Annotated in this window: 51 protein-coding genes and 1 pseudogene (1 of these 52 cut by a window edge); 16 read left to right on the top strand and 36 right to left on the bottom strand. The window is 69.9% G+C overall.

Annotated features, from left to right (window positions below):
* From ACIRD7_RS20470 to ACIRD7_RS20455, 4 genes and pseudogenes are all read left to right on the top strand, one after another.
* Nucleotides 1-1,567 carry the 3' portion of a toxin glutamine deamidase domain-containing protein gene (locus ACIRD7_RS20470; protein ID WP_403455018.1) on the top strand. 452 nt of this gene lie to the left of the window's left edge, so only the last 1,567 of its 2,019 coding nucleotides appear in the window; its start codon lies beyond the left edge, outside the window; the stop codon is at nt 1,565-1,567.
* Between the two features lie 41 nt (nt 1,568-1,608).
* Nucleotides 1,609-3,852: an SUKH-4 family immunity protein gene (locus tag ACIRD7_RS20465; protein ID WP_403455016.1), complete on the top strand. Its 2,244-nt coding sequence runs from the start codon at nt 1,609-1,611 to the stop codon at nt 3,850-3,852.
* A gap of 223 nt (nt 3,853-4,075) precedes the next feature.
* Nucleotides 4,076-4,232, top strand: a pseudogene (locus ACIRD7_RS20460) (IS5/IS1182 family transposase); the annotation flags it as partial.
* A gap of 224 nt (nt 4,233-4,456) precedes the next feature.
* Nucleotides 4,457-6,565 (top strand): SUKH-4 family immunity protein, encoded by a 2,109-nt coding sequence (locus ACIRD7_RS20455; protein ID WP_403455014.1) that lies wholly within the window; start codon nt 4,457-4,459, stop codon nt 6,563-6,565.
* Between the two features lie 239 nt (nt 6,566-6,804).
* Here ACIRD7_RS20455 and ACIRD7_RS20450 read toward each other — a convergent pair whose 3' ends face one another.
* Nucleotides 6,805-7,233 carry a hypothetical protein gene (locus ACIRD7_RS20450; protein WP_403455011.1) on the bottom strand — a complete coding sequence of 143 codons (429 nt, stop codon included), beginning with the start codon at nt 7,231-7,233 and terminating at the stop codon, nt 6,805-6,807.
* 306 nt (nt 7,234-7,539) lie between these two features.
* On the opposite strand from ACIRD7_RS20450, the gene ACIRD7_RS20445 reads away from it, so the two are divergent.
* Nucleotides 7,540-7,890, top strand: coding sequence for a hypothetical protein (locus ACIRD7_RS20445; RefSeq protein ID WP_403455008.1), 351 nt, complete (start codon nt 7,540-7,542; stop codon nt 7,888-7,890).
* Here ACIRD7_RS20445 and ACIRD7_RS20440 read toward each other — a convergent pair.
* Nucleotides 7,863-8,561 carry a hypothetical protein gene (locus tag ACIRD7_RS20440; protein WP_403455006.1) on the bottom strand — a complete coding sequence of 233 codons (699 nt, stop codon included), beginning with the start codon at nt 8,559-8,561 and terminating at the stop codon, nt 7,863-7,865. The genes ACIRD7_RS20445 and ACIRD7_RS20440 overlap by 28 nt on opposite strands.
* Nucleotides 8,562-9,169: 608 nt before the next feature.
* On the opposite strand from ACIRD7_RS20440, the gene ACIRD7_RS20435 reads away from it, so the two are divergent.
* Nucleotides 9,170-9,691 carry a hypothetical protein gene (locus ACIRD7_RS20435; protein ID WP_403455003.1) on the top strand — a complete coding sequence of 174 codons (522 nt, stop codon included), beginning with the start codon at nt 9,170-9,172 and terminating at the stop codon, nt 9,689-9,691.
* Nucleotides 9,692-9,803: 112 nt separating this feature from the next.
* Here ACIRD7_RS20435 and ACIRD7_RS20430 read toward each other — a convergent pair whose 3' ends face one another.
* From ACIRD7_RS20430 to ACIRD7_RS20405, 6 genes are all read right to left on the bottom strand, one after another.
* Nucleotides 9,804-10,139, bottom strand: a complete 336-nt coding sequence (locus ACIRD7_RS20430; protein ID WP_403455001.1) for a hypothetical protein — start codon at nt 10,137-10,139, stop codon at nt 9,804-9,806.
* Nucleotides 10,139-10,423, bottom strand: a complete 285-nt coding sequence (locus ACIRD7_RS20425; RefSeq protein ID WP_403454999.1) for a hypothetical protein — start codon at nt 10,421-10,423, stop codon at nt 10,139-10,141. Before ACIRD7_RS20425 ends, ACIRD7_RS20430 begins: the two co-directional genes overlap by 1 nt.
* A gap of 20 nt (nt 10,424-10,443) precedes the next feature.
* Complete coding sequence (locus tag ACIRD7_RS20420; RefSeq protein WP_403454996.1) at nt 10,444-11,574, bottom strand: hypothetical protein; 1,131 nt, start codon at nt 11,572-11,574, stop codon at nt 10,444-10,446.
* Between the two features lie 68 nt (nt 11,575-11,642).
* The gene (locus ACIRD7_RS20415; RefSeq protein WP_403454994.1) at nt 11,643-12,056 is read right to left on the bottom strand and encodes a hypothetical protein; all 414 of its coding nucleotides are present in this window, start codon (nt 12,054-12,056) and stop codon (nt 11,643-11,645) included.
* Nucleotides 12,057-12,363: 307 nt separating this feature from the next.
* Nucleotides 12,364-13,491 carry a PE-PGRS family protein gene (locus tag ACIRD7_RS20410; protein WP_403454992.1) on the bottom strand — a complete coding sequence of 376 codons (1,128 nt, stop codon included), beginning with the start codon at nt 13,489-13,491 and terminating at the stop codon, nt 12,364-12,366.
* A gap of 51 nt (nt 13,492-13,542) precedes the next feature.
* Nucleotides 13,543-13,869 (bottom strand): WXG100 family type VII secretion target, encoded by a 327-nt coding sequence (locus ACIRD7_RS20405; RefSeq protein ID WP_403454989.1) that lies wholly within the window; start codon nt 13,867-13,869, stop codon nt 13,543-13,545.
* Between the two features lie 126 nt (nt 13,870-13,995).
* Here ACIRD7_RS20405 and ACIRD7_RS20400 point away from each other — a divergent pair, with 126 nt between their 5' ends.
* A complete protein-coding gene (locus ACIRD7_RS20400) occupies nt 13,996-14,577 on the top strand; it encodes a hypothetical protein (protein ID WP_403454988.1) in 582 nt (193 codons plus the stop codon).
* A gap of 36 nt (nt 14,578-14,613) precedes the next feature.
* Nucleotides 14,614-15,198: a hypothetical protein gene (locus ACIRD7_RS20395; RefSeq protein ID WP_403454986.1), complete on the top strand. Its 585-nt coding sequence runs from the start codon at nt 14,614-14,616 to the stop codon at nt 15,196-15,198.
* Nucleotides 15,199-15,319: 121 nt separating this feature from the next.
* Here ACIRD7_RS20395 and ACIRD7_RS20390 read toward each other — a convergent pair whose 3' ends face one another.
* The 12 genes from ACIRD7_RS20390 to eccB form a co-directional block, all read right to left on the bottom strand.
* A complete protein-coding gene (locus tag ACIRD7_RS20390) occupies nt 15,320-16,468 on the bottom strand; it encodes a S8 family peptidase (RefSeq protein WP_403454985.1) in 1,149 nt (382 codons plus the stop codon).
* A 62-nt stretch (nt 16,469-16,530) separates the two neighbouring features.
* On the bottom strand, nt 16,531-17,295 hold the full coding sequence (locus tag ACIRD7_RS20385; RefSeq protein ID WP_403454982.1) for a hypothetical protein: 765 nt from the start codon (nt 17,293-17,295) through the stop codon (nt 16,531-16,533).
* An 812-nt stretch (nt 17,296-18,107) separates the two neighbouring features.
* Nucleotides 18,108-19,421, bottom strand: a complete 1,314-nt coding sequence (locus ACIRD7_RS20380; RefSeq protein WP_403454980.1) for a hypothetical protein — start codon at nt 19,419-19,421, stop codon at nt 18,108-18,110.
* A 29-nt stretch (nt 19,422-19,450) separates the two neighbouring features.
* Nucleotides 19,451-20,620 (bottom strand): WXG100 family type VII secretion target, encoded by a 1,170-nt coding sequence (locus ACIRD7_RS20375; RefSeq protein WP_403454977.1) that lies wholly within the window; start codon nt 20,618-20,620, stop codon nt 19,451-19,453.
* The gene (locus tag ACIRD7_RS20370) at nt 20,617-20,952 is read right to left on the bottom strand and encodes a hypothetical protein (protein WP_403454974.1); all 336 of its coding nucleotides are present in this window, start codon (nt 20,950-20,952) and stop codon (nt 20,617-20,619) included. Before ACIRD7_RS20370 ends, ACIRD7_RS20375 begins: the two co-directional genes overlap by 4 nt.
* A gap of 481 nt (nt 20,953-21,433) precedes the next feature.
* Nucleotides 21,434-22,786: a type VII secretion-associated serine protease mycosin gene (gene mycP / locus ACIRD7_RS20365; RefSeq protein ID WP_403454971.1), complete on the bottom strand. Its 1,353-nt coding sequence runs from the start codon at nt 22,784-22,786 to the stop codon at nt 21,434-21,436.
* Between the two features lie 89 nt (nt 22,787-22,875).
* Nucleotides 22,876-24,441 carry a hypothetical protein gene (locus tag ACIRD7_RS20360; RefSeq protein WP_403454969.1) on the bottom strand — a complete coding sequence of 522 codons (1,566 nt, stop codon included), beginning with the start codon at nt 24,439-24,441 and terminating at the stop codon, nt 22,876-22,878.
* A gap of 36 nt (nt 24,442-24,477) precedes the next feature.
* A complete protein-coding gene (locus ACIRD7_RS20355; RefSeq protein WP_403454966.1) occupies nt 24,478-24,834 on the bottom strand; it encodes a hypothetical protein in 357 nt (118 codons plus the stop codon).
* A gap of 73 nt (nt 24,835-24,907) precedes the next feature.
* Nucleotides 24,908-26,266 (bottom strand): type VII secretion-associated serine protease mycosin, encoded by a 1,359-nt coding sequence (gene mycP, locus ACIRD7_RS20350; RefSeq protein ID WP_403454963.1) that lies wholly within the window; start codon nt 26,264-26,266, stop codon nt 24,908-24,910.
* Nucleotides 26,267-26,476: 210 nt separating this feature from the next.
* Entirely contained in the window at nt 26,477-26,767 is a 291-nt protein-coding gene (locus tag ACIRD7_RS20345; protein ID WP_403454961.1) for a WXG100 family type VII secretion target, read from the bottom strand.
* A gap of 115 nt (nt 26,768-26,882) precedes the next feature.
* Nucleotides 26,883-27,194, bottom strand: coding sequence for a WXG100 family type VII secretion target (locus ACIRD7_RS20340; protein WP_403454960.1), 312 nt, complete (start codon nt 27,192-27,194; stop codon nt 26,883-26,885).
* A gap of 529 nt (nt 27,195-27,723) precedes the next feature.
* On the bottom strand, nt 27,724-29,307 hold the full coding sequence (gene eccB / locus ACIRD7_RS20335; RefSeq protein WP_403454957.1) for a type VII secretion protein EccB: 1,584 nt from the start codon (nt 29,305-29,307) through the stop codon (nt 27,724-27,726).
* A 347-nt stretch (nt 29,308-29,654) separates the two neighbouring features.
* Here eccB and eccE point away from each other — a divergent pair, with 347 nt between their 5' ends.
* The 3 genes from eccE (at nt 29,655) to ACIRD7_RS20320 (ending at nt 35,230) form a co-directional block, all read left to right on the top strand.
* The gene (eccE, locus tag ACIRD7_RS20330; RefSeq protein ID WP_403454954.1) at nt 29,655-30,980 is read left to right on the top strand and encodes a type VII secretion protein EccE; all 1,326 of its coding nucleotides are present in this window, start codon (nt 29,655-29,657) and stop codon (nt 30,978-30,980) included.
* Nucleotides 30,980-31,822: a hypothetical protein gene (locus ACIRD7_RS20325; RefSeq protein WP_403454952.1), complete on the top strand. Its 843-nt coding sequence runs from the start codon at nt 30,980-30,982 to the stop codon at nt 31,820-31,822. Before eccE ends, ACIRD7_RS20325 begins: the two co-directional genes overlap by 1 nt.
* 255 nt (nt 31,823-32,077) lie before the next feature.
* On the top strand, nt 32,078-35,230 hold the full coding sequence (locus ACIRD7_RS20320) for an SCO5717 family growth-regulating ATPase (RefSeq protein WP_403454949.1): 3,153 nt from the start codon (nt 32,078-32,080) through the stop codon (nt 35,228-35,230).
* Nucleotides 35,231-35,297: 67 nt separating this feature from the next.
* On the opposite strand, the gene ACIRD7_RS20315 is transcribed toward ACIRD7_RS20320, so the two are convergent.
* The 9 genes from ACIRD7_RS20315 to rimP form a co-directional block, all read right to left on the bottom strand.
* Nucleotides 35,298-36,245, bottom strand: coding sequence for a bifunctional riboflavin kinase/FAD synthetase (locus tag ACIRD7_RS20315; RefSeq protein WP_403454946.1), 948 nt, complete (start codon nt 36,243-36,245; stop codon nt 35,298-35,300).
* 160 nt (nt 36,246-36,405) lie between these two features.
* Entirely contained in the window at nt 36,406-39,951 is a 3,546-nt protein-coding gene (locus ACIRD7_RS20310) for a serine protease (RefSeq protein ID WP_403454943.1), read from the bottom strand.
* Between the two features lie 273 nt (nt 39,952-40,224).
* Nucleotides 40,225-41,130 carry a tRNA pseudouridine(55) synthase TruB gene (gene truB / locus ACIRD7_RS20305; protein ID WP_403454942.1) on the bottom strand — a complete coding sequence of 302 codons (906 nt, stop codon included), beginning with the start codon at nt 41,128-41,130 and terminating at the stop codon, nt 40,225-40,227.
* Entirely contained in the window at nt 41,127-41,582 is a 456-nt protein-coding gene (gene rbfA, locus ACIRD7_RS20300) for a 30S ribosome-binding factor RbfA (RefSeq protein ID WP_384762251.1), read from the bottom strand. The genes truB and rbfA overlap by 4 nt, the downstream gene beginning before the upstream one ends.
* A 43-nt stretch (nt 41,583-41,625) precedes the next feature.
* A complete protein-coding gene (locus ACIRD7_RS20295; protein ID WP_398822993.1) occupies nt 41,626-41,919 on the bottom strand; it encodes a DUF503 domain-containing protein in 294 nt (97 codons plus the stop codon).
* Between the two features lie 173 nt (nt 41,920-42,092).
* Complete coding sequence (gene infB / locus ACIRD7_RS20290; protein WP_403454938.1) at nt 42,093-45,215, bottom strand: translation initiation factor IF-2; 3,123 nt, start codon at nt 45,213-45,215, stop codon at nt 42,093-42,095.
* Between the two features lie 146 nt (nt 45,216-45,361).
* On the bottom strand, nt 45,362-45,658 hold the full coding sequence (locus tag ACIRD7_RS20285; protein ID WP_403454936.1) for a YlxR family protein: 297 nt from the start codon (nt 45,656-45,658) through the stop codon (nt 45,362-45,364).
* Nucleotides 45,659-45,760: 102 nt separating this feature from the next.
* A complete protein-coding gene (nusA, locus tag ACIRD7_RS20280; protein WP_328422777.1) occupies nt 45,761-46,747 on the bottom strand; it encodes a transcription termination factor NusA in 987 nt (328 codons plus the stop codon).
* A 2-nt stretch (nt 46,748-46,749) separates the two neighbouring features.
* Nucleotides 46,750-47,256: a ribosome maturation factor RimP gene (rimP, locus tag ACIRD7_RS20275; protein ID WP_403454933.1), complete on the bottom strand. Its 507-nt coding sequence runs from the start codon at nt 47,254-47,256 to the stop codon at nt 46,750-46,752.
* 327 nt (nt 47,257-47,583) lie between these two features.
* Between rimP and ACIRD7_RS20270 the strand changes: the two genes are divergently transcribed.
* Genes ACIRD7_RS20270 through ACIRD7_RS20260 form a run of 3 tightly spaced genes read left to right on the top strand, consistent with a single transcriptional unit; the run spans nt 47,584 to nt 49,542 of the window.
* Entirely contained in the window at nt 47,584-48,138 is a 555-nt protein-coding gene (locus tag ACIRD7_RS20270) for a hypothetical protein (protein WP_403454931.1), read from the top strand.
* A complete protein-coding gene (locus ACIRD7_RS20265; protein WP_403454928.1) occupies nt 48,135-48,593 on the top strand; it encodes a ferritin-like domain-containing protein in 459 nt (152 codons plus the stop codon). The genes ACIRD7_RS20270 and ACIRD7_RS20265 overlap by 4 nt, the downstream gene beginning before the upstream one ends.
* 49 nt (nt 48,594-48,642) lie before the next feature.
* The gene (locus ACIRD7_RS20260; RefSeq protein WP_403454925.1) at nt 48,643-49,542 is read left to right on the top strand and encodes an aminoglycoside phosphotransferase family protein; all 900 of its coding nucleotides are present in this window, start codon (nt 48,643-48,645) and stop codon (nt 49,540-49,542) included.
* A 150-nt stretch (nt 49,543-49,692) separates the two neighbouring features.
* On the opposite strand, the gene ACIRD7_RS20255 is transcribed toward ACIRD7_RS20260, so the two are convergent.
* The 4 genes from ACIRD7_RS20255 to ACIRD7_RS20240 are packed head-to-tail and all read right to left on the bottom strand — an operon-like array spanning nt 49,693 to nt 52,280.
* On the bottom strand, nt 49,693-50,268 hold the full coding sequence (locus ACIRD7_RS20255; protein ID WP_403454922.1) for a hypothetical protein: 576 nt from the start codon (nt 50,266-50,268) through the stop codon (nt 49,693-49,695).
* Between the two features lie 28 nt (nt 50,269-50,296).
* Nucleotides 50,297-50,851, bottom strand: coding sequence for a WhiB family transcriptional regulator (locus ACIRD7_RS20250; protein ID WP_403454920.1), 555 nt, complete (start codon nt 50,849-50,851; stop codon nt 50,297-50,299).
* A complete protein-coding gene (locus ACIRD7_RS20245) occupies nt 50,848-51,693 on the bottom strand; it encodes a BN159_2729 family protein (RefSeq protein ID WP_403454918.1) in 846 nt (281 codons plus the stop codon). The genes ACIRD7_RS20250 and ACIRD7_RS20245 overlap by 4 nt, the downstream gene beginning before the upstream one ends.
* Nucleotides 51,690-52,280, bottom strand: coding sequence for an RNA polymerase sigma factor (locus ACIRD7_RS20240; protein ID WP_403454916.1), 591 nt, complete (start codon nt 52,278-52,280; stop codon nt 51,690-51,692). The genes ACIRD7_RS20245 and ACIRD7_RS20240 overlap by 4 nt, the downstream gene beginning before the upstream one ends.
* A 307-nt stretch (nt 52,281-52,587) precedes the next feature.
* Here ACIRD7_RS20240 and ACIRD7_RS20235 point away from each other — a divergent pair, with 307 nt between their 5' ends.
* Both ACIRD7_RS20235 and ACIRD7_RS20230 read left to right on the top strand, forming a co-directional pair.
* Complete coding sequence (locus ACIRD7_RS20235) at nt 52,588-53,010, top strand: helix-turn-helix domain-containing protein (protein ID WP_403454913.1); 423 nt, start codon at nt 52,588-52,590, stop codon at nt 53,008-53,010.
* A 189-nt stretch (nt 53,011-53,199) separates the two neighbouring features.
* Nucleotides 53,200-53,445 (top strand): hypothetical protein, encoded by a 246-nt coding sequence (locus ACIRD7_RS20230; RefSeq protein WP_403454911.1) that lies wholly within the window; start codon nt 53,200-53,202, stop codon nt 53,443-53,445.
* 95 nt (nt 53,446-53,540) lie between these two features.
* Here ACIRD7_RS20230 and ACIRD7_RS20225 read toward each other — a convergent pair whose 3' ends face one another.
* The 3 genes from ACIRD7_RS20225 to ACIRD7_RS20215 form a co-directional block, all read right to left on the bottom strand.
* Nucleotides 53,541-55,244, bottom strand: a complete 1,704-nt coding sequence (locus ACIRD7_RS20225) for a proline--tRNA ligase (RefSeq protein ID WP_403454909.1) — start codon at nt 55,242-55,244, stop codon at nt 53,541-53,543.
* A 72-nt stretch (nt 55,245-55,316) separates the two neighbouring features.
* On the bottom strand, nt 55,317-55,883 hold the full coding sequence (locus ACIRD7_RS20220; RefSeq protein ID WP_403454906.1) for a GNAT family N-acetyltransferase: 567 nt from the start codon (nt 55,881-55,883) through the stop codon (nt 55,317-55,319).
* 44 nt (nt 55,884-55,927) lie between these two features.
* Nucleotides 55,928-56,776: a GNAT family N-acetyltransferase gene (locus tag ACIRD7_RS20215; RefSeq protein WP_403454903.1), complete on the bottom strand. Its 849-nt coding sequence runs from the start codon at nt 56,774-56,776 to the stop codon at nt 55,928-55,930.
* Nucleotides 56,777-57,064 lie beyond the last annotated feature (288 nt).

Here is a 57,064-nt window from a genome sequence, read left to right as displayed (position 1 = left end):
CACGCTGGGCGCCCGCTTCAGCGACATGGGCAACGGGCGCGACGCGTTCAACCGCCTGGAGAACACCCTCCGCGACAGCGGCCACGGCTCCCAGGCCGTGATCATCACGCAGGACGCCAACGGGCGGTCGCACGCGTGGAACGCCGTCAACCACAACGGCAAGATCACCTACATCGACGCCCAGACTGGGCAGCAGAGTTCACGGCCGCTGCACGACGGGAACAACGGGGTCTTCGCGATTCCGCTGGACTCGAACCGGCAGCCGGTCACCTCGGATAGCGGCGGCCAGTCACGCCCCTCAACAGAGCGGAACTCCGACCGCCAGACGCCTGAGATGCTGGGCAGTACGGACCGTCGGCCCCCGGAGGATCCCGCAGGAGCCGCCCCTGAGGGAGACAAGTCCCCCGAGCGGCCGCGCGGCAGCGCCGAGTACGAAGCCGTTCAGAGACGGGATGACACGCACTACCACATGCTCCCCGAGCCGTCCCAGGCTCACCTCCGGGAAACCAATGAAGTCCGGCAGACCGAACTCAAGCCCGTATACGACAACCTGAGGCAGTGGAGCACCGACGGCGATCTCCGTGCCCTCCTGCGCGACGGCCTCGCTGCAGAGCAGGGCGGTATCCGCAAGCAGACCCTCATCCATGCCTTGCCCGGGTTCGGCGACATGACCGAGGGGCAGCAGGGAGCCGTCGTCGCGGCACTGGCCCGGATGGACCTGCGCTTTCATGCGACGAGCTCGGTCGGAATCGCGCTCGACCCCAATGCCGACAACCCGAACTCACCCACCAACTTCACTCCGACCACGGACGATCCGGAGAAGATTGAGCGTTCGAACAAGGCCCGTGAGACCATCCAGAAGCTCATGGACAAAGCAGGTATCAAGTCGGGTGGGCTGCATTACCACAACAGGTACGACATACCGAATCGGGCCGGCCTGGAAGCGGCCATCGCCGACCGCATCGACGACGGCCAGGGACTCACCGACAGCGAGATCGAGGATGCAGTCCAGCAGGAGCTCAAAGCGCTCGAAGAGCACAAGGGCGACTGGTCGCGTAAGAACTATGCCGTGGTCGAGGTACGCGATCCGGAGAACAACAACGAGATCCGGTATGTCGTGGACAGCTCGCTGCCGATGAGTCAGCCTTGGGGCTCCGGTGTCCACTCCGAGCCGCACGCCATGGACTGGATTCAGTCGGTGAACGAGAGGCGCGAAGCCGCCGGCCAGCAACCGTTCGAGCCCATCAGTCTCTATACCGAACGCGAACCCTGTGGCCACGCCTCCGGGAACGACTGCTCGGACTATCTGGCGAATGAAGTCGAAGACGGCAAACCCGACGACGAGCTGGGTGAGGGAGAGAAGAAGAACAAGCTCCGCATTCACTATGGTGTCGGATTCCGCAGGGGTGCGATTGATGAGAATGCGGACCTCACTCGGGACGACGGCACCACCATGACCCCCGCCGAGGCCAAGGACGAGGCCCGGGTCAAGTTCAAGGCCGACTTCAACAACTATGTGAACCGACTCAAGGGCGTTTGGGAGAGCAACGCCAAGTCGGGCCAGTAACGTCGCTGAACGCACCACCGCTCATGGAAGGGATCACCCCAGTGCCCGAGATCAACGCTGAGGACTGGGCTCGCATCGAGATCTGGCGGGAGCTGCCCGCACGGCAGCGGCGGGTGTTCTCTGTTCTCGGTCCGGCGCTCAGCGGCAAGACCGCGTATCTACGAGCAGTTCGGGCCCGCTGGCCCAGCGCCACACTGATCGACTGCCGGGGCATGAGTGCCGACAGGCTGGCCACTCGCATGCGTGAAGAGTGCCGTGCCGCCCCTGTCGGTCGTCCTTGTGTCCTCCTCCTCGCCAACGTGCAGTACGCGGGCGAGGTCCTGACTTCCACCGAACCGGCCCGCGTCGCGGAGATTCTGGCTCCGGGGTTCAGACGGTTCGAAGGCCGTGAGGTCTGGGTCATGGCGGAATACGACCCGGGCCTCGTAAACCCGCCCCGGATCGCCGAATACGAAGTCACCCTGCCCACGCCGACTTCGGCCGGTGGGGCTGCCGAGGAGGAACCATCTGCGGCGCGACGGCTGGGGGCACTGGCCGCCGCCGAACTACGTCAGGTGCCGCTGACTGTCTGGCAGTTGCTGTCCTCCGCGAGCGGTGTACCTGCGACAGCGCAAGCGCTCCTCTCCTTCGCCGAACGGCAACCGGATGTCCTGCTCGTGGACGAGGGCCGGTCATCGGTCGCTTTCCGATCCGATGCTCTCCTCCATGCATGGCGACGCAGGCAGCCCTGGGATTCCACGGCCCAGTCCAGCGCCGTTGAAGCGCTGGTGGCCGCAACGGCGGACGGCGGACCGGGGCTCTGGTCCCAGCAAGGACCGGTGGGCCGGTACGCCGCTCAGGCTCTTCCCCTGCATGCCGCGCTGGCTGGTGCGCTGCCCCGCCTTCTGGACGACGGACGGCTGCTGGCCCAGTGCTCGGCCACCGCGCTGCGTGAGGCCCTGGCCATCGTCCACCCCGACGGAGTGCCGTATGCGAGCGTGGCAGCGATGCTGCACTACCTGGAGGTTCAGGGCATCTCCCCCTCGTCGCAGGGTGAGTGGGTGGCCTGGCTCCATCACGCGGCACTCAGCGCGGGGCGTGCAGAGCTGGCCGAACAGCTACTGGCTTCAGGGGTTCCGTTGCCGTGGCGGACCACCTGGACCCACTGGCGGCCCATGGGCGTCTTCGGTCAAGTCCAGGACGAAGCCGGTCGTGTCGACGAACTCGGCGTGACAGTCGGCGAGTCCGGCCTGACCATCGTCACGGCCCGGGACGTGACGACGGGCAAGAACGCCTACCCTAAATACCGGTACCTCCGTCAGGAGTGGCTCCCAGTGACCGGAGAGCCTGCCTCAGCTCCGGTCGAGGTGCGCGCCTCCCTGTCGGAAGGCGATCTCCCCTGGAGCAACGCACGCCGCCCTCCCGGTCCCGAGGCACCCACCGTTACCTTCGCCGAACACACGGACAGCGGCTGGCAAGTGGGGACCCGCGCACTCCCTCATCCGCCCAACTGCCCGTCCGCGGTGACACAGGGCCTCTACGTCGAGGGACACTGGGTACTCGCCGGCACCGGAGGCCTCTTCGCCGTATCCGTCCAGGCGGCTGGAAGCGCCGCATCGGACACGTACCGCAAGCGGCCCCAGGTCGCCCCACACACCCGGTCCGCTCGATGGCCGCTGCCGCCGTCCGCGTCCGCTGCTCTGCGCGGTGACGGAATGCGGGACTGGCTCGAGGAGACCTTTGGCGCGGGGACCTGCCATCGGCTGGCCGAGGATCAGCTCCCCCAAGGGCTGGCCGACCCTGCCGCGCGCCGCTTCCTCACCGAGACGGGCCTGCCGGAAATCAGCGACTTCCTGCATCTCGCCATCACCCCGCGCGGCGACCGCTCCCTGCCGGAAGTGGCCTGGCCCGGCCGGGGCCGGGACGTGCCCCGACAACGCCGGGCCAGGAGCGAGCCACCCAGCAACGGCCCGTTCTACGAGCTCGGTACCTGGATGTACTCCAGGCTCCTGCTCGACGGCAGCACCGGTCGGCTCTTCAGGGACACCACGGGTGGCTCGCCCGACCCCGTCGCCGGCAGCAGCCTCACACAGTTCTTCGCCATGGTCCGGTTGTACGACGAGTTCCGCAGGACGCACTTCCCCTACCTCGCCGACCACAAGGACGCGCAGCACAACCTCGCCAGATGGTGCGAGCAGATCGACGGTGCCGCCGCCCGGGCCGAGGCCTGGACGCTCATCCTCGAGGGGCACGACTTCGAGGACAGCACTTGGGACTTGGCCTTCTACGGGTCTGAATGGGTCTGACACCTGAGCCGGAGGCGCCTGCAGCCAGTCGCCGATTCCTTGGCGGCGACGGATCAGGTTCCGGTGTCGAGGTCACCGCGTTCGGATCCACGTGCTCGCCTGCGAACCCCAGCGCAGCCGCCGCAGTTGCATGGGAGCAGTTCGTGACCATGCTGCGGGACTACGTGCTGGGGCGGTGCCTGCCGCCATGGCATCAAGCCGCACGGAGCGCGAGTACATCCGGGACGAGCACAACCGCTCGCACCAACAGGTACGTTCCCGCGTCGAGCACACCTTGGCCCGATGAAGGGCTGGAAGATCCTTCGCGACTGCCGTCTCAACGGCGACAGCGTCCACCACGCCATGCTCGGCTCGCCCGCCTGCACGACCTCGCCCTTGCTAGTTGGTCGAGCGAGGCGCCCGCCAAACAGCTGGCCGCCTGTTCCCAAGCTGAAGATCGTTTACGGGACAACTCCTAAAGTAACCCTTCAGCCCCCCCCCCGTGTGAACACACCGAAAGTCAGCAGAATCAGCGATGAGCCGTCAGACCCCCGCCCCTGCACCCGTATCACGCGAACAGGCCCTGACCGAGCTCCTGGAGTGGTCGGACAGCGGGACCCACCGAGTGGCCGAGCTCACCGGCCCTCCTGGGTCCGGACGGACAGAGACACTGCTGCGACTGGGTGAGGCACGCAGCGAGGCGGTGCTCGTGGATGCCACCGGGCTGACCTGTGAGGACGTCATCGATCGGGTCATGACGGCCGCTGGGTTCACCGCTCTGCCGGAGAAGCGGTCGGACTGGGGATTCGAGCTCGAGGACTCCGCCCTCGGTGGCGGGCTGGTCATCATCGTCAATGCCCACCGTGCGGGCCGTACGCGGCGCTCCACGGAGCCGGCGCGCATGGTGCACCGCTTCACCACTGAACTGGCCGTTGGCGGCGGTCTCAAGGTCCTGATCGAACGGGACCTGCCGGATGACCGGTTGGCACACGATCACTTGGTTGTGGCACTGCAACCGAGCGCTTCCAAGGAGGCTACGGGGCACCTCTCCGGTGGCACGGACACCGAAGCGCTGCGTGCGCTGGCACTGGCCGAGGTCCGTCGTGTTCCCTTGCCGGTGTGGACCGTCCTCGCCCAGGCGCTGGGGTCCCATGTGGGCCGGTCTCCGGATGTCGCCACAACGCTGGAGACTTCTGGCGAGCTACTGGAGCTGGCAGGCGACGGCTGGGTCCGCTTCCGAGACGAGCGGCATGCCGAGACGCTGCGTCGGAGCACGGATGCCGAAGTGATACGAGCCGTGAATGTGGAGCTGGTCGCATGGCTCCGCAATCAGCCCGCGGCAGGGACGACCGGCGAGTACCTGACGCAGGGACTTGCGATGCACGCCGTGCAGGCCGACGAGTTCGACTCCGTTCAGCGCTCCGGACGGCTCGTTGCCCGTATCGATCAAGTCGCCCTGATCGACGCGGCCCGCGCCGACGGCTCGTATGTCGTGGACGGTGCGTCCCCGGCCGGGGACGCGGTCAACTTGTGGATGTGCGGCGTCGATTCCCTGTCCCAGAGTGAATGGGCATCGTGGCTGCACCTGATGAGTACGGTGCGTGGCGATACGGAGACCGCCGCCCAGATCGCCTCGTCGGGCCGGCCGCTGCCGTGGCAGGTGCGGTGGGCCCATTGGCGGCCGCCGGGTGTACTGAACGCCGCCTACGTTCGCCCCGGTCCACTGGGAGACCCGGTCATCGCCCCTGAGGACTATCTCCCTGGCCGGCACGCCGTTTCCGCTCCGGGGGAATGGGACGAGCGACACCGTGTCTGGGACGCCGAAACCGGCGAGGAGCTGGCCGGCCCATGGCCGGCGGCGATGCCGGCACCGGGACAGCGCGAGCCGCTCTGGCCCACCGACGTGGAACGCAACGTCACACCCGACTGGGACGATCTGACCGTGTTCGAGACCCTGGAACCCCCGTTCCTGTCGGATCAGGTGAGGATCGGCGACCTTCTGGTCGTGACCGGGCTCGGCGGCATTTTCGCGGTCGAGCTCCACGACCCCGCCGGCAGTCCGCGCATCAGCAAGGTGCACGGGGAGCCGCTCTTCGACGACTCCGGTTTCCTCCCCGCACTGCACGGCGGGACAGCACGGCCCCGAGGATCGTACGACCCCGACCTCTTCGAACCGGGCGTCGTACGTCGCCTGCCCACCGGCCTGGTGCCCGACGGGGTGACAGACGCAGAGGCACGCCGCGTTCTCACGGAGGTCGGACTGCCCGCCTTCGAAGGCGCCGCAATACGACTCGAGGCTCTGGACGAAGTGGGTCTGCCCCCACTCGACCCTGGCGACTTGTCGGCGGACGCCGTCCCAGGCGCGTACTACAAGATCGGTACGTGGGGTGCCGGTGACCTGGTCCTGCACGGCCGAACGGGGCAGGTCGTCCTGTTCGGTGCGGACGACTGGAGCGGCGCGGAAGACGACTTCGATGACAACTACTTCGACGACGAGCCCGACGAGCCTCACTACGGGGAGCACGAAACCAGCGCCGTGTTGATCGCGGGCAGCCTTGCCGCGTTCATCGATCGGCTCCAGTACTACCTTGTGGCCCGGTGCATGCTGGCCGCGGCGGGGAGCCGTACCGAGCGCGTCGCGATCAGAGGCGATCTGGAGGATACGCTGCCCGACCTCGACGACGCGGACACGGACGCCACCTTCTGGACTGCCGCACTGCGAACCACCGACTGACCGATTCCCTGACCGACCGATGACCGTGCTCGGACTCACCCCCGCCTCAACGAGGACCGTGCCGCCAGGGGGCAAGATCCGCTCGTCCCCGCGCGCCCTTACACGGATCGGGAGCCGCGTGGCCACCCTTTAGAGTCGAACGGGCAGGCGGACACGGCCCAGCACTCCGACGAAGCCCTCCAAACCGTCCGCGCACCCCACACCCAGCCCGAACTCCCTCCCCCGCAGGACCGGTTGGATCAGTACAACGAGAACCCCCCGCTGTGACGCCCCTGCCCCTTCTTCGGCGGCTGAGAGGGCTGGCTCTGCGGACCCTTCTGCTCAGGGGACTCAGAAGTGGCGCCGCCGCCCGTGAGTGCCTCCCCGTGCCGGACCCGGTCGCGCTCCTCCTCCGACAGCGACTCCCACTGACCGCGCAGGGACGCCATGCCTCCGCCCAGGGCGCGTGCCACCGCGGGGTCGTCCAGGGCGTCGCGCAGGGCGAGGCGGCCGGAGAGCATCCTCTTGGCGGCCTCCTGCATGTCTTTGCTGACACCGTCGGTCTCGGTCAGCTTGCGCAGGGCGGAGTTCAGTGAACGTATCTGCGCCGGTTCGAGCGCCTCGTCCAGCACGCCACGATCCTGCGAGGGGCCTTGCGGATTCGATGAGTTCTGGGGTTGGCCGGTCATGTCGTCTCTCCTCGTGCGTCTCGCCGCTCGACATCCCCAGTATCTCGCGTCACGTGCGGATGCCGCCGGAGGATAGTCTCGCCCGGTCAACTTCGCGTTGATCCATATTCGTTCACGCAAACCACGGGGTTCCCAGGCATGTCGACGCCTCCACCGCAGTACCCGAACCAGCCCTACGGGCAACCGCAACCGCCGTACGGGCAGGCACAACAACCCTACGGTCAGCCGCAACAGCCGTACGGATACCCGCCGCAGCCACAGCCGCCGCGCGGTCCGCAGCGCCCGCAGCCGGGAGCGGCTTTGCGGATGATAAAGGCGGCTGTCGTCGTCGTAGCGATCTTCGGCGGGCTGGCCTACTACGTCTGGGACTACAACACCAGCCCCACCGGCGGCAAGGCCAAGGCAGAGGCTTCGGCGTCGGCGGCAGCCGAGGAGGCGAAGACGCACGACCCCGAGATCGGTGACTGTGTGAAGGTCGCGGACCCCCAGGGCAAGCCGCTGCCCACGGTCGTCGACTGTGGCTCGCCCGAGGCCGAGTACAAGACAGGTGCCCTTATTCCCGGCCAGGACCAGGAGTGCGAGTCGAAGTACGACTACGGCATCCAGTACCGCAACACCCGGGGCTTCGACTACACGCTGTGCTTCACCGAGGTGTGAGCTTCTGTTCGCGTTCCGGCACGGCCGCCGTCCGCAGTCGCGGGTGGCGGCCGTACTTGGATCAGGTGCTCGGCCGGGCAGCGCTCCGCTGCGGGCGTGGACTCTCCCCGAACGACACTCGCCAGTGAATTCCTACAAGCCCCAACGAGGTACCCCTGTGCCGGAACCCATCGGCTCTCTCCTCCACGACGCGGCCGGCGAGGACCGCGGCCTGTACAGGGCCGCGGCCTGCGCAGACCGCGGAGGACCGCCTGGTCGCCATCGGCCCCCCAGGTCGTCGAGTCGCTGTTGCCGCACGTCGGCAGCGCCTCCCGATCCCCCTGAAATGGAGCGCCGAATCCGTCCTGAAGCGTCTCGGCGACGAGGCACTGCCCCGCCTGCGCGAGATACGTCGGCATGGTCCGGGCCGTCTGCGCGGCAACGCCCTGAAGGTCCTGCTCGACCTGGGCGGCGCCGAGTGCCTCGACGAGGTCGATCGCCGCACTGTGGAACGGCTCGTGCGGATCAAGTTGCTGGACGAACTCCCGGTGCGGACACCCTCGGAGGGCGGTCGCTGGCTGGCCTTCCCGGGGGACCGGCTCGACGACGCCGTAGCCGCTCTCGGCTTCATCGACGAACTCGACGGCTTCCTGCAGGCGGACAAACTGAGCGAACACTGCGGCGAGGCCCACCTCTACCTTCTCGACCCCTACCACTCGGCCGAGAACTGGTACGTCGCCCGCAACGGTCGCAGAGTGCGCGGCCTTCAACCTCTCTGTCGAGCCCGGCCTGATGCACGCGGCCGGCACTCACGGCCACGGCTGGCTCGCCACCACGCACCCCGACGTGCCCAACTCCCTTTTCAGAGGCGCCCTGTCCATCTGAGCAAGGTTCGGCGGCATGGACGAGCGCCGTGCCGCCGAGCGTCGAATCATCCGAACCGCCCTTCACACCGCCCGCTCCGCCTCCGACGCCCGTCTCCTGATCTCACTGATAACTTGCTGTTCTTACTTGTTCACTCCGTGGGAATCCGATGAGCCAGCCGTCGTTCCAACCGCCGCCGCAGCCACCCCAGCCGCCGCAGCCTCCGCAGGGCCCCAACAACCCGTACACGCAGCCGGCCCCGCCGCAGCAGGCGCCGGGATTCGGCGCACCAGGTTTCGGCGCACCAGGATTCGGCCCGCCGTCCGCACCCGGCCAGCCCCCGATGCAGGCGGGTCCGCCGCCCGTCCCCGGCCAGCCCCCCATGCACCCCGGAGCACCCCCCGTCCCGGGTCACCCGGGTCACCCGGTGCAACCGATGTACCCGATGCACCAGGCCCCGCCGTTCCAGGCGCCGTACGGGCAGCGGCCGAACGCGAGCGGTCATCCCGTGGGCGCGGTCTTCCTCGGATTCTTCGCGTCGGTCGTGGTCTCGCTGCTCTACAGCGGTCTCATCCTGGCCACGTACAAGGATCAGTCCGTTACGACGGCCAACACCCTCTACCTGGGTCACGCACTGCTCAACGGAGCGATTGTCGGCTGGTTGGTCGGCATGGTGGGTCACCGGAACACCGGCGCCCACGTCTGGGGCGCCGTCATAGCCGCGCTCGGCGCGTTCTTCGGCTACATCAACTCCATCCCGCTCGTAGTCGCCGAGTCCGAGTCACCCGGTGCCGTCTGGGACCTGTTCAGGTACGAGCCCCTCTGGCCGGCCAAGGCCTGGTGGAACAACGAGACGGACGGCGGAGTCGACTGGTTCTCCCCCCTCGGCCTGCTACTCGCCGCGGCCGCGGCCTGGGGCGTGGCGTACCTCATCGGAAGCAGGCGCCGTCAGAGGTGATCTCCTCTGTTGCCGCCCGGGGCCTCCTCCGGGCGCCCGGCCGGCAGCTCCCTCATTTCGGCTTCACCGTAGGGCGGGGCCAGCGCAGAGCAGGGCTGACAACGAGCGGGGACTAGCGAAGAGCAGGGCTGTCGCCAACCCCCGCCAACGCCACGGCGACACAGACCACGACCATCGCCCAGCGAGTACGCCCCCTCCTCGCAAGCACGTATCCGCACCCGCTGAGGACGGCCCCCACGGCGTACGAGGCGACCCAGACCCCTCCCGCATCGCCCCCACCAAGCCGTACGACGATCAGCCCGAGGCAGACGACGGCCGCCAGCCCGGCAAGCGCCGCGTACAGCCCACGCGCCCGCCGCGCATCGCGCTCCCGCCCCTCCGCGAGTTCCGCCCGGCCCTGAGCCCGGAACCGGGCCCGCAGTTGGCTGTCGTCCTCACGGGGCGCCACTACGCCCCCTCCAGGGAGGCCAGCACGAACGTCAACGGCAGCGTGGCGACGGCGAGGCCGAGCCCCGCCGCGGCCATCCCGGCACGGATCTCGCTCCTGCCCCGCACCCCCAGGTACGCGGCGATCACCGGTAGGACGCCACACAGCAACAGGCTGTAGCGCCAGCCCTCTTCCGTGATGAAGAAGACCATGAGGGCCAGACAGACCGGCACCGAGCCGACGCTCATCGCGCGGCTGCGCGAGAGGAAAAGCTCGAGGTTGTCGGTCCCACCGAAGAAACTCATAATCGACCGGCTCCTAGCGCCTATACCGCTGCATGGTCGTAACCACTGCTGCCCACCTGCGGGAATCCGTCCGCCGCGGAGAACCCGTTGACGGCCGTCGACATGACCACGCCGAGCGCGCTCAGCGCCGACGCGAAGGCGTCGAACGCCCTGGACGCCTCGGCCCACAGCTGCATGAGCCGGATGGCCTCGGCCGCGGCCAGCGCGAACATGGCCGCCGACGCGACCTGACCGCCGACCGGGATCGCGTTGACGGCCTGCGCCGCGAGCAGGTTGACCAGCCAGATGACGAGCAGGTCGCAGAACATCACCAGGAACGACTTCAGGAATTCGGCGAACTGGAACGCCATCTGGGCCGCCTGCGCATAGCAGCTCTGCAGGGACTTGAACGTCTCCTTGATCTCCTCGAGTTTCTTGGTGAACTCGTCGAAGTAGACGGTCGCGGCGTTCGCGGCGTTGCCGTCCCAGGTCAGACCGACGTTCTGGGTGCCCTTGCGCACATTCGCGGCCACCGAGTCACAGAAGGACGCCAGATTGCCCCATACGTCGGAGCAGTCGTTGTACTTGTTCCAGTCCCCGAACACCCAGTTCGTCACTTCGGCGAAGGGGTCGAAGTCGAAGAGCAGCTTGGACGCCTCCACGGCCATCGCCGAGGGGCTGCCCAGGTCGAGGAGACTGCCCAGCGACTTCTGCACGGGACTCATCTGGAATTCGTCCGCGTGCCCGGACGCGTACTTGACCAGGGGGTTGCTGGGGTCGCCCGGAGGCTTCAGGACATCCACGGCGTCACTGGCGTCAGCGAAGTCGTGCGGATCGCCCCCGGAGGCGCCACCCGACACCTTGGAGCCCGGATAGGTGGCATCGAGTTTCGCGGCTTCGTCGGTGTCCGTCGCCCGGTAGTACTTGGCCGTGCCGGTCAGTTCCTTCTCGGACGACTCAAGAAGGCTCTTGACCTTCCCCAGGGCCTTCTTGGCCTCGTTGACGTACTGCTCGTGGTCGCCCGCGACGAGGTCCCAGGCCGCTCCGCCCACCGACGCGTCGATCTGGGCGTGATTGCCGGTGTACGAGACCGCTTGCGCACTGCCGTCCGCGGCACGCCCCACGAGCTTCGAGAAGCCGTCGATCGCACCGGGTTCCACCCGAAAGTTCATTTCTCCCCCATTGCCTGCGCCGCACCTACGACGGTTCGGCACCTCGGAATCCGCGGCACCCGGGTGCCTCAGTACAAGGACCAGCCACGCCCGTCGTGACGCGACTTCCCGCCGGACCCGTTCTCGGAATCCGCGCGCCGCTCCTCATCGAGCCGCCGCCGCTCCTCCTCGAGCCGGCGCTCACCCTCCGCCGCGAGCGCCTCGCGCTCGCTGTCGGACATGGCGGCCCATTTCTCGGCGAGCGGCGCGGACTGTACGACGGCCTCCTCGGCGTAGGCCGACACATTGGCCGCCTCACGCAGCCCCATACGGCCGGAGAGGACCTCCTGGGCCATCTCCTTCAGCGCCGGACCACCCAGCCCCGAGGCGAGATGCTCAAGGGACTGCTTCAGGATCTTGGCCTGGGCCGCGTCCTGCTGGGTCATCTCCAGAAACTCGGAGTCGTCCACACGTTTGTCGGAATTGTTCGCGGCGCTGTCCACGGGATTACCTCATCCGGAGGTTCGGCGGTCTCAACCGGCGCGAACCTACCAACGCATCTGCGAACGCTCAACACGTGTCCTGTGCGGGTATCGCGCACACGGTGCCAACTCGACAACGGCCACGACCTGTTGACCTTTTCGCAGGTGTTTTCTCCCACCTGCCCGCAATCCCCGATCTGATCCTGCACGTACCTATTCCTAAGGAATCCGCCGTGAACGACCAGGAAGGGCTGGCTCGGCGAACCGGGCCTTGGACTGCTGACGCTCCGCGCCGAAGGTGAGGGGAGGAGGTGGAGGGAGTGACAGGTCACCCGAATTCATTACGGGCCCAGTCGTCGGCGCCCGCGGAGGTGCCGGACGGAGCGGACGTACGCGCGGCGGCGGGGGTGGTGGCTGTGGCGCGGCCGGACGTCTGCGCGGCGTTCGCCGAACCGCTCGTACCGGAACCCGTCGGAGAGGCGGCATCCGCGCTCCCGGCCGATGCAGCATCCGCACCCCCGTCGGACCCACGCGCGCCACCACCGCCACCACCATGCCCGGCGATCGCGTCGACCCCCTGCTGCGCGCGATCCCCGACGGCGCCCGTGGCCGTCTCCTTCGCGTGGTCCAGGTATGTATTCGGATCCGCGTAGCCGGCGAGTGTCGAACCCTCTCCCCCGGTGACCTCGTTCTTGAGGCCGTCCACATATTCACCGGCCGCGGTCTTGGCCAGGTCCGCCGTCTCGCCGAGGTCGATGCCGGACCGTGCGTCGAAGTACGCCTCGATGCTCTGCTGGCCGACGTTCTGCGCCATGCCGACGGCGGTCTCGCGGGCCTTGTCCTTGGCGGCGTCGACGACCTTCTCCTGGACGAACTGCTTGACCTGGTCCTTGACCACCTTCTTGGCGAGCTCCTTCAGAGCGTCCATGGTGGCGTGCTCCATGGCCTTGGTGATCGCCTCCATGACCTCCTTCTTGAGCCGGTCCAGCAGCTCCCGGACGATCAGGCGGGTGGCCTGGGTCGCGCCGAGGGCGCCGAGCTCGGACAGTCCGAAGGTGAAGGGCGCGGCGGCCTGCGCCGCGATGATCTCGATGGCCAGGGCGATGAGCTGGGCGATCACGGACAGCTTCGCGGTGAGGACGGCGATCGCGGCCGCGTCGAAGGCGAAGGCGATCACTTCGCACGCGGTCTTCGCGTCCGGCAGGTAACTGTCCTCGCCGTTCGCGCCGGTGTAGGCGCCCCAGTCCTTGCTGAAGCCCTCGATGGCCTCACCGAAGTTGCTTGCGACGACGGTTCGGGCGAAGCCCTCGCCCTGCGACTGGAACTTCTCCAGTTGCTCGCCGAAGCCCCGCCAGGTCTCGGCGACCTGGTGCAGCGCTTCTTCGTCGGCCTCGGGCCAGCTGTAGCCGAGGAGGTCGAGCACCCAGACAAGCTCGCCGGGCAGTGTGAGCGACATGCCAATATCCCCGAAGATCCCCGAATAATCCCTGAATATCCCTGCGTTCGCTTAGAGTTGCCCGGCGATTCCGCTCAGAAGGCCACTGTTCGACGCGTCCGAGGCGTCGTAGTCGCGTGCATTGTCCTGCAGGTTCTGCCCGATCTGCTGAAGCCGTTCGGCAAGACTGTCCATGGACGTGAAGATCCCGTCGCGAATCGGCGTGTAAATCTCCCCGAAGACCTCGCCGAAATCCGCGTCGGCCCACGGCTCCCCGTGCCCCTCGAGGTCACCCTGCAGCTTCTTCGAAGCTCGGGCGAAATCACCCCCGAGGTCGGCGAACATCCGCCCCTGCCGCCGCAGCACATCCGTGTCCACATCAAAGATGCCGAACGACATAGCTCTCCCCCGAACTCCCTTTACGGCCCGTCATATTGAACGACAGGCCGATAGCTTAGACTCCTCGCGCACGACCGGGAAAACCCATTGGTCAAGAGACCGTCAAGTTATTCAAGGGACCATCAAGTGGCGACAGCACAGCCGCGTTACGCCAGTACAGGAAGCCTGTGGCTGGGAAGACTCATCGGACTGGGCCTGCTGCTCACGGCCGCGACCATCGCCACGGTGACCATCCCAGAACTGCGCAGCGAACTGTCCGGTGACGGATCCGAGGGAACCCTCACAATCTCTTCATGTGAAACACACACGAAGACCCATTACGGCACCCACCGCCGCTCCACCGAACTGCGCTTCAGCTGCGCCGGAAACTGGACCGCGCAAAAGGGCGACACCACTTACCGAGACGTAACGGTGAACACTTCATCGCGTTTCGATTCCGGGGCGAAAATCCCCGTAGTACAAGTGGACGACACCTTCGAACTGCCGCAGGACCGGGACCCCGGCGACGACGCCGCGATTCTCGCTCTGTGCCTGTCATTGCTGGCGGCCGGCGTCTACTGCCTCCTCACCGGCTTCGGCTCCCGCAACGGCCCCGGTTTCGCGACCTCCTGGAACTCCCTCCCGGCCACGACCATCACCGGCCCCACCATCGGCGGCCTCTTCACCCTGGGCGTCCTGGCGGCACTCGTCAGCGCCTTCGCCCTGTGACACCCGTATCCACCCCCTGAGGAGCCCGACCGCCCCATGACACAAGTACACGGAACCCCCGCCCCCGACACCACCCCACCGGGCCAGAACGCAGGCCTCGGCCGCCTCATCGGCGCGGGCCTGATCCTCGTAGGCGTGGTTCTGGTGGCCCTGGGTGCCTACCTCGGCCCCTACACCTACGCGTCCTCCACCCCCGGCAAGCTCACCGTCGACACCTGCACGGTCGACTACAAGTACCGCTCCACCACGTCGAGCAGCTCACGCAAGAAGACCAAGACCAAGTGGTGCTACGGCACCTTCACCGCCACCGACGGCTCCGTGAAGGACCTCAACGCCGAGCTGAAGAGCGACACGCTGCACCAGCGGGGCGAGGTACTGGAGGCCCTCAAGACCGGCGACACGACCTACCAGCAGGACCACGGCTGGCTCGGCGCGATCGCGGTGGGCTGCATCTGGTGGTTCGGCTCCCTGTTCCCGCTGACGATCGGCTACTTCGGCACGGCCACGGGCTTCTCCTCCACCCAGGCACCGGGCCGGCGCCTGCTCCGCACTTGCGTCACCTTGGTCGCGGTGGGCGGGATCGGCCTCATCGTGAGCCTGCTGGTGGCGTTCATCGCGTGACCGGCTGTCCTGGCATCCCTCTGAAGGGGAGCCGGGCCTGCCGTATACCAAGTCAACGAAGGCTCCCGTTGCCAGGACGTGCTGCGTGGCGACGGGAGCCTTCGTCGTACGGCGGAGTGGCTCAGCTGGGGACGAACCCCTGCGGCTGCATCACGCCGGGCTCCCGCACGACCGACTTGCGTCGGCCCGACACCGCCAGCAGCACACCTCCGGCCAGGGCCGCCAGGCCGATACCGGCAGCGACCAGTCCGGTCATCCACAGCCCCTGGTCCATCTCGGGGTGGGTGGTCTTGGAGACGCTGTCATCCGGCGTCGCCAAGTGCTCCTTGCCCTTGTATGCCGCCGGAGCCGTCTCGTCCTCGGGCGGTGAGGCGGCGGACCGTACGGCGGCGGCCGCGTCGATGAGCCCGTAGCCGAGCACCGCGCTGCCTCCGCCGGCGGGGCGATGGGTGGTGGCGATCAGGACGTCGTTCACCTGGGCCGGGGTCAGCTTCGTGTTCTCGGCCTTCATGAGCGCCACGACACCGGCGGCCAGCGCACAGGCCGGGGAGGTGCCGTTGACCGGCTTGTGGCCACCGGTGTTGGTCGCGCTGACGATGTCGACGCCTGGCGCGGCCACGTCGTTGTAGGTGTGCACGGTGGAGAAGTCGGCACGCCCACCGTTCTGCTGGGTCGCGGCGACCGCGATCACGCCGGCGTAACCAGCCGGGTACGAGGCTCCGTTGAGCACGTCGCCCGCGTTGCCGGCCGAGGCGAGCACCGTCACGCCCTCGCGCGCGGCGTAGGCCAGGGCGGCGGCCTCCTCCTCGTCGTAGGAGGAGAACAGGTCGTCGCTGCCGAGCGACATGGAGATCACGTCGGCACCGTGCTGAACCGCGTACTCGACGCCCTGGACGATCGGGTTCTCGCCCCCATTCCGGAAGATATCCTCCAACTCCTCCTGGCTGCGCTCCTCTTCGTGCTTGTCGTCGATGACGCGCACGGAAAGAATCTTGGCCTTCGGAGCCACCTTGAGCACGTCGGAAGCCATGGCGGTCCCGTGCTGCCCCCACTCCGGGTCGCCGGCCTTCAGCCCGTCCTGACGATAGTCGGGCCCGGTGGTGACCTTGCCCTTGAGGTCGGGGTGGTCCGCGTACACCCCGCTGTCGAGGACCGCGACCGTCACACCCTCGCCCTGGCTCTGCTGCTGTGCCGCGGACAGACCGAGCGCCGCGCCCTCCCAGCCGACCGGCGTGGCCGCCTGCGCCGGCGCGCCGGCCAGCGTGCACAACAGACCGGTGAGAGCGGCGGCAGTGCAAGTCGCTCGTATGGTCCGGAACTTCACTGCGGGGATCACCTCTCCAGGTTCCCGAGATGGGTGTGGAAGATGTCGCTGAATGCGTTCGCAGCGTCCATCCAGGCCTTCCTGTCCTCGTCGTTCGCACCGTAACTGCCGAACTCGCCGGGCAGATCGCCCGAAGTGCGGCCGTCCACCGCACCGGCCGTGACGGCTATGGCGTAGGGGAACCCGTCGGCGCCCAGGGCGGTCCCGCCCATCCCGTTGCGCCGGTCGCCCTTCCACTTCGCGGCGAGCGTGTCCGGCACCGCGAACGGCACCACCGCGGCGTCCGGGACGTCCGCGTGCTCCTGGTCGTCGAAGTACTCGCCCATCGCCACGCTGTCGGATCCCTCGGACAGCACGATGACCGCGACAGTGGCGACCATCTCACCGGTGAGATCGACGTACGTGGCACGCAGTACGGCCTTGCACCCGAGCTGCTGCGCGGTCTCCAGGGTCTTGCCGCTGAGGCCCTTCTCGCAGGAGGTCTCCTGGGAGATGCCCATCCGGGCCCACTGCGCGATTTCCTTGTCCGACGCGTCGTACTTGTAGCTGGGCGGTTCGCCGACGGTCTCCGGGAAGAGCCGGTCGGTGGTCTCGTTGCGCCACAGCACCGGACCGTAAGCCGAGTTCGGAATCGACTGCTGACTGTTGCTGTACGCGTGCGCCGCGAGGGCTCCACCGCCGAGCATGCCGAGCACGCCGAACACCGTGAGCAGACTGCCTATGACCCTTCGGGCAGTGCCGCCACCGGAGGGTGGTACTTGTGCCCCGGGCATGGGGCTCCCTGGGACAGGGCCCCCGGGCTGGGCGTACGCACCGTACTGAGGCTGTCCCGGATAGGCCGGAGGTGGCCCCGGAGGTGCCGTCGGCATGGACGGCGGCACAGGGCCTGACCCCTGCCATTGCGGTTGCCAACCACTCTGTGGGGGCGGTTGCCCATACGGATTTCCGCCTCCGGGAGGCGAGGAGTAAGACATCGGTTCCCTCTCACAGGTCATTCTGCGAGGGAGCACACCGGGTGGTGCGGTCTCACTGGAGGAGACCGCATCTCAACTGACCCGCAACCCAGGTAGCAGCAGGGCTCAACTCAAGCCACTCGCGCACCTTCTGGCGCCCCCGCGAATCACACGACAGCTTATGACCTTCGCAGTCGCAAGGCATAACCGGCCCCATGGAGGTCGCACAACGATCTCAATCGGCTTGCCGTCGCGGACGAGCGGGAGCGTTGAGTGCCCTGCGAGACGCAGGGTTCACTGACCCGGATGCTGGCCCGGATGCGGGGGTTGTTGGGTGTAGGGGTTCGGATACTGGGGCGCCTGCCCAGGAGGAGCGACGTACCCCTGAGGGGGAGTTGGCGGGTACGGCTGCTGAACAGGCGGGTAGACCGGCTGCTGGGGCGGATAGCCCATCGCTTGTGGCGGGGTTCCGGGAGCACCCCCCGGGCCGGAACTGGGGCGGCGGTTGCGTGTCATGGCGAACACCACGACGCCGGCGATCACGGCTCCTACGACTGCGATGAGGACGATGGCGCCCACTATGAAGAGTCCCTTCTTGTCTCTAGGTACCTTGGCGTGAGAGCAGGTAGCTCTCAGGCACCACGGCTCGCACCAGTGCTGAGATCGCGGTCGGGCTCGAGACCTTCCAGGTACCGCTTCACCAGACGTGCGGCCCGCCTGCGCCCCGTCAGAACCGCGAGAACGGAGACGATGGCGAGAGCGACCGCTGCCACGTCGCTGACACCAAATGTGATCACGGCCAAGGGCACGGTTGCGACCAAGAACGCCTTCAGGAGCGTGGAGTTGGCGTTGGCCGCCACGCCGGAAGCGAGACGAAGGGCTCGTGGCTCACCCACGGCCGGCAGTTGACGGTCCGCCGGGACAAGTGCGCTTTCCGGGAGACGGACAGAAGCGTCCGGCGACTCAAGCCACCCCGAGAGGTAACGCTGTCCGTCCAGAATCACCACGGCATAGCCGACGGAATCCGCGTACGGGAGCTGCCGAGTCGGCCGTCGCCAATAGACGTGGCCACGAACGCCCACGAGCGCCTGGGCCAAGTGCACGGGGTCGACGATGTCGTCCAGATACAAATACAGCTCGCCGAACTCCGTGCTCGTCATGCGAATGCGAGGCTTCAGGTGCTTCGTGGCAGTCGCGGACGCCGGCCGCTCGTCGATTGCCACGCCCACGCCTGTGACAGCGACGGGGAGTTCGTGGAGTGTGCCCTGCTGTCGCGAACGGTGAAGGCCGGCCACGGGATCGGATCGCCAGCGGCCGAATAGGTTCACGAACCAGCAGAACGCCAACCACCCGAGGGCCAGGAAGACCGTCCACAGATCTGCCCGCCCACCGACCTTCTCCTCAAGCGACTGCCTGTCTCCAACAAAAGCTCCCAGAGTGGGTGACGAAGGAGCGAAGAGTACCCAGACGTCTTCGCCCGCGCTCGGCTTGTTGTTCGAGGACAGCTCCACTTCAGTGATCCGCGGCCCCTGGTCGAAAGGAACAGACACCAGCACTGTGGAGGTGTAGTGGCCGGTGCGCTGGCTCCTCACGTACTTCGAGGACAGGACCTTCTCGATCTCAGTCGCACGCATGGCGGAACCCGCATCAACGATCTCCCAGGCCGCAGGCGTTGGAGACAGTGCTGCGTACGCCACGAAAAACGCGGGCGCCACCCAGGACCAGACGGCGAATCCGACCCAGCCGTTACGCTGCTCGACCCACCAGTATCTTCCCCCTGTGTCCCGACCGTCGGATGGGTTGCGACGCAGGAAAAGGACTCCCACGCTTGCAGCAATCCCGGCCGCCACAAGGCAAGCCAGGAGACCCCACCTTGGAGGCCTAACGGCGGGCTGTATCAGTACGACGGCGACCGCGGCAGCCATACTCAGGCCCAGCAGAGCCATGCAGCGGGCCAGGGTGCTGGACCTTGTCATCATCCGAAATCTTCCTCGAGACTGCGCTGCTTGCGGCCGAATGCCGTCTTCGGTGCGTCCGCGCCGTTGTCCTTGGTCGTGCCTTCTTGGTCGTCGCCCCCGGCGAGTTCTCCGCCTGCGCCTGCCAGCCCGGCACCCACGCCACCAGCGGGTACTTCAATGGCGAAGTCGGGATTGGCGCCACGGCTTCCATATCGCGACGCATCCCAGCCCTCCGCGACGGGGATGTTGTCCCTGTAGTGTCCGGCGCCCCCGACGGTTGCTCCGCCAAGCGCCCCACCTACCGCGTTGATCAGGGCATTCTTACCCCATTCAGGGTCTTCATTCGTCGTGAGGGCCGTATGGCCGTCCACAGCAAGGCCGCCGGCCACGTTACCCACGACCCCGCCGGCGACGTTCTCGGTGATGCTCTTGGCGAGAGCACTCGGCGGTGTGGCCATGCCATCCATGATCTTGGCGGCCTTGCCCGCCGCCGCGGCGCCGGCAGGGGTGCCGACGGCCGCGGCAAGCCCTCCCTGCCAAGTCGCTTCCCACACCTTGGCACCGTCGATGTCCTGCCCGGACAGCCCCGCGCCGATCAGCGTGCCACCAGTGTTTCCAGCCCAGTTGACGAAGAAGCCGGCAACCAGCTTGGTCGCCTTGCCAGCTTGCTGGTACGCACGGATCGCGGCCGCGATGCGCCGAAGCAACGTACCCAGGCGGGCCGAGATACGGACCGCCTGAGCGGCGAGTCGCGTGACGTTCGCGGCGGCAGCACCACCCGCGACACCGAAGCTCACAAAGGACAACGCGACGCCGACACCGATCGACACGCCGATTTCAGCATAGATCGCGTGAATCTCGTCGTTGACGGTCTCGATCTCATGGGCCACTTCATCAAGCTGCTTGGCGATGTCGTCATACTCTTCGACCCCGTCTTCGACAGCGGCCTTGAACTCGCGCCAATGCTTCCGGAAGGCTTCCGCCGCCTCCCCACGCCACGTGTGACCGACGGTGTCCTCGACATTTCTGTCAAGGGCTTTGAGCAGGCCGTCCGGACCGGCGACCTCCGCCTTCAGCTGCCGCCAGGCCTTGGCGGCTTGCCTCAACTCGTCCGGTCGGCCACCGGGGTTGACGATCTCGAGCCCTAGCTCTACAAGCTCTTCAGCACCCGATTCGTTCCCGCTCACTGGTCTCCCCCGGCACCCTTAGCGAAGAGCACCGCAACATCCTCATCGGTCACTTCGGTGTTCTTGTTGATCTTCCTCAGCGCGTCGGCGATGGCGTCCAAGTGTTCGTGGACGGCCTTCATGGCGGCGGCTGCGGTAGTTGAGTACTCGATGTAGGCGTTTCTGACCTCGTCTGATTCCGTAAGAAGTCCGAAGCCGTCGGAGATCGCCTCTTCGCCGGTCTCGTCCTGGAACTTCTTGAGGTAAGCGCGTAGGTCGTATGCCTGGAGCTCGAACTTCTTACCGAGGCTTCTACCTACGCCGTCCGCGTAGTACGGCGCGTCGTCGGCCACTTTCTTCCCCCAAATCCTTGGTGGCTCACCAACACCGATGGGCGCGTGCCACCTCACTGCGGCAGCGGTCTGATCGAACCCACTGCAATTTCGCCGATCCTGAGCGGGCAGCGTTTGCCATCCGGCAGTTGACCGCGGTTGTTGCTTAGTTCTGGTTCACTGCAAAATCGCCAATACGACAAGGCATAGCAGCAAAGTCACTGCGTGAATGCCGGCACCCGACCTCTTCAAAGCGCGGTTGCCCCGGCGATATCCCAGCAACATGACCACGAGACCCGCGTGCGTGCCAATCAGGTCCAAGACCGTGAGCCACAGGAAGTTCCCAGACATGATCGATATCAGGAAGAGCGCTCAGGGGCCGGCGACCGCAATGCCGAGTAACATCGTGGTTTTCAACGGATCCAGTTCGGCCGCCCCCAGGAAAAAGGCGCATCCACCTGAGAATAGCCTGATGCGCCGCTGCCCTGGAGGAAATACCCAACTACTCACCCTGGTGCGGGGGCTGTTGCGCGTACGGGTTGGGGTGCTGCGGCGACTGCCCGGGAGGGGCGGGGTACCCCTGGTTGGGAGCTGTGTTCGGGTACTGCTGGTAGCCCGTCGGGGCCTGGGGCGGGTAGCCCGTGCCCTGGGGAGGGGTCCCACCGCCGTTGCCGGGGCCGCCGCTACCGCCGTTGCGGCGGCTGCGGAGTACCGCGAAGAGGATGCCGATCACGACCACGGCGCCTGCGATGCCGGCGATGAGAAGGATGCTGCCCGAGGAGGACTTCTTCTTTTTCTTGGCGGCCTGGCTTGTGCTGTCCTTGCCGTCAGAGGCGGCACCGGAGTTCGTGGACGTGGACGGCGACGCTTGGGCGAGAGGGCCCTGCTTGGGGCCCTTGGGGATGTCCATCGTCAATGCGGCGTACGGACGGATGATGCCGTAGCCGTACTCGTCGTCAGGTGTCTTCTTGACGTCGTGGTCGAGCATCGTGGCTGATTTGATCAGGCGATTGATGACCTGGCCGGCGGTGAGGGCGGGATACTTCGCACGAACGAGGGCAGCGGTAGCTGAAACGTAGGCAGTCGCGTCCGATGTGCCATCGGCTTCTGCATATTCGTTGGCTCGGCTCGGATCCGCCCGAACGATTTTTACACCGGGGGCAACTAGTGTCACCCCTTCACCGAAATTGGAGTTAGGCCAAAATTCCAGAGCTTCATCAACCGCGCCTACCGCTACCACGCCTGGAAGCTTCGCTGGATACGCCAGACCCGCAGCTCCATCATTTCCAGTACCGGCTACAACGACGACGTCATGCTGTTGGGCGTACGCGATTGCTTCAGCACCCTCAGAACCGGGGGAAGCCAGAGAATCAGTAAAAGACAGGTTGATCACGTCTGCACCCTGATCAACCGCGTATCGGATTCCCTTTGCCCACTGATCATCGTCGTAATCGTCGGCAATGGATGCCTTGATTGGCAGGATCTTAGCCTTCGGCGCCAAGCCCATCACACCCGAGGTGTTGCTCGCCCCATGTCCGTGACCAGCGATGAGACTTGCCATGCCGGTGCCATGCCCGTCGGTGTCATTCTGAGGATCGCCAATTTTGGTGACATCCTGGCCCTTCAACACCTGCCCAGTCAGATCGGGATGGCTACCGTCCACTCCGCTGTCTACCACGGCAACTGTCACACCCTGGCCCTGCGACTCCGTCCAAACCTTCTTGAAGTCGATAACGTCAATTACCCACTGCTTGTCGCGGATGTAATCCGCGGAGGCAGTGGGTGCTGAGGTGAGGAGCAAGGCTCCCGTCAAAGCCATGACCCCTGCCGTTGACGAGACTCGTTTGAAACCCAATTCCCTGCTCCTCAGTCAGCTACGGCTGGGTGCGCCAGCCCTCATAGCACTGGCAGACGACAACTTGCCGCCCTGCCCGCTTACGTGCCTTACTCGATGGTCCGCGGAACGTTCCGGTTACGGTCCTCTTCCGAAATCCAGGTCTCTTCGTCCTCGACCAGGTAGTCGGGACGGTCGCCCCTGCTGTTTTCGTCTTCGGACCGTCGGCCACCGCGGCCGCCCATGGCTCCAGCTCCGCCTGCCATAGCGCCGCGCTGTGTTCCCCCGCGGCTGCCGTGCAGGCCTGCACCCCCACCAGCGCCCTTGCCAGAGACACCCTTGGCTGCGCCCACGACGCCGCCACGAGACTTCGCGAGGGCTCCACGACCACCTGCGCTGGAGCCGCCTCGGCCAGCCGCGCCGGCTCCGGCGCCACCGCCCATGCCGCCCATGCCGGCTCGGCCTCCTGCGCCGCGGCCTGCTGCCGCACCGCCACCAGCCAGACCGCCACGAACGCCTGCGGCTCCGACGCCACCGCGTGCGGCAGCGCCGCGTCCAAGACCGGACACTCCGCCAGGAGCAACGGCACCCGGGCCCTGAGTTCCTCCGATGCCGAGACCACCGCTACCACCATTGACGCCGGCAGAGCCCGTGCTCGGGCCCGTCCCCGTCAGGCCTGGAGAGATGCTGTCCACGTTTGTCCTCGTGGTCGGGAGCTGGGCGCCTCCCTTGATTCCTGCATCTCGAGGCACCCCAGGAGCCGGCTTGATACTCGCAGTAGAGCCCGCGCTCCACGGCTTGTTGGCCGCACGCCCTGCACTCGGTCCCCCAGCCGAAGCGCTCGGTACGGAGATCGGAGGAGGCATCGACACATCGGTGTTCGGTGGCGCGATGCCCTTATCGTGGTCGACGCCGCCACCGCTTTGAAGGTTCTTCCCATAAACCCTGTAGTTGGCCGCCAGCTGCTCCATCACAGCCATGGCCTGCAGGCGACGCTCCATCCCCAGCGACAGGTTCTTCTCGTTCGCCTCGGCCACGGTGCCGGCGCTGACGCCCGCAGCCAGGTCCTTGTGCGCCTGGGAGTCATCGCGGTTGGAGTTGTCATTCATTTTGTCGCCCGCGCTCTCCAGCTTGGACGGTTCGTGAATGTCTGCCATCTTGGCCTTGGCGGCGTCGAGGTCCTTGCTGATCGCAAAGAGTTGTTCCGCCGTGAAGTTGGCGTGTGCCGACCCGTTTCGAATCTGGACCGCGATGTTGTCCGCCCTGCGCTTGAAGGCTTGGGCCGCTTCGCCTTCCCAGTGCTCGAGGACGGCATCGACAGCGCTCTGCAACATGCCTGCGACGCTGTCCTTCGCGGAAACCTGGTCCACGCCGCCGGAGGCGCCGTCACCGTCGCCACCCGACAGGATGTTGTGAACCATTTTCCAGTGGGACCCAACCTCCGCAATCTTTCCGGGCTGGGACTCCATGATCATCTTGCGCAAGCCGTTGACCGAGTACTTAACGAACGGAGTGTCCCCGTTCTCGGTCGCACGGTTGAAAGGCACATTGTTGCGCCCGACCTTGTCGGACTCAATGAGGCGGTCATGATTGCTCTTCTGATCCGCCTGCCTTTGCTTTTCCTGGTTTGCCGCGTACTCCTGGCTTGCCCTGTAGTCCCCTGCTGCATCGGCCACGATGCACTCCCCTCGTCAGTGCTTTCCGGAACCCAACTAGTCCGTCTGAGCCAGTCGGCCCTTGGTAGATCCGCCCGAGTCGCCCCCGACGCTCGTCTTGATCTCGGCCTCCTCGTTGTTGTACCGGTCCCGGACCTTCGAGGTTTTCGTGCTGAAGTCGTCGATCAACTCGTGGAGCGTCTTGATGATGCCCTCGATCTTGGTCTTCATTTCGGTCTGAGCCCCGTGGAGATTCTTGGCCTCCTGGAACACAACCTCTCCAGAGGTCTGACCGAAGGCATGCTCCGGAATCGTCGTGTCGTACTTCGACGTGGTGCCGGCCTTGTCCATGTCGTCCAGCAGTCTCCAGAGCTTCCGGATGACCTCATCCAGCTCGCTCAGATCGACCCGCATCCCGTTACTCATACCCCGTTGTCCTCTCCCCTGTTACTCAAGTCGTCAGCACCCACTCGGTGCCCACACTCACTCATCGCCCAGTCCCGCTGGCGGGCCGACCAGCCCGACCGGGCTCCCTAACCCGCCGACTCCGCCAATCCCGCACAGCCACCCCGCTCCCCGCAACCACAAGAACAAGCGCAAGCCCCGTACCCAGTACGTAAACCGCGACCCGACGCTCCCGCTCCGCCTCGCTCTCGCCCATCGTCACGGCCATGGGTACGACCCCGTCGGCCCCAGCCGCGACAGGCGGATCCGGCGTCGGCGTCGTACCCGGTGTCGAGTCGTCCGACAACGCGGCGACCGGGTCGACCACGCCCCAGCCGATGTAGCGGTTGGGGCCACGCCCCGGCCGCTGGGCCGTTTCCTCGATGCGGGTGGCGATCTGGGCCGCCGTCCAGTCCTTGTGCTTCTCCTTCAGGAGAGCCGCGACGCCAGCGACGTACGGCGCCGCGAAGCTCGTGCCGTCGGCCGTGCACTGGCCGTCCTGCGGGACCGTCGAGACCATGCCGACGCCCGGCGCCGCCACGTCCACGAAGTCGCCCGACTGTGAGAAGAAGGCTCGTTCGTCGTTGCGGTCGGAGGCGGCCACGGCCAGGACGCCTGGGTACGAGGCCGGGTACGTGTTCGCGGACTTGCCGTCCGCTCCGTCGTTGCCGGCGGCGGCGATGATGAGCGCGCCCGATGCCACGGCGGCCGCTACGGCAGCCCGCAAGGGGCCGTTGTCTTTCCTGTTCGCGGTGTCCGACGAGATGTTGATGATCTTGGCGCCGGCGGCCACGGCCGCCTCGATCGCCTTGGTCATCGTTCCCGAGTTGCCCTGCTTCTCCTCTCCACCCGTGTAGCGGTAGGAGAGGATCGTGGCGTCAGGAGCGATGCCCACGAACCCCGTGCCCTTCAACGGGCGAGCCGCGATGATGCCGGCCACCCGGGTCCCGTGGCCCTCGATGTCACGTGCGAAGGGGCCGTCGACGAAGGTCTTGCCGCCCGCCACCGCGCTGCTCAGCTGCTTGTTGGAGGCGTCGACCCCGGTGTCGATCACGGCCACCTTGACGCCCTTGCCCGTCGCCTGGGCCCACAGCTGGTCCAGGAGGATCCGCTGGAGTGACCACGGCGTGGACTTGATGACGTCGCCGCCGAAGACGCACTCCGTGCTGTCCGCCAGGCCGAAGTCCGGGCTGTCGTCGGAGCCGGGTGCGCCCGCGTCGGTCAGGCGGGTGGGTGTCGGGGTCAGCGGCGCGGGTGGCGCCGCGGCAAGGCAGACCCCGGTCACCGCGAGCACGCCGAGAACCCGCTGCAGTGCGCGGGTTCCACTGTTGCGGCCGGTGCGGCTGCGCGAACGGGCTGTCCGGGACTTCACGTTCAGGCCCTTCACGTCCAGGCCCCTCATGTTCAGGCCCCCAGGGTTTCCTTGCTTCCTTCGAAGCTGAGTCATGTAGATGTCACGCGTGTGGCGGTGGGTGTGAATGTTTGCGGGATTTGCTGTGTGCACTCCCGCGGAGTTCGTGTACGGCCCCGAAGCAGAGCTCGGCCCAGCGGTCGCCGTGGCATCCGCTGGGCCGATTCCCTTCATCTCATGTCCCTCGGGTCGCCGACGGGCTCAGCCCCAGGTCGAGGCGTTGCTCTTCTCGGTGGCCTGGTAGTTCTCGGCGGCGCTCTGGAGAGCCGTGGAGATCTTCAGGAGGGTGGAGTGCAGGTCGGCAGCGGTCTGGTCCCACTCGCGCTGCTTGCGCTGGTAGCCCTCCTGCGCCTCACCCTCCCAGGAGTTGGCGACGCGCTTGACGGCGGCCTCGAGGTCGTCGAGCTGCTGCTTGATGCGGCCGGCGGTCGACTTCACGTCCGTGGACGCGTTGGTGATCGTGGCGTAATTGACGAGGATCGACATCGTCATTCCCTTTCAGGAAGAATCGTTGGAAGTCTGTGGAGATCGACCGGGGTGACCGGACCGAGGCAGTGGTCCTGGTCGTCCCTGGTCAGGTGGAAGAGCCCGATATCGCTCGGCTCGATCAGCCGAAGTCCGACATGATCTTGCTGATCTCGGAGTTCTGCTGCTCTTCCGACGCGGAGTAGTTGCTCCGCGTGGAGTCCACGGCTTCCTTGATGTCGTTGAGGATGTCGCTCATCCGCTTCGCGTCCTGGTTCCAACGGTCCTGCAGCTGGCGGTAGGACTGGGCCGCCTGGCCCTTCCAGCCGCCGGCGATCTGGTCGATCACTCCGTTGAGGCGGCGGATCTCGCCCTGCAGCTGACCGTTCACGGTGCTGATGTCACCGGAGAGCTTGGTGAGTTCGTCCTCTGTTACCCGGAACTGGCCGGCCATGTGAACCTTCCCCCATGTCGTCGTTTGTCCGGGAAACCTGCTTGCGGTGCCCGGAGGAGCTTCGCACGCTTGAGCGCTGCAAACACTCTATCGTCAGCCTGTCACTCAACCACAGGCACGGCCAATCAGTTACACGGCTCACACACTTGGGCGATCGCCCCGTGACCCGTGCGTCGTCTTACTCTCAAGTGCCTCTGCCCACCGACCCGTTGGCGGCCGGGCCGATGGACCGAGGAGAGGGGCGGGTGACCTTTCTCCCGGCCACGGGATCCGTTCACCCGCGCCACGGGGCCCGTTCTCCCGGCCACGGGATCCGTTCACCCGCGCCACGGGGCCCGTTCTCCCGGCCGCAGGGTCCGTTCACCCGCGCCACGGGGCCCGTTCTCCCGGCCACGGGATCCGTTCACCCGCGCCACGGGGTCCGTCCTCCCGGCCGCAGGGTCCGTTCACCCGGCCACGGGATCCGTTCACCCGGCCACGCGAGCCGTCCTCCCAGCCACGGGATCCGTTCACCCGGCCACGGGATCCGTCACTGACTCTGCGGCTGCGCCGCGCTCGCCGTGTCCAGCGTCGGGCCCTTCGGGATGAACGTCGCCCAAGTCTGCGGCACGTTCGAGGGGTTGGAGAGGTCCTCGTAACCCAGCCGGGTACGCGCCTTGTCCGTCTCGCTCGCCTCGCCCTGCGACGAGCCGCCCGAGCCGCCCGAGCCGCTCCCCGAAGAGCCGTCGCCCTTCGCCTCACTGTCGTTGGTCGACGGCAGCGAGTACCGCAGGCCCGTGTCGGTCAGCAGGTACCAGGCACCGCCACCGCCGGCCGCTCCGGCGACCTCCCTGAAGAGCAGGCCCGAGCCGGACGAGACGTACGCGCTCAGCGAGTCGGTGATGACCTTCTTGGGGTAGTTCGTACCGGCCCAGGCGGCGAGCTCCGGCTTGTTGCCCGCGCCGAAGGCACCCTTGTAGACGCTGCACGACGTGCTGTTGCCCTCGCCGGTCGCGGCGTTCGTGCCGTTGGCCTGCCGGGGAACGTACTCGGGCCAGCCCTTGTCCGCGTAGAACCTGTCCGCCCCGCCGCCGTTGGCCTCGATGATGTCCCGCGTGGGCACCTTGATCGCGCCGGTCTCCTCGCGCGCGACCAGCAGGTTGGCGACGAAGGGCGAGACGGCGGCGACCTCGTCCTTGAGGACGACGTAGAACTGCTCCTTCTGAGCGTCCCGCGCCCTGAGCACCTGGCCGACCGTGCTCGCCTCGGCGGGGAGCCCCTCGACGGAGGTGGGAGCGCCCTCGTCCGGGACCGTCGGGTAGGTGATGTCCCCGCCGTCGTTGAGGGTGTTCAGCCACTCCTGGCTCACCGGCTGCGGCTCGGCCGTGGCGCTGGTGCCGATCACGGCGGACCGCAGCTGCTCCATGGAGACCTGGTCGAGGCCCTCCTCGCCGCCCAGCAGGAAGCGGTTCCCCTTGCCGTCGACCAGGTATTCCTGCTCGGTCTTGGTGTTCGTGACGTACAGGACCTCGCGGGAGTCGACCCTGCCCGAGTTCCCGAGCGACTTGGCGTCGTCGTCGTCGAAGACGAAGACGGCCCGGTCGAGGGCGCCCTTCTCGCCCGGCGCCGGACGCTCGCACACCGCCCACGTCTTCTTCTGCTGCGCGTCGTCCTTGGAGGGCAGCCGGTCGGGGGCGTAAGGGATGCCGATCGTCGCACCGTGCCGGATACCGCTCTTGTCGATCTCCTTGCCGGGGACCTCGAGGACGCTGCCCTTGCCCTTGTCGAGCAGGAGCTTCGCGGAGGCGTAGTTGAGGACGGGGTGGAGGACCTTCTCCGTCTTGCCGTCCTTCGGGTCCGGGTCGAGGACCACGTAGCGCGTCGTGGAGTCGCTGTCGACGATGATGTGCTCGCCCGGAGTGTCCCAGCCCTTGGGCGCGGTGGGCTTGATGACGCCCCATGCGATGAAGCCGATCACCAGCACCACGCCCACCGCCAGGCTGGGCATCACCGTACGGACCGGACGCGGCGCGCCTTCCTCCGAGCCGCCCGGCGACGGCGCCAGGAACGCCGCGACGGTGCGCTTGCGAGCGAAGGTGTAGGCGGCGAGCTCGTCCCGACGCTGCTTTGCCATGGTCCCCGTTTCTCCCGTTAGTGATGCTCTAGTGATGCTCGATCGCGTTTGCGACGTGTTCGGCCGCGCCCGAAGGGCCAGTTCGGCCACGCAGGACCCTAACTATGCCCTGCGCGATGCGGCGACGATCCATCAGGTGTACGGCCGTCCCCGCATCTTCACAGAGCTTCACGACAGCGCTCCACCAGGCGGGTCCCGTCCGTGAAAGGCTGGCCACCTGGGGTTTCGGTGTCCCCTGTGTCGCCTCTCGTTCCGCAGCGGGTACCGTGAGCCACTCGCATTGACGATGAATGACGATGTGGGCCCGGCGAACGGCCACTTACTTCGCGAAAGGGATGTCCCGGGGGATGACCAGCGCTACGAGCACTCGGCGCGGACGCCGCGCACAGCAGCAACAGGGGGGTCCTCAGGGGAGCGGCAGACGTACGCCGGCCACTCCGGCGACTCCCGTCGCCGCGTCGCCGCGCACGCTGCCCAGGCCCGGCGGTCTGGGACCGGTCCGGTTGCAGCAGCTCATCCTGGTGGAACTCGCGGCCGCGACCATGCTGGTGGCCTGGGCCACCGACACGTCCTGGCTGCTGGCCCCGGCCGGTGCCGTGGCGGCACTGCTGCTCCTGCTGGCGGTCCTGCGCCGCGGGCGCCGTCCGCTGCCCGAGTGGTACGAGACGACGCGCGCGCTGCGACAGCGCCGCCGGGACGCCAAGACGCCCGTCCCGCCGGGCACCGACGCCATGCTGGTCCCCGTCGTGGAGTGCGACCCCGCCCTGCGGACGTACTCCTTCGTCTCCCGTGACGACCGCTCGGTCGGCATGATCGGCGACGGCACCTTCCTGACGGCCGTCCTCTTCGTCCAGCCCGGAGACGAGCCGCTGCGTCCCGGTGCCGCCGGGCGTCAGCTGCCGCTGCGCCTGATCCAGGACGCGCTCGAGGTCGACGGCATCCGGCTCGCCTCCGTCCAGGTCGTGCAGCACACCCAGCCGGCGCCCGCGCCGCACCTGCCGCAGCAGTCGCTGGCCGCACGGTCCTACGGCCCCCTGCAGGCGCAGGCCGGCTCCCCCGCCCTGCGCCTGACCTGGGTCGCCCTCAAGCTCGACCCGGAGCTGTGCCCGGAGGCCGTACAGGCCCGCGGCGACGGCGTGCCCGGCGCGCAGCGCGCCCTGCTGCGCGTGGCCGACCAGTTGGCGAGCCGGCTGGCCGGCGCGGGGTTCAAGGCGACCATCCTCGACGAGACCGAGCTCGTGCAGGCCCTCGCGACGTCCAGCTGCCTCAACCCGCGCGCCAACGCGCAGCACGGCCAGGACGGGCGCACCCAGCGCCGTACGGTCGAGTCGGTGCGCAACTGGCGGGTCGACGACCGCTACCACACGACCTACTGGGTGTCGCGCTGGCCGCAGTTGGGCGGCGGCGGGGCGGCCCTGCCCGAGCTGGTCACACGGTTCACCTCGCTGCCGGTGCTCGCCACGACGTTCAGCATGACCCTGAGCAAGGCCGGGAACCGGGGTGTCTCGCTCAGCGGGCACATTCGCGTCACCGCGCGCGGCGACAGCGAACTCGGCCAGGTGGGGCGTGAGTTGGAGCGGGCCGCGAGTACCGCGAAGGTCGGCCTGGTCCGCCTCGACCGGGAGCAGGTCCCCGGAGCTCTCGCCACTCTGCCGCTCGGAGGTACGTACTGATGTCCCAGCCCGCACCGACCATGCCGCCGGGACAGCAGGGCCGTAACCCCGCACGCACGCCCGCGCACGTGGCCTCGCCCACGGACACCGGTCTGATCCCGATCATCCGGCAGCCGGAGACCCCGCAGCAGCAACGCCGCATCTTCAGCCCGGGGTTCGGGCTGCGTGGGCCGCGCCGCAACCGTCATGTCGTCACCGCCGACGAGCTCGCGGCGATCAGCATGCCGCTCGGTGACGACGGCGTGATCATCGGCACCGACCCGGAGTCGCACCCGGCCGTGCTCGGGCTGTCACGCCCGACCCCCTTCGACGTCGTGCTCGTGGGCGGCCTGTGGCTCGCCCAGGTGCTGGCGCTGCGCGCGGCGGCGACGGGAGCGCGCGTGGGTGTGGAGACCGGTCGACCGCAGGCCTGGCAGCAGTTGGCGCAGGCGGCCGGCGGCGGCCAGCAGTGTGTGACGGTCTATCCGGTGGGCCGGGTGCCGGCGCAGGGCCCGTCCGTGTCGAGTCCGGTGGTGCTGTTCCGGGACTGCGGTATCCGCCCGCCGCGCGGTCGTGTGACGTCCGTGCCGTGGCAGGCCGTGGTGACGGTGCTGCCGTTCGTCAGCGAGCACGCGCCGCGCTGGCTGGCGCAGGCCCATCTGGTGGGCATCCAGCGCATTTCGCCCTACGAGACCGAGGCCGTGCGGGACACCCTCGGGATCCCGGAGGACCAGCTCCAGCACCTGCCCACGCTGCACGACGGGGTCGCCCTGTGGTGCACCCGCAAGCACCAGAAGTTCGTCATGACCGAGCCCACCGACGCGGAGACGGGGCTGCTCGGTGTGGCCCGCCGGATGGACTGACGCGTCGTCGACTCCGGGCGCGGACGCCAACGAGGCCTCACCCGCAGGGCGTTGCCTCCGCGCCTCAGGAGACTCTTCCGTCCCCGCACCTGGAGCTATAGCGTCCGCGCCCATGGGGGCTTTTCCGTCCCGCCATGCGAGTGATTAGGCTTCTGGTGGTGCGGTGACGATCGCAGTCGCGTGGGACTCGCCACTCGGTCCGCCCGGCCGCGACGACGACCAGCTCAGCAGCAGTGGCTGACCAGGAGGCAAGCAGTGAACAGGGATCGGTCCGAGTACAACGGCGGGAGCCCTTCCTCGGACGGCGACGATCACGAGGTGGATCTCACCGGCGAGTTCGAAATCGTCTACACACCTCCCGCCTGGTACGCCCAAAGCACGCAGGGTGGCTCCTCCGGTGGCGGACAGGGCGACGCCGGCACCTCGCCACCACCGCCGACCGGGCCACCGATCGGATCGCCCACCGGGCCGCCCGGCGTGCCCGCCGCTCAGGGTCCCGCGCCGCAGACTCCCGCACCGGCGCAGCCCCAGCCGCCCGCCGTGCCCCAGCAGCAGCCCGCGCAGCCTGCTCCGCACACCCCGGCGCAGGGCACGCCCGCCAACCAGCAGGACCCGGCCACGGGCGGCTACGGCTTCCCGCAGCAGCAGACCGGGTCGCCGGCCGAGGGTTACGGCTACCCGCAGCAGCAGGCCGGAGCCGCGACCGACGGTTACAGCTATCCGCAGCAGCAGACCGCGGCGGCACCCGGCGGGTACGGCTACCCGCAGCAGTCGGGAGCCGGCGCACCTCAGCCGGGCCAGGACACCTCGGGTGGCTTCGGCGTGCCTCAGCCCGGTCAGGACACGTCCGGGGGCTTCGGCACGCCTCAGCCGAACCAGGACATGTCCGGCGGCTTCGCCTCGCCCCAGCAGCAGGCGCCCCACCAGCAGGCACCGGCCCAGCCGCCCGCGCCCGCGCAATCGCACGCGCCCGCTCAGCCGCCCGCGCCCGCGCAGTCCCACGTGCCCGCTCAGCCGCCCGCCCCCGCGACTCCGCCGCCCGCCGCCCCCGGCTTCCCGGTGCTGCGTCCGGTCGACGACGACGCGCAGGGTGCCGCCCCGGCCGCCCCCACTCCGACCGCCACCCCGGCGGCAGCTGTCCCGGCGGCGCCCGAACCGCCCGCCCCCGCACAGCCGGTGGCGGAGCGGCCGGAGGTCGAGCTCAACCACGCCGCCGCCGACGCGGAGGCGGCCCGGCTGTTCGGCGACGACGAGCCGGAGGAGGAGCACGCGGACACGCCGGACGCCGGTGACGGCGCCGCGTCCGAGTCCGCCGCCGAGGCCGACGAGCCGACCCCCGTCCAGGCCGACTCGGACTCCCCCGCGCAGCCCGAGCCCGAGGCCGCACAGGCGGAGCCGCAGCCGGAACAGCCGGAGGCGCAGCCCCAGCCGGAGGCACAGGCAGCCCCCGCGCCCGCCGCCCCGCCCACCGCACAGGCCGAACACCCGCAGGCCCAGCACCAGGCCCCGGCTCAGCCGCAGCCCACCGGCCAGGTCCCGCCGCCCCAGGCCAACCCGGCCCTCCCCCCGCTGCCCCAGGGCTTCGCGCCCGCGCACCCCGCGCAGGGTGCGCCGCAGCAGGCGGGCCAGCCGGACGCGCAGGCCGCGGCCGCCGCCGGCCAGATCCCCGGACAGGCTCCCGCCTACGGCTACCCCCAGGCCCAGCCTCAGCCCCAGGCGCAGCCCCCGGCCCAGCCGCAGGGCACCTTCGGCCCGGCCCAGCCGCAGCCCGGATACCCCGCGCAGGGCGGCCAGCCCGCGCCGGCCGACCCGCGACAGGCCGCGCAGCAGCCCGCCCAGCCGCAGCCGCCTCAGCCCCACCCCGCCCAGCCGCAGGCCGGATACGGCTACCCGCAGCAGGCCCCCCAGCAGCACCCGGGCCAGCCGCAACCGCCCCACCCGCAGCAGCCTCAGCCTCAGCCCGACGGCTACGGCTACCCTCAGCAGCCCGCACAGCCCGGCTACGGCTACCCGCCCCAGCAGCCGGCCGGCTACGGCTACCCCCAGCAGCCGTCGCAGCCGCAGCCTCAGCCGCAGCAGCAGGCCCCCCAGCAACAACCCCCGGCCCAGCAGCCTCCGCAGCAGCAGGCACCGCAGCAGCCCCCGGCCCAGCAGAACCCCGCCGCCTACGGCAACCAGGGCTGGACCGCGCCGCCCGGCCCCCAGGCCGGCCCCGGTGCCCCGCAGCAGCAGCAAGCCGCGCCCGGCACCCCGCTCGGTTACAACGCCGCCGTGGAGCTCTCCTCCGACCGGCTGCTGCGCAACCAGCCGAAGGCCCGCAAGAACAACCAGGGCCCCTCGCGCTTCAAGCTCGGCGCCAAGAAGGAGCAGGCGGAGCGGGAGCGCAAGCTCGGGCTGATCCGTACGCCGGTGATGTCCTGCTACCGCATCGCGGTCATCAGCCTCAAGGGCGGCGTCGGCAAGACGACGACGACCATGTCGCTGGGCGCCACGCTCGCCACCGAGCGGCAGGACAAGATCCTGGCGATCGACGCCAACCCGGACGCCGGCACGCTCGGCCGACGCGTGCGGCGCGAGACCGGTGCCACCATCCGTGACCTGGTCCAGGCGATCCCGCAGCTCAACAGCTACATGGACATCCGCCGCTTCACCTCGCAGGCACCCTCGGGTCTGGAGATCATCGCCAACGACGTGGACCCGGCGGTCTCCACCACCTTCAACGACCAGGACTACCGCAGCGCGCTCGACGTGCTGGGCCGTCAGTACCCGATCATCCTCACGGACTCCGGTACCGGTCTGCTCTACAGCGCGATGCGCGGTGTGCTGGACCTCGCCGACCAGCTGATCATCATCTCCACCCCGTCGGTGGACGGAGCGAGCAGCGCCTCGACGACGCTCGACTGGCTGTCGGCGAACGGCTTCGCCGACCTCGTCCAGCGGTCGGTCACCGTGATCTCCGGTGTCCGCGAGACGGGCAAGATGATCAAGGTCGAGGACATCGTCGCGCACTTCGAGACCCGTTGCCGCGGTGTCGTCGTGATCCCCTTCGACGAGCACCTAGCGGCGGGCGCGGAGGTCGACCTCGACATGATGCGGCCGAAGACCCGCGAGGCGTACTTCGACCTGGCCGCCCTCATCGCCGAGGACATCGCCCGTACGCAGCAGGGCTTCGGCAACCCGAACATGCAGTACCAGCAGCAGCCGCAGCAGCAGGGCTACCCGGCCCCGCAGCAGCAGCCCCAGCAGCAGCCCTACCCCCAGCCCGGCGGCGCCCCGCAGCCGGGTCAGGGCTGGGGCCAGCCCCCGCAGCAGCCCGCACCGGGCCAGGGCTGGCAGCAGCAGGCGCCGCCGCAGGATCCGCAGCAGGGCCAGCAGGGCGCCGTACCGCCCGGCTGGACGCAGCAGTAGCGGCGGACGTCCGACAACGCGAAAGGGCCGGCACCGTCAGGGTGCCGGCCCTTCGTCGTCGAAGCGTTCAGCCGGCCTTCTCGATCAGCTCACGGCACCGCTGGACGTCGCGCCCCATGGCCTCCAGGAGAGCGTCCAGCGACTCGAACTTCTCCTGCCCGCGCACAAAGGCGAGGAAGTCCACCGCCACGTGCAGCCCGTACAGGTCGAGTCCCACCCGGTCGATCGCGTACGCCTCCACCGTCCGCTCCGTGCCGTCGAACTGCGGGTTCGTGCCGACGGAGATCGCGGCCGGCATCACCTCGCCCTGGGCGTGCAGCCAGCCGGCGTAGACACCGTCGGCCGGGATGGCGGTGTGCGGCAGCGTCTCGACGTTGGCGGTCGGGAAGCCGAGCTCGCGGCCCCGCTGCGCGCCCCTGACGACGACGCCCTCCACGCGGTGCGGGCGGCCCAGGATCTCGGCGGCGCCCGCGACGTCGCCCTCGCCGACCAGGCGCCGGGTCAGCGTGGACGAGAAGGGCTCGCCGCCGCCCGCGTCGCCGGTCACGTACAGGTCTACGACCTCGACCTCGAAGTCGTAGACCTTGCCCTGCTCGGCGAGGAACTCGACGTTGCCCGCCGCACGGTGGCCGAAGCGGAAGTTCGGGCCCTCGACGACCGCCTTGGCGTGCAGCTTGTCGACGAGGACCTTGACGACGAACTCGGCCGGCAACAGCTTCGAGAACTCGGTGGTGAAGGGGAGGATCAGCACCGCGTCCACACCGAGCTCGGCCATGAGGTCGGCGCGGCGGTGGTGCGGGGCCAGCAGGGGCGGATGACTGCCGGGGCGGACGACCTCGCTGGGGTGCGGGTCGAAGGTGACGACGACCGCGGGGACGCCCAGCTCACGGGCGCGGTCCACGGCGTGCCGGATGATCAGCTGGTGTCCGCGGTGGACTCCGTCGTAGGAGCCGATGGTGACGACGCTGCGCCCCCAGTCCTGGGGGATGTCCTCCAAGCCACGCCAGCGCTGCACTGTGCCTGCTCCTTGTCGCAAACTCGTCGAGTCGAACCCGTGTCCGTCTTTGCCTCAGACGCTCTTCACGCTCTTACGCAGGTCTAAGGGTGCCATGCCGCGCGCCCCCGGCCCGCATCGGCATGGGAGCTGTGACCGGGTGCACGTACGGAAGCCGTGGTCAGGCGGGAACTCGAACGCCGGCCAGGTTCTCGATCATCCGCCGTGTACTGGGGCCGACCACGGCCGACCACTCCTGCGGGGTGTCGGTCAGCCAGCCCGCGAACCGGGTGGCGAAGCCCGGGACATGGCGGCCCAGGTCGACCAGGCCGCGGTCGAAGCGGGCCGCGCCGTCCGGGGTGCGCACGAGCAGCAGCCCGGTGTGGTGGACGAGCCCGCGCAGATCGTCGTCCGGGCGGTCGCCGCCCTCCTGGACGGTGGCGTGCAGGAAGGCGTCCAGGACGGCCGGGGCGTGTTCGTGGGCGAGCAGGAAGGCGCGCAGTTCGCGGCGCAGCGGGCGCGACTCGGCGGTGCCGGAGCCGGCGAGTACGGCGGCGAGCGCGGCCCGCACCTGTTCCGTGCCGCCGTCCAGCAGGCCGGTGACCAGCGGCAGGAGTACTGCACGGGCGCCCGGCCCCTGGTCGAGGCGGCGGTCGACGTAGGCGGCCAGGTCGACCGCCGTCTCCGGCCGGTACTGGACCGCGTCGCGGACGAGGGCGGCGACGCGGCGGGCGAGGGCGGGCGTGGTGACGTCGGCGAGGGTGCGCAGCGCCTCCCCGGCGCCGGGCCGGCTCAGGCGGGCGCGGAAGGCCTCGAGGACCGGTTCGGGGTGCGTGGTCAGCGCGGCGACCAGGGCACTGGCCGGGAACCGCGGGTCCGCGTCCGCGAAGTGCGCGAGCGCCTGCGGGAGATGACGGGCACGGGTGCCCGGATCCCTGACGAGAAGGGCGAGCGCGGCGCCGTGCAGGGTGCAGTCGGAGGGGCGGGCGAGCAGGGCGAGGGCGGCGTAGCGCAGCAACTCGCGGTCGGCCTCGGTGCGGACGTGCGGCGCGACGCGCAGCCCGTACGCCGACGCGGCGACGCGGCGCCCGGGGCGTTCGTCGTGCGCCCAGCGGTCGACGGCCCGGCAGATGGCCGACGTCTCCTCCTCGGCCAGCACGGCGAGGAGTTCGTCGGCCCTGCGGTGCGCGCAGCCGACGAGCGTCTCGATCAGCTCGTCCAGGGCGCTGTGCCGGTGCGTGTGCAGCAGCGCCTGGGCGGCGTGCGCGACGGTCGCGTGCGGGGTGGCGGGCAGCGGGCGGTCGTCGTCGAACCAGCCGGTGAGATGGCGCTGTACGGCCGTGGGGTCGGCGGCGAGGAGCCGCGCGACGGCGTCCAGGTACCGGGGGCCGCCCGGCTCGCCCTCCTCGGCCGGCGGGCCGTCGGCGAGGACGAGGCGGCGCAGCAGGTCGAAGCGTTCTTCCTCCGGGAGCGGCAGCGCGGTCCAGAAGTCGGGGCCGAGCACGCGGGACACGGAGCGGTGGTGCCGGCGCCAGGTCACGATCCGGTCGGTGAGGAGGCGCAGCACGTCCAGGTACGGCGTCGCGTCGGGCACCCGCAGCAGGGTCTCGACGAGGAGCCGACCCGCCCACCAGGAGTGCCGGTCGGCGTCCAGGGCGTGCGTCAAGTCCTCCAGGCGGAGGGCGAGTTGATGGGTGCCCTGGTGTCGCGCGAGTTGCAGCAGGGCTTGGACGACGGGGCCGATGCGGTGGTGCGGCACGGGCAGCGGGTGCTCGGCGCCGGGGTGGGTGCGGTGGCGGTGGACCAGGGCGTGCAGGGCCTCGTCGAGGTCGAGGTGCGTGCCCTGGATCCAGTCGGCGAGTTCCTCGTGGGCGAAGCGGTAGCCACCGCCCGCCGGGACGAGGAGCCCCTCGGTGAGGACGGCGGACGCCCAGCCGGTGCCGCCGCCGAGCCCCGCCGGCGCGGGGCCCCACGGGAACACGGCCTCGAAGGACGCCCGGTCCAGCTCGCCCTGGCCGGGCCCGAGGCTGCGCCGGGCGGCCTCGTGGACCTGGCCGGAGACCTTCGCGGCGAGCCGGCGTACGGCGGTGCCGCGCAGGCCGTTCTCGGCGGCGAGCCGGACGGCGATGCGCAGGCACATGAGGTCGAGGTAGGCGCGGAGCACGTCGTCGCGGTCGACCCGGTCCGGGGCGGGGGTGCCGGGGAGGGCGGCGCGCACCTCCGAGAGCAGGCGGAGGGTGAGCGGATGACGGGCGTCGGGGTCGGCGAGGGCGCCGTCCGGGATGCCGTAGCGGGCGCGGGCCCGCTCGGCCTCGTCGGGGGTGAGGTCGTCGAGCCGTACGCAGGGCGGAATCCGCCGGGCCGCCTCCTGCTCCTCCGGGTCGGCGGGGCCGTACAGCATCTCCTGCGGGAACTCGGCGCCCGCGCCCTCCCAGTACTCCGCCCGGCACGCCACCACCAGCTGTGCCCCGGTCCGCCGCAGCCACTCCGCCGTGCCGTCGGTCCAGTCCGTGAGGCGGTGGGCCAGTACGGGCGGCATCTCCTCCGGGCCGTCCAGGAGGAGCAGCAGGGGCCGGCCGGTGCGCCCGGCGAGCTGGGCGAGCCGCTCGGGTGTGGTGTCGCCGAGGGTGGTGAGGTCGGCCGGGGCGGCCACGATACGGGCGGCGCGTGCCAGCGCCCGGCGCGCGGCGTCGGCGACGGAGGCGTCCTCGTCCTTCAGGTCGGCGCCGCGCAGCCACAGGGTGGGCGCCGGCAGGGGGCTTCGGCTGCGGCGGGCGGCGAGAGCCGCGAGTTCCGTCGTACGGCCGCTGCCGGGCGGCCCGACCAGGGCGAGCACCGAGGCCCGGCTCTCGGCGAAGGTGTCGAACTCCGCGGCGACGCAGGCCCGTTCGACGGGAGCCACGGCGTCCGCGCGGCCCAGGTAACCCGCCAGCGCCCCCGCCGGGCCGTCCTGCCCGACCGAGGTGGCCGTCAGCTCCAGGACTCCCGCGAGATTGAGGTCGGCGCCGTATGCGGGCACGGTCGCGGCGTTCTCGGCGAGCAGCTCGGCCAGCGGGCCGTCCGGCGGCGGGAGCAGCGGCACCGCGAACCCGGCGTCACGCCGGCCGGTCTGCAGCGCGGTGCCGAGGACGCCCAGGACGGCGCCGGTCCCGGCGTCGAGCACGGGTCCCCCGGCGGCCCCGCCACCGAGCCGCAGGGCGTCCTGGCCTGCCGTGCCGATCGCCAACTCCAGGGCGTCGTCGAGGAGATGGACGCGGTCGGTCGCGGTGTACGTCACGCGGGTCCGGCCCAGCACCCGCGCCTCCCGCCAGCCGCCGGCCGCGATCCGGACGTACGCGCCGGTCTCGATCCGGTCCCGCACGGTCACCGGCAACGGGTCCACGCCGAGCCCCTCCGTGCGCACCAGGGCGAGGTTCAGGCCGGGCAGGGAGGTCACCGCGCTCGCCGCCACGAGACAGCTGCGGTCTCCCCCGGCCGCGAGCAGTACGAGCCTGGGCAGGCCGTCGACGGCCTCGTGGCTGGTGAGGACGGTGCCGTGGTGGTCGGCCATGAAGCCGAGGCCACGGGGCCGGCCGGCCAGATCATGGATGCGGATCAGCGCTTCGTCGTGCCGTTCGCGGCGGCGTGCGTCCTGCGGACCGGTGTCCTGCCCGGCCCGGTCGCCGTCCTGCCGCATCTCCTCCGGCGTCCGACGGCCGCCGCCCGCCCGCGGGCCCCGTCCCGCCATTGTCGAACCTCCCCGCCATGCGCCCGTACGCCCATACGCCCGGCGCCCTTTTCAGACGGTAGGCGCCTGGTGATCAGCGGGACAGATCACGTGGCGAACGCGCCCCCTTCCGCTCCCTCGGTTCACTCCGAGCGCCTGCCCGGACGGGTGAACAGGCGGGGGTCCTTGGATACACCCTAGAGGTGGGGGAACCGAGGGGGGACCGTGGAGCGGCGGGCAGTGGACGACCCCGTGGCCGCCGCTCCACGGGCAGGCACCCGTCGAGCGGCCGCCTCAGGCGAACACGGCGAGGCTCTTGGCCTTGCCCTTGAGCTCCTCCACGAGCGCGAGGAAGCGTCCCTCGGGGTCGAAGACGGCGACGGGGCCGGAGCCCGCGTACTCGTCGGGCATGTCGAGGCGCACGCCGTTCGTCAGCAGCCGGGCGCGCTTGGCGTCCACGTCCCAGCGCGGGAAGGCGGCCGTGGCGGCCTCCGCGATCGGCATCACGGTCAGCTCCTGCTGGAGCTGGTCCAGCGTCCTGGCGGAGTCCAGCTTGTACGGCCCGACGCGGGTGCGGCGCAGTGCCGTCAGGTGGCCGCCGACGCCGAGATCGGCGCCGAGGTCACGGGCGAGGGCCCGGATGTAGGTGCCGGAGGAGCAGACCACCGAGACGACCAGGTCGAGGACGGCGGTGCCGTCGTCGGCGACGGCGTCGCGCACGTCGTACACGGCGAACGAGGAGACCGTGACGGGCCGGGCCGGGATCTCGAACTCCTCGCCCTCCCGTGCCCGCTTGTAGGAGCGCACCCCGTCGATCTTGATGGCGCTGACCTTGGACGGCACCTGCATGATGTCGCCGGTCAGCTTGGCGATCCCGGCGTCGACGGCCTCGCGGGTGACCTTCGAGGCGTCGGTGGACGCCGTGATCTCGCCCTCGGCGTCGTCGGTGACCGTGGTCTGGCCCAGGCGGATGGTGCCGAGGTACTCCTTCTCGGTCAGGGCCAGATGACCGAGGAGCTTGGTCGCCTTCTCCACGCCGAGGACGAGGACGCCCGTCGCCATCGGGTCGAGGGTGCCGGCGTGCCCGACGCGGCGGGTGCGTGCGATGCCGCGCATCTTCGCGACCACGTCGTGCGAAGTGAAGCCCGACGGCTTGTCGACGATGACAAGGCCGTCGGGCGTGGTGTGCTTCTGCGTCATTCCGCGGTGTCGCCGTCCGTCTCGTCCTCGGAGCCCGGCTTGCGGTACGGGTCCGCCTCACCGGCGAACTTCGCGCCCGCGGACGCCTCACGCACCTTCTCGTCGGACTGGCGCGCCTTGTCGAGGAGGTCCTCGATGGTGCGTGCCGTGTCCGGCAGGGCGTCGGCGACGAAGGTGAGGGTCGGCGTGAACTTCACGCCCGCGGCCGCCCCGACGGCCGAGCGGAGCACGCCCTTGGCGCTCTCCAGTCCGGCAGCGGCGGCGGCCCGCTCCTCGTCGTCGCCGTAGACCGTGTAGAAGACGGTCGCCTCCCGCAGGTCACCCGTGACACGGGTGTCCGTGATGGTGACGTGCGAGCCGAGCCGCGGGTCCTTGATCCCGCGCTGGAGCTTCTGGGCCACCACCTCTCGAATGAGGTCCGCCAGCCTTTTCGCCCGCGCGTTGTCGGCCACTGGTCCGTCTCCCGTTCTTTCTTTCTTCTGCTGCGTTCTGTGGTCAGTCGTCGTCGCCGTGGAAGCGCCGTCTCACGGACAGCAGCTCCACCTCGGGGCGGCCGGCGACCAGCCGTTCGCACCGGTCGAGTACGTCGCTGAGGTGCCCCGCGTCGCCGGAGACCATCGCCAGGCCGATGAGGGCTCTGCGATGGAGGTTCATGTGGTCGACCTCGGCCGCGCTCACCGCGTACTTCCGCTGGAGTTCGGCGACGATCGGACGAACCACGGAGCGCTTCTCCTTGAGCGAGCGTACGTCGCCGAGGAGGAGGTCGAAGGACAGAGTCCCCACGTACATGTGTGTAACCGGTTCACCCGCCGGTACGGGATCGATGGCCCTGCGATCGGTATGGCAGGGACATCAAGAACGGTACCGCGAACCCTTCGGCGGCTCGACGGAGTTTCCGCTCGGCAAACGCCGCGCTGGCCGGCGGAACCGAAGTCCCGCCGGCCAGCACGAACCGTCGGTGGTTACACCCGCGGCTTCTCGCGCATCTCGTACGTCGCGATGACGTCGTCGACCTTGATGTCGTTGAAGTTGCCGAGGTTGATACCGCCCTCGAACCCTTCGCGGATCTCGGTGACGTCGTCCTTGAAGCGACGCAGACCCTCGATGTTGAGGTTCTCCGCGACCACCTTGCCGTCGCGGATGAGGCGCGCCTTGGTGTTGCGCTTGACCTCGCCGGAGCGGATGAGAACACCCGCGATGTTGCCCAGCTTGGACGACTTGAAGACCTCGCGGATCTCCGCCGTACCGAGCTCGACCTCTTCGAACTCCGGCTTGAGCATGCCCTTGAGGGCCGCCTCGATCTCCTCGATCGCCTGGTAGATGACCGAGTAGTACCGGACGTCCACACCCTCGCGCTCGGCCATCTGCGCCGCGCGGCCGGCCGCGCGGACGTTGAAGCCGATCACGATGGCGTCGGAGCCCATCGCCAGGTCGATGTCGGACTCCGTGACCGCACCGACACCGCGGTGCAGGACGCGGATGTCGACCTCTTCGCCGACGTCCAGCTGGAGCAGCGAGGACTCGAGCGCCTCGACCGAACCGGAAGCGTCACCCTTGATGATCAGGTTCAGCTGCTGGACCTCGCCGGCCTTGAGCACCTTGTCCAGGTCCTCGAGGGAGACGCGGCGCGTGCGCTTGGCGAACGCGGCGTTGCGCTCACGGGCGGCACGCTTCTCGGCGATCTGACGGGCCGTACGGTCCTCGTCGACCACCAGGAAGTTGTCACCCGCACCCGGGACGTTGGTCAGACCCAGCACCTGGACCGGCGTGGAGGGGCCGGCCTCGGCGACGTTGTTGCCGTTGTCGTCGAGCATGGCGCGCACCCGGCCGTAGGCGTCGCCCACGACCATCGTGTCGCCGACCCGCAGCGTGCCTCGCTGGACGAGGACCGTCGCCACGGCACCGCGGCCGCGGTCGAGACGGGACTCGATCGAGATGCCCTGCGCGTCCTGGTTCGGGTTGGCCCGCAGGTCGAGCGAGGCGTCCGCGGTGAGGACCACGGCCTCCAGCAGGGAGTCGATGTGCAGACCCTGCTTGGCGGAGATGTCGACGAACATCGTGTCGCCGCCGTACTCCTCGGCCACCAGGCCGTACTCGGTCAGCTGACCGCGCACCTTGGTCGGGTCGGCGCCCTCGACGTCGATCTTGTTGACCGCGACGACGATCGGGACGTCGGCCGCCTTGGCGTGGTTGAGCGCCTCGACCGTCTGCGGCATGACGCCGTCGTTGGCCGCGACGACCAGGATCGCGATGTCGGTCGACTTCGCACCACGGGCACGCATGGCGGTGAACGCCTCGTGACCCGGGGTGTCGATGAAGGTGATCTTGCGCTCTTCGTCGTTGACCTCGGTGGAGACCTGGTAGGCACCGATGTGCTGGGTGATGCCGCCGGCCTCGCCCGCGATGACGTTCGTCTTGCGGATGGCGTCGAGGAGTCGGGTCTTACCGTGGTCGACGTGACCCATGACGGTGACGACCGGCGGACGGACCACCAGGTCCTCCTCGTCGCCCTCGTCCTCGCCGAACTCGATGTCGAAGGACTCGAGAAGCTCGCGGTCCTCCTCCTCGGGGCTGACGATCTGAACCGTGTAGTTCATCTCGCCGGCCAGGAGCTCCAGCGTCTCGTCGGAGACGGACTGGGTCGCGGTGACCATCTCGCCGAGGTTCATCATGACCGCGACGAGCGACGCCGGGTTGGCGTTGATCTTCTCCGCGAAGTCGGTGAGCGACGCACCGCGCGACAGGCGAATGGACTCGCCGTTGCCGCGAGGCAGCATCACGCCGCCGACCGACGGGGCCTGCATGGCCTCGTACTCCTGGCGCCTCTGCCGCTTCGACTTGCGACCGCGACGCGCGGGACCGCCGGGACGACCGAAGGCACCCTGCGTGCCACCACGGCCACCGGGACCGCCGGGACGACCGCCGAAGCCGGGACGGCCACCGCCGCCACCGCCGGGACCACCCGGACGACCGGCGAAGCCACCGCCACCGCCGCCGCCGGGACCACCCGGACGACCGGCGAAGCCGCCACCGCCGCCGCCACCGGGACGACCGGCGAAGCCGCCGCCGCCCGGACGACCGCCGCCACCGGGACGACCGCCGCCACCGGGACCGCGGCCACCGGGGCCACCGCCGCCGGGACGCGGGCCGGCAGCCGGACGCTGCGGCATCATGCCGGGGTTCGGACGCGGGCCGCCGGGGCCGCCGCCACCGGGACGCGGGCCGCCGCCCTGCGGACGGGGCATGCCGCCCGGGGTGGGACGCGCGCCGCCCGGAGCCTGCGGACGAGGACCGCCCGCCGCGCCCTGGGGACGGGGACCGCCCTGACCCTGCGGACGCGGGGCGCCGCCGGGACGCTCACCGGGGCCACCCGGGCCGCCGGGACGCGGGGCACCGCCCGGACGGGGCGCCTGCGGGCGCGCCATGCCGGTGGAGCCACCAGAGGTGAACGGGTTGTTGCCCGGACGGGGACCGGCCGGACGGGCACCGGGACGCGGGGCGCCGCCACCCGGACGCGGAGCGCCGGGACGGTCACCACGGTCACCGCGGCCCTGGCCGCCCTGCGCGGGGCCACCGGGACGCTGGCCACCCGGACGCGGCGCCTGGCCACCCGGACGCGGGGCGCCCGGACGCGGGCCGGAGCCCTGGCCCTGCGAGGCAGCCGGGGCGGCGGGTGCCGACGGGGGTGCCGTGAACTCGGGCGCGGTCGGAGCCGGGGACGCCGGGGCGGGCCGCGGCGCGGGCTTCGGGCCCGGAGTGGGACGGGGGCCGGGAGAGGCCGGCGCGGCCGGGGCCGCGGGCTTCTCGGCGGCCGGCTTGGGGGCAGCCGGGCGCGGCGGCGCCGGACGGGCTGCCTGCGCCGGAGAGGGGGCTCCCGGCTTCGCCGGGGCAGCCTTGCGGGCGGGGGCGGACTTGCCGCCACCGTTGCCCTGCTGGAGGGCGTCCGTCAGTTTGCGGACAACGGGCGCTTCGATGGTCGAAGACGCCGAACGGACGAATTCACCGAGTTCCTGGAGCTTGGCCATGACGACCTTGCTCTCCACACCGAACTCCTTGGCGAGTTCGTATACCCGGACCTTAGCCACTTCGCTCCTTTTAGGTCCGGGTTGCGGCCGGACCGTCGCTACTTCATGGGCGTACTCATCGCGTACTCATCGAGTGCTCATCGCAATCTCGACCTACTTCCGACTCGCGAGGTACCAGGGCCGCACGGGGTTCCGTACGACGCTTCTTACGGTGTTGCCTGCTCGGCAACTGTTCTCTGCTCGACGTGCTGACGCAACGCCTTTGTGTCGAGCGCTCCCGGGGCGCGCAACGCCCGCGTGAACGCCCGGCGGCGTACCGCCTGGTCGAGACAGACCAGGGCGGGGTGTACATAGGCACCCCGGCCGGGCAGCGTACCGCTTGGATCAGGGACGCACTCGTCCTTGATCGCCACGGTCCGCAGCAGTTCAGCCTTGGCCGCTCGCTCCCGGCACCCCACACAGGTACGTTCAGGGCAGGCGCGGGCGCGTGTCCGGCCAGACATCACTAAGTCTACCTCCCCGTACCGACCTCACCCCTTTGGGGCAGGATTCGAACAGTTGCCGTTCGGTAACCTGACGTGATCCAAGCGCCCTGCGGCTTGGATCTATTCCCCGGCCTGCTCGGTGTCCGGACGGATGTCGATCCGCCAGCCGGTGAGCCGGGCCGCGAGCCGGGCATTCTGCCCTTCCTTGCCGATCGCCAGCGACAGCTGGTAGTCGGGCACGGTCACCCGCGCGGAGCGGGCCGCCATGTCCACGACCTCGACCTTGGAGACCCGGGCCGGGGAGAGCGCGTTCGCCACCATCTCGGCCGGGTCGTCCGACCAGTCGACGATGTCGATCTTCTCGCCGTTCAGCTCGCCCATGACATTGCGCACCCGGCCGCCCATGGGGCCGATGCAGGCGCCCTTGGCGTTCAGACCGCTGCGGGTGGACCGTACGGCGATCTTGGTGCGGTGGCCGGCCTCGCGGGCGATGGCGGCGATCTCGACGGAACCGTCGGCGATCTCCGGCACCTCCAGGGCGAAGAGCTTCTTCACCAGGTTGGGGTGCGTACGGGACAGGGTGACCGAGGGACCTCGGACGCCCTTCGCCACCCGTACGACGTACGACCGGATCCGCATCCCGTGCGGGTACGTCTCACCCGGGACCTGCTCCTGCACCGGCAGGATGGCCTCCAGCTTGCCGATGTCCACGAGCACGTTCTTCGGGTCGCGGCCCTGCTGGACCACACCGGTGACGATGTCACCCTCGCGCCCCGCGTACTCGCCGAGCGTCGCGTCGTCCTCGGCGTCGCGCAGCCGCTGCAGGATGACCTGCTTGGCGGTGGTGGCGGCGATACGGCCGAAGCCGGAGGGGGTGTCGTCGAACTCGCGGGCCTCCTGGCCCTCCTCCAGATCCTCGGGATCCTCCTTCGCCCACACGGTGACGTGTCCGGTCTCCCGGTTCAGCTCCACGCGCGCGTGGCGGCGGCTTCCCTCGGTGCGGTGGTAGGCGATGAGGAGGGCCGACTCGATCGCCTCGACCAGCAGGTCGAAGGAGATCTCCTTCTCCCGTACCAAGCCCCGCAGGGCACTCATGTCGATGTCCACGGCTACGCCTCCTCTTCCTTCTCGTCCTTGCTGCTCTTGCGGTTGAACTCGACCTGCACGCGCGCCTTGTCGATCTCCGGGAACCCGAGTCTGCGGCTGGTGGCCTTGCGGCCCTTCACTCCGGGCACTTCGAGGTCGAGACCTTCGTCGTCGACCGTCAGGATGCGGGCCACCAGCTCCCCGCCGTCGGCCAGCTGGAACTTCACCAGCCGGTCGATGGCGCGCACGTAGTGCCGGTGCTCCTTGAGGGGGCGTTCCGCGCCCGGGGTGCCGACCTCGAGGGTGTACTCGCCCTCGCCCATCGCGTCCGTCTCGTCGAGCTTCGCCGAGAGCGCGCGGCTCACATCGGCGATCTGGTCCAGGTCGGCTCCGGTGTCGGAGTCGACGACGACGCTCAGCACACGCTTGCGTCCGACGGAGTCCACTGCGATCTCTTCGAGGTCCAGGCCCTGGGAGGTGACGAGGGGTTCCAGCAGTTCTCGCAGCCTCTCGCTCTGGGTGGTGCTCATCCGGGTGACTCCTCGGCCGCGTGTGCTGTTGTGGGATGGGTCGCGTGTCTGGTCAAAGGGTATCGGGTCGTGGGGACTGGTGCGTGCTGCCTCCGGCGGTGGTGCGGGGCGCCATCGGGCTCGGGGGCTGTGGGTTTGTGGGCGGGTGCGGGTTGGCTGTGGCTGGTTGCGCCCACGCGGCGGTAGCCGCACATTGATACAGGCCCGCGCCCCTAGGGGCGCGGGCCGAGCCGGTGACATGAGGTGACGCGAGTCGCGGGTACCGTGATCACGGCGGAGTGGTCTGCCCGCCCGTTTGTTCGTACGAGCCTCCCGAGGACGTCAGCCGTGCCGTACTCCCCACCGTCGCGCATCCCCTCGGGGCCGCGCAGAAGAACCCTGCTCGCCTCGGCCGCCGGGGCCGCCCTGTTGGTGGGCTGCTCCTCCGGGTCCGAGGACTCGGACGGCGGCACGAGCGGCAGTCCCTCGCTCGCCGAGCGGGTACGCGCGCGTGCGGCCCGGGACAGCGAGGGGCTGGTCGAGCGGTACGACGCCGTGCTGGCCGCCCATCCGGTACTGGCGGCGCTGGCGGGGCCGTTGCGGTCGCAGGCGGCACGGCACGCGGAGGCGTTCGGCGCGGGTGCAGCCAAGCCGTCCGCCGGGCCCTCCAGGACGTCCGGGGCGCCGCGGGACGGCAAGGCGTCGCCCTCCGCCACCGCGTCCGCGGCCGTGCCCGCGAACGAGCGGGACGCCCTGGCCGAACTCGCCGCCGCCGAGCGGGAGCTCGCGGACCGGCGGACGAAGGAACTGCTCCAGGTGCCCGGCGAACTGGCGCGGCTGCTGGCCTCCGTGGCGGCGGCCGGAGCGGCGCACGCGTATCTGCTGACCGAGGGGGCCAAATGAGCAAGAAGGCGACGTTGACGGCCCTCCAGGCGGCGCTGGCCGCCGAGCACGCGGCCGTGTACGGGTACGGCGTGGTCGGCGGCCGTATCGCCGAGGACCGGCGTACGGAGGCGCGGGAGGCGTACGAGGCCCATCGGGCGCGGCGGGACGCGCTGGCGCGCAAGGTGCGTGACCTGGGCGCGAAGCCGGTCGCGGCGAGCGCCGGGTACGCGCTCCCGTTCCCGGTGACGGACACGGCGACGGCCGTGCGGTTCGCCGCCGAGCTGGAGGACCGGGTGGCCGGGGTGTACTCCGACCTGGTGCGCGCGGCCGAGGGCGAGCTGCGCGGTACGGCCACCGAGGCGCTGCGGGAGACCGCCGTGCGGGCGGTGCGCTGGCGGGGCGAGAGCGTAGCCTTCCCTGGGCTCGCCGAGCGTGCGGGCACCACGACCACGTCGGCGGCGCCCACCGCCTGAGGCGGGCCGGAGCACACGTACGGGCAGTACGGGAAGGGACGACTCGCGCATGGCATTCGAACCGCCGCAGCGTCTGGTCAGGGCGCTCGGTGAGACGGCACCGGACGGTGACGACTGGTTGGAGAAGCTGCCGGAGGCGGCCCACCAGGCCGTCACGCTACGCGAGTTGACCGTTGAACGAGTGCAGATGCCCGGTGGCCGCAGCAGCCTGGTGATGCTGGTGCGGCGCGCGGACGGCACGCCCGCCGTGCTCAAGCTGGCCCCGCCCCGGTTCCGCCCGGAGAGCGAGCGGGCCGCGCTCGCTCACTGGGGCGGCCTGGGCGCCGTACAGCTGCTGGAACCCCCGGTCACCGAGGGGGTGTTGGTGCTGGAGCGGCTGCATCCGGATCTGTCGGTGCGGTCGCTGCCGGAGGCGAAGGCACTGCTGGAGGCGGCGGGGACGTTGCGGCGGCTGTGGGTGGAGCCGCCGGCCGGTCATGTCTTCGAGACCGTGGCCGAGCGGACCGGGCGGCAGGCCGAGGCGATGCGGGCGACCGTGGCCGCCTTCGGCGAAGTGGCGGCGTTGGTCGACGCCGCGCTGGCCGCGCGCGCGGAGCTGGTGGCCGCGCCGCCCGAGCGGCGGTTGCTGCACGGGACGTTCCGGCAGAGCAAGGTGCTGGCCGGGGAGCGGATGCCGTGGCTCGCGGTGGGCCCGGACCCGGTGGTCGGCGAGTGCGCGTTCGATCTGGCGCGGCTGGTGCGGGACCGGGTGGAGGACCTGATCGCCACACCGTCGGGCGCGGCGACGACCCGGCGGCGGGTGAAGCGGCTCGCGGAGTCGCTGGACGTGGACCAGGAGCGGTTGCGCGGGTGGACGCTGTTCCGGGCCGTGGAGTCCGGGGTGCGGGCGCTTCGGGTGGGGCGGCCGCAGGACGCCGAGTTGTTGCTGGAGTTCGCGGGCTGGCTGTAGCGGCCCTGCCCAGGCGGCGCCGGGTGCCATGGGTGGGACCACGCCCCCCTGCCATGGTCGGAGCAGAGGGGCGTGGTGGATCCGATCGACTTGCCTCCCGAGCCTGCCGACCGGAGTCTCGCGGGCGCCAGGACGGCCGTCGGGGCGCCTTCAGTGGTTGTCGGGCCGCAGAGGCATCACCGCCGCCCATGTCCGGGCCGTCTCACCCGACAGGATTCCCTCCATGGCCAGCAGCCGGGTGTGCCGGCGCAGGTGGGCCGTCTGGTCCTGGGGCGCGGGGCGCTCACCGGCGACCGGATGCGCGTACGGGACATGGGCGAACAGCGGCAGGTCGGCCGGTGACAGCCGCCAGGACAACCGCTGTCCGCCGGCCTCGATGCGCAGCAGGTGGGCGCCGTCGGGTCCGCAGCCGTCGTCGGGCGTGAGGCCGGCGCTCGCCGGGTGCAACGCGGCCAGCCAGGCCAGCAGATGGGCGCGTTCGCGTCGGGCGTCGGTCAACTCCCGCTCGTAGGAGTCGGCGTGCCGCTGCCAGCGTTCGCGTTCCTGTCGGCAGTCGTCCAGGTCGCGCCCGAGGCGGTGGCGCGGTCCGGTCCCGCGCGCGAGGTGCTTGCCGCGGCGTCGCAGGACACGGAGCAGGGCGGCGGCCGCGCGGCCGCCGGGTCCCGGGACACGGAGGTGGCCGGTTCCGGACGCGGCGGGCAGGGGATCCGGCGGGGGCGAGGGCATGAGGTGCTCCGGTTGCGGTGAGGGGATGTCAGCTCGGGTCGCCGGACGACCCGGCTCGTTGTCGGGCGCGGGCGCTCTCGCGCTGGTCGCGAGTGGAGCCGGTACGGCGATAGCGGCCGGCCTCCCGTGCGTTGGCGGCGCGGCACGCCTCGTCGACGGGTTCGCCCCGGCGCAAGTGCCGTTGGTAGGCGGCGCGGGTGCCGCAGGGGGCGGGCCGGGTGCGCGGGGGTCCGGCCCGGTCAAGGGGTGCGGCGCGATCGACGGACTCACCGGACCGCGGTGCCTGTCGGCGCGGCGGGTTCGCGGCGCGCTCGAGGTCATGGCGCTGGGCGCCGGTCAGGCCGGCCACGACGCCTTGGCGACGGCAGCGGGGAAGTCCCTTCTCCCGTTGCAGCACGGCGGCCCGGCACGGGTCGAGCACGGGACAGGCCGCGCAGATCGCGACGGCCGTCGGCCAGGAACTGCGCGAGAACCACAGGTCCGCGTCCCGCTCCCCGCAGGCGGCGCTCGCCTCCCAGACGCGCGAGCCGCCATCCGTCCCCGCCTCGCCCCGGATCCACGGACCCGCCCCACCGCGCGTCATCCGACCGGCCCGGTGGGACCGCACACCGGTTCGGACGACACCACCGGCGACGGGGCCGGCAGGGGTAACGCCCGGCCACCGTCGGGTGAGCCGGACCTGACCGGCGTCAACGGCCCGAGGTGAACGGCCAGGTTGGCGAGGGAGCACCGCTCGGGCCGGCCGTCCAGGGACATCAGGGGCATCCCGTCGTGGCTCCGGCAACCCTGGAAGTACCAGACGTCGCCCTGGGCGTCGCGCTGCGGGAACGCCAGGTCGTAGGTGATGCCGCCGAACCTGAAGAGACGCGTCCGCGGTCCGGGCGCCGAGGAGTCGGGAGCCGTCGGCGGGGACGCCGCGGAGGCGGGCGCCACGGACGGTGCCGCCGAGGTGGCGCCGTGGGCCACCACCGTCACCCGGACGCCGCCGCGCTCGCCCTCGCCGACCACCGTGTGGGGGCGGGCGCCCGTCCAGACCGCGGTGATGCCCAGATACGCGCGCCAGCGGGCCCAGGGAAGGGGGCCGTCGACGCGGAGCACGACCCGCACCCGGTCGCCGTCCACGCGGACGCCGGAGGGACCGGCGTGCCCGGCCAGCCGGCGTTCGATGGCGTGCGCGAGGGAGCGTGCCCGTGCGCAGGAGGCGTCCCAGGCCAGCGCCTTGCGTTCCAGGTCGGTGAGCGGGCGCGGCGCCGGGGACCAGCCGCCGTCCGGCGTCCGGTGCAGTACGACGCCGAAGGAGCGCCCGGGGTCGACGAGGAGGCGGGCGGTGTCGAGCGCGCGTGCGACCGCGGTCGCCCGGTCGGTCCCGGTGGACTGCAGTGCCGCGCGGATCACGCCGACGGCGTGCGGGAAGTTGCTGTTCACACGGACACCGCCTCGACCGGCCCGCGCAGCTTGCGCAGGGCACGGTAGGTCAGCGTCTTGACCGCCCCGACGCTCCGGCCCATCGCCAACGCCGTCTCCTGCGGGGTCAGTTCGTCGAGGAAACGCAGCTCCACGCAGTGCCGCTGCTGCGCGTTGAGGGTGTGCAGGGCGGCGCGGACAGTCTGGTGGGTCTCGACGGCCTCCAGAGCGCGAAGGGCGAACGCCTCCGTGTCCCGGCCGGCCTCCCCGGGGTGGTCGAACTCGGCGACCAGGGTCTCCCACCGGGTGCGGCCACGGCCGAGTTCGTCGAGGTAGAGGTTCTTCGCGATGGTGGTCAGCCAGGCGGCGAAGGCCGTGCCCTGCCAGGTGAAGGCGTCGATGTGCCGCAGGGCGCGGGTGAACACCTCCTGGGTCAGGTCCTCCGCCAGATGTCTGTTGTGCGTGCGGACCAGCAGGAACCCGTACACCATGCGGTAGTGCTGGTGGTACAGGTCCGCGAACGCCTCCCGGTCGCCCCTGCGGGCGCGGGCGACGAGATCGGGTTCCAGGTCGCCCGGAGCGGTGATGACGTTGTCCGGTAGGGACACGATCGGTTCTCCCGTCGAATCGTTCTCTCGCATCGAATCTTCAATATTCATGTAGATGTAGATTCTCCGGCTGCATGGCGACGGTCCGCGACAGGAGCCGCGAGCCACACGAAGCCATCTACAGTCTTCATGTAGATGCAGATAGTGTCAAGATACTTACGGAACGTGAAGGAAGGCGTGCCCGGCTCAGGCCGGGGGCGCGCGGTTGCGCGACCGCCTCTGCGGCGCTCCCCTACGCTCCCGACGCCCTCACGAGCGGTCTGCGATCTACTTGCGCTTGTAGATATTGATGCCGGATCCTCGTTGCGTGACGATCCAGCAGAGCAGCCCAGGAGACCCGGACCCCGGCCAGGATTCCCCTCGCCAGGACGAGGACCTGGCGGCTCTGCTCGACCGTCTCCTGGGACAGGTGCCGGACAGGACGCAGAAGGACCTGGCGGCCGAGGCCGGCATCTCCTACCCGACGCTGAACGCCTGGATGAACCGCACCCGCGGCACCTCACGCATCGATCCGGAGAAGCTGCGGGCCATGGTCGAGGTGTTCCGGCGCTGGGGCGTCCGGACCACACCGAGGGAGTTCTTCGAGGCGGTCGGCCGCCCCGTTCCGGGACCGAGCGGGGACGAGCGCGAGGCCCGGCTGCTCAAGCTCTACCGGCAATTGCCGGAGGCACGTCAGCGCGCACTGCTCAAGGACGCCGAGGCCATGCTTCAGGTCAGCCGCATCGGCTGAGGCCAGGGGCTCGTTTTCGGCCACCGGGCCGCGCCGCGGGCGTGTGCCGGGAGTGACGGGCGATCTGGGTGCGGCAGGGGAATATGACGAAACTGCTCCCGCACCTGACCGCCGTCGGTACCATCAGTCAGCCGCTGACCTCCCGGAGCGGATCACTCCATGCCGTAGTGCATCCCTGGGGAGAGAGTTGTGTGCGTCCACATTTCCGTGACGGACGGTCTGGCGAGCATCGCGGTCTGGGACCCGGACGAGGTCAGCATCCGCGTCGCCAGAGGTGCCCCGGCGCGTGACGTGCTCCGAGAAGTGGCGGACATCCTGCGGATCGACCTGGGCGCTCCCGGCTCATGTGGCGGGCCCCTGCGCTGCTTCTGCGGCATGCGCGTCGAGCTTCCGCACGAACTCCTCCCCCGCGTACTCACGGCCGAGGCCGGCTGAACCCGGGTCCGAGGCCTGAAAGGCAGGACCGTCCCTCGCTGTGTGACGCTGTGTCACACGGCGAAGGACGGTCCAGAAGGTTCCGCCGGGTCGCGTTACGCCGTCAGGCGGGCGATCGCCTCGTCCACCGTCAGCTCCTCGCGCTCACCGGTCCTGCGGTCCTTGAGCTCGACGACGCCCTCGGCCGCGCGCCGTCCGGCCACCAGGATCTGGGGTACGCCGATCAGCTCCGAGTCAGTGAACTTCACGCCCGGCGAGACGCCCGCGCGGTCATCGCACAGGACGCGCAGACCGGCGGCCGACAGCTTCTCGGAGACGTCGAGGGCGAGTTCGGTCTGCAGCGCCTTGCCCGCGGCGACCACGTGCACGTCGGCCGGGGCGACCTCGGCGGGCCAGCACAGGCCCTTGTCGTCGGCGGTCTGCTCGGCGAGGGCGGCGACGGCGCGGGAGACGCCGATGCCGTAGGAGCCCATGGTGACGCGGACCGGCTTGCCGTTCTGGCCGAGGACGTCGAGCTTGAGGGCGTCGGCGTACTTGCGGCCCAGCTGGAAGATGTGGCCGATCTCGATGGCGCGGTCCAGCTTGAGGCCGGTGCCGCACTTGGGGCAGGGGTCACCCTCCTGGACGACCACGACGTCGACGTACTCGTCGACCTCGAAGTCACGGCCCGCCACGACGTTCTTCGCGTGCGTGCCCTCCTTGTTGGCGCCGGTGATCCAGGCGGTGCCGGGGGCCACGCGCGGGTCGGCGAGGTACTTCACCTTCTCGCCCAGGCCCTGCGGGCCGACGTAGCCGCGCACCAGGTCCCGGTTCTCCGCGAAGTCCGCCTCGGTGACCATCTCGACGACGGCCGGGGCGAAGTGGGCCTCGACCTTGTCCATGTCGACCTCGCGGTCCCCGGGGACGCCCACGGCCACGATCTCGCCGTCGACCTTGACCAGGAGGTTCTTCAGGGTGGCGGAGGCCTGGACGCCGAGGTGGGCGGCGAGGGTCTCGATGGTGGGGGTGTCCGGCGTCGGGATCTCCTCGAGCGCGGGCACGCCCGTGGCGTCCACCGGCTTCAGCTCGTAGGTGATCGCCTCGGTGTTGGCCGCGAAGTCGCAGTTCGGGCAGTCGGCGAAGGTGTCCTCGCCGGCCTCGGCCGGGGCGAGGAACTCCTCCGACTTCGAGCCGCCCATCGCGCCGGCGGTGGCGGCGCAGATGCGGTAGTCGAGGCCGAGGCGCTCGAAGACGCGCTGGTAGGCCTGGCGGTGCAGGGCGTAGGACTGTGCGAGGCCCTCGTCCTCGGTGTCGAAGGAGTAGGAGTCCTTCATCAGGAACTCGCGGCCGCGCAGGATGCCGGCCCGGGGGCGGGCCTCGTCGCGGTACTTGTGCTGGATCTGGTAGAGGATGACCGGCAGGTCCTTGTAGGAGGACGCCTGGTCCTTCACCAGCAGGGTGAAGATCTCCTCGTGGGTCGGGCCGAGCAGGTAGTCGCCGCCCTTGCGGTCCTTGAGGCGGAACAGCTCCTGGCCGTACTCGTCCCAGCGGCCGGTCGCGTCGTACGGCTCACGCGGCAGCAGCGCGGGGAGCAGCACCTCCTGGGCGCCGATGGCGTCCATCTCCTCGCGGACGACGCGCTCCACGTTGGCGAGGACGCGCTTGCCGAGGGGCAGCCAGGACCAGATGCCGGCCGCCGTGCGACGGACGTAGCCGGCGCGGACCAGCAGCTTGTGGCTGAGGACCTCGGCGTCCGCCGGGTCGTCGCGCAGCGTCTTCGCCATCAACTGGGACATGCGCTGGACCGGTGCGTTGGCCATGGTTCTCGTACTCCTGCCGGATGTGGGTTATGGCAGGAGGTTAGCCGGGTGGTACGGGACGGTGGAAATCGGTTAACGGCGGCGGAGCGGGAGAGGGGCGCCCATCACGGCGTACGGCTTGGGAGCGCTGGGGAAGAGGACCTGGCGGGCGAGGTCCTCGTAGCCGAGGGAGTGGTAGAGGCCGCGGGCCGGGCTGTCGACGTCGATCGCCGAGAGGATCGAGCGCGGTTCGGTGGCGCCGTCGGTGATCGTGGTGATCAGGGAGCGGCCGACTCCGCGGTTCTGGTAGCGCGGGTGGACGTGGAGTTCGGTGATGACGAAGGAGTCGTCGAGCCAGTCGTCGTGCCCCTGGGCCCGGAGGTAGGGCTCCACGACCGTGGACCACCAGTGGGTGCGGTCGTTGGGCATCCCGTAGACGAAACCGACCAGGCGCCCCGCCGCGGTGGCGCCGAGGGCCCGGGCTCCGGGGTACGTCATGTGGCGCAGGACGATCTGACGGCGTACGGCCACCTCGTCGGGTCCCAGGCCGAAGGCCACGGCCTGGACGGCGAGGGCCTCGTCGACGCGGGCGGAGATGTCCAGCGGGCCGATCACGATGTCGTCTGGTTGGCGGCGGTGTGCGTGACCGGGAAGGCGCATGTGGGGAGCGTACAGGGGACGACCGCGCTGCCCCGGACGGTCGTTCAGAACAGAACGCTCATGAAAGCGCCGACCTCCTGGAAGCCCACCCTCTGGTAGGTCCTTCGCGCGGCGGTGTTGAAGTCGTTGACGTACAGGCTCACCACGGGGGCGACGTCCGCCAGGGCATAGCGCAGCACCGCCGCCATGCCGGGGCCCGCGAGGCCCTGCCCCCGGTACTCGGGAGCCACCCACACGCCCTGGATCTGGCAGGCCCGGTCCGTCGCGGCGCCGATCTCGGCCTTGAAGACGACCTTGCCGTCCTGGTCGAGGCGGGCGAAGGAGCGGCCGGATCCGACGAGTTCGGCGACCCGGGCCTGGTAGAGCAGGCCGCCGTCGCCGGCCAGCGGGGAGACCCCGACCTCCTCGGTGAACATCGCCACGCACGCCGGCATGATCGTGTCCATCTCGTCCTTGCGGATCCGGCGGACGTACGGATCAGGGGCGATGCCGGCCGGCATGCGGTCGGTGATCATGAGGGGCTGGTGGGAGCGGACCTCCCGGGCCGGGCCCCAGTTGGGTTCCAGCAGGCGCCACAGCTGGGCGGTGGATTCGGCGGGGCCGACGATGGAGGAGCAGCGGCGGCCCGCGCGCCGGGCGCGGTCGGCGAAGGCCCGTACGGCTCGGGGGGTCGCGCAGATCGGGACGAGGTTGGCGCCCGCGTAGCACAGGGACGTGAGCATGCCGTCCTCGTACCAGCCCCACATCTCGCCGCCGAGGCGCCAGGGGTCGAGGCCGGCGATCTGGACGCGGGACGTCACGAAGGCGTTCGCGACCGGCTCGCGGTCGAGGACTGCGAGCGCGGCGTCCAGGTCACTCGGTTCGAGCACCCGTGAGGTGGTCTGGGTCAACACGGTGCGGGGCCTCACGCTGGGGTTCTGCTGGTCCCCGCACTGTACCTGCGGAAGCTTTGCCGTGCCGCCCAGTGGAGGTTGCCGTTCGTTTGCCGGTGACTGTCGGCCAGGGCGCCCTCCCTGGGGGCTGCCGCCCCCAGGCACCCGCTTCGGCCCCGAAGGGCCTTGTCGCACGCCGGACGGGCTGCGCCGCTGGACCCGGACGCCTACGAGCTCGGCACGCTGCGAGGGCCGGCGGCTGCGGGTGAGTGGGGGCTGGGCGCGCAGTTCCCCGCGCCCCTCGGGGGC

The organism is Streptomyces sp. NPDC093568 (genome assembly GCF_044764945.1).
Classification (GTDB): Bacteria; Actinomycetota; Actinomycetes; order Streptomycetales; family Streptomycetaceae; genus Streptomyces.
The sequence above is the reverse complement of the archived record's forward strand: the minus strand, read 5'-3'. Positions and strand labels throughout refer to the sequence as shown.

Excerpts from the sequence above, each read along its gene's own strand:
- ACIRD7_RS20450 (WP_403455011.1), bottom strand. The coding sequence starts at position 7,233 with ATGACCGGCCAACCCCAGAACTCATCGAATCCGCAAGGCCCCTCGCAG.
- ACIRD7_RS20445 (WP_403455008.1), top strand. The coding sequence starts at position 7,540 with ATGATAAAGGCGGCTGTCGTCGTCGTAGCGATCTTCGGCGGGCTGGCC.
- ACIRD7_RS20435 (WP_403455003.1), top strand. The coding sequence starts at position 9,170 with ATGTACCCGATGCACCAGGCCCCGCCGTTCCAGGCGCCGTACGGGCAG.
- ACIRD7_RS20425 (WP_403454999.1), bottom strand. The coding sequence starts at position 10,423 with ATGAGTTTCTTCGGTGGGACCGACAACCTCGAGCTTTTCCTCTCGCGC.
- ACIRD7_RS20420 (WP_403454996.1), bottom strand. The coding sequence starts at position 11,574 with ATGAACTTTCGGGTGGAACCCGGTGCGATCGACGGCTTCTCGAAGCTC.
- ACIRD7_RS20410 (WP_403454992.1), bottom strand. The coding sequence starts at position 13,491 with ATGTCGCTCACACTGCCCGGCGAGCTTGTCTGGGTGCTCGACCTCCTC.
- ACIRD7_RS20405 (WP_403454989.1), bottom strand. The coding sequence starts at position 13,869 with ATGTCGTTCGGCATCTTTGATGTGGACACGGATGTGCTGCGGCGGCAG.
- ACIRD7_RS20395 (WP_403454986.1), top strand. The coding sequence starts at position 14,614 with ATGACACAAGTACACGGAACCCCCGCCCCCGACACCACCCCACCGGGC.
- ACIRD7_RS20385 (WP_403454982.1), bottom strand. The coding sequence starts at position 17,295 with ATGCCCGGGGCACAAGTACCACCCTCCGGTGGCGGCACTGCCCGAAGG.
- ACIRD7_RS20380 (WP_403454980.1), bottom strand. The coding sequence starts at position 19,421 with ATGGCTCTGCTGGGCCTGAGTATGGCTGCCGCGGTCGCCGTCGTACTG.
- ACIRD7_RS20355 (WP_403454966.1), bottom strand. The coding sequence starts at position 24,834 with ATGCGGGTCGATCTGAGCGAGCTGGATGAGGTCATCCGGAAGCTCTGG.
- mycP (WP_403454963.1), bottom strand. The coding sequence starts at position 26,266 with ATGAGGGGCCTGGACGTGAAGGGCCTGAACGTGAAGTCCCGGACAGCC.
- ACIRD7_RS20345 (WP_403454961.1), bottom strand. The coding sequence starts at position 26,767 with ATGACGATGTCGATCCTCGTCAATTACGCCACGATCACCAACGCGTCC.
- ACIRD7_RS20340 (WP_403454960.1), bottom strand. The coding sequence starts at position 27,194 with ATGGCCGGCCAGTTCCGGGTAACAGAGGACGAACTCACCAAGCTCTCC.
- eccB (WP_403454957.1), bottom strand. The coding sequence starts at position 29,307 with ATGGCAAAGCAGCGTCGGGACGAGCTCGCCGCCTACACCTTCGCTCGC.
- eccE (WP_403454954.1), top strand. The coding sequence starts at position 29,655 with ATGACCAGCGCTACGAGCACTCGGCGCGGACGCCGCGCACAGCAGCAA.
- ACIRD7_RS20325 (WP_403454952.1), top strand. The coding sequence starts at position 30,980 with ATGTCCCAGCCCGCACCGACCATGCCGCCGGGACAGCAGGGCCGTAAC.
- ACIRD7_RS20310 (WP_403454943.1), bottom strand. The coding sequence starts at position 39,951 with ATGGCGGGACGGGGCCCGCGGGCGGGCGGCGGCCGTCGGACGCCGGAG.
- truB (WP_403454942.1), bottom strand. The coding sequence starts at position 41,130 with ATGACGCAGAAGCACACCACGCCCGACGGCCTTGTCATCGTCGACAAG.
- ACIRD7_RS20295 (WP_398822993.1), bottom strand. The coding sequence starts at position 41,919 with ATGTACGTGGGGACTCTGTCCTTCGACCTCCTCCTCGGCGACGTACGC.
- ACIRD7_RS20285 (WP_403454936.1), bottom strand. The coding sequence starts at position 45,658 with ATGTCTGGCCGGACACGCGCCCGCGCCTGCCCTGAACGTACCTGTGTG.
- rimP (WP_403454933.1), bottom strand. The coding sequence starts at position 47,256 with ATGAGCACCACCCAGAGCGAGAGGCTGCGAGAACTGCTGGAACCCCTC.
- ACIRD7_RS20265 (WP_403454928.1), top strand. The coding sequence starts at position 48,135 with ATGAGCAAGAAGGCGACGTTGACGGCCCTCCAGGCGGCGCTGGCCGCC.
- ACIRD7_RS20260 (WP_403454925.1), top strand. The coding sequence starts at position 48,643 with ATGGCATTCGAACCGCCGCAGCGTCTGGTCAGGGCGCTCGGTGAGACG.
- ACIRD7_RS20255 (WP_403454922.1), bottom strand. The coding sequence starts at position 50,268 with ATGCCCTCGCCCCCGCCGGATCCCCTGCCCGCCGCGTCCGGAACCGGC.
- ACIRD7_RS20250 (WP_403454920.1), bottom strand. The coding sequence starts at position 50,851 with ATGACGCGCGGTGGGGCGGGTCCGTGGATCCGGGGCGAGGCGGGGACG.
- ACIRD7_RS20225 (WP_403454909.1), bottom strand. The coding sequence starts at position 55,244 with ATGGCCAACGCACCGGTCCAGCGCATGTCCCAGTTGATGGCGAAGACG.
- ACIRD7_RS20220 (WP_403454906.1), bottom strand. The coding sequence starts at position 55,883 with ATGCGCCTTCCCGGTCACGCACACCGCCGCCAACCAGACGACATCGTG.